The organism is Paraclostridium sp., from assembly GCF_051656405.1.
Classification (GTDB): Bacteria; Bacillota; Clostridia; order Peptostreptococcales; family Peptostreptococcaceae; genus Paraclostridium.
This window is the reverse complement of record NZ_JBOGBV010000019.1, coordinates 1-57,671: the sequence shown is the minus strand read 5'-3', so window position 1 is coordinate 57,671 and position 57,671 is coordinate 1. Positions and strand designations below refer to the sequence as shown.

Sequence of the window (57,671 nt, the reverse complement as noted above, 5' to 3'; positions counted from 1 at the left end):
GATAAGATTGTTCCAATTAGCTATATAACAGAAAAGCTTTTAATAACACAAACTAAATTAGAGAATCAATTTGATTTTTTATTATCTGCAATTGACGATGGCATTATTGGAGTTAGCAATGAGGGAATAGTGCAGTTTTATAGTCACGTAGCCAGAGAAATATTGTCTATCAATGGAAATGAAATGATAGGAAAATATATAGGTGAATATGTAAAATCTCTAGACTTTGATCAAATAATTAAAAAAGAAGTTCCATATTTTCAAAAACTTATTAAAGTAAATAATATAGATATAAACATGGAGGTTAAATACACACATATAAGTGTTTTTAATGGATTTATAATAAAAGTATCCAAATTCCATCAAGCTGAAAAGAAACAAGCAAAGTTAAGAGCACAGTTAATGAGCTCAGGAAATGTAAGTAAATATAATTTTGACGATATAATTGGTTGCAGTGACTCTATAAAAAACACAAAAAAAATTGCATATAAAATGGCTCAATCTGATTCATCTATTCTTATAATTGGTGAAAGTGGGACAGGTAAGGAGTTATTTGCACAATCCATACATAGTGCGTCAAGACGAAGTCAAGGACCGTTTGTAGCTGTAAACTGTAGCACCTTTCAAGAAGGATTATTACAAAGTGAACTTTTCGGATATGATGAAGGAGCATTTACAGGAGCTAGAAAAGGTGGGAAAATTGGATTGTTTGAATTAGCTAATAAAGGGACTATCTTTTTAGATGAAATAGGAGAAATGGACTTGAACTCTCAAGCTACACTTCTTAGAGTAATCCAAGAAAAACAAATTAGAAGAGTTGGTTCAGATAAGATTATAGATGTGGATATAAGAATTATAGCAGCTACCAATCGAGATTTAAAAAAGTTAGTATGCGAAAATAAATTTAGAAAAGATTTATTTTATAGATTAAATGTATTGCCATTAAAAATTGCACCACTTAGAAATCGAAATGAAGATGTATTTTTAATTTTCGAATCATTTAAGAAAAATCTTGATGTAAAGTTTAGCCTTTCGGATGAACTTGTTGAGGTTTTTAAAACATATAGCTGGGAAGGGAATATAAGAGAATTAAGAAATTTAGTAGAGTATTGTTCATATTTAGATAAAAGTATAATAGAAATATATGATTTACCTGAGTATATGTTAGAATCAATAAAACATAAAGATTATTGCTTAGAATTATCGAATAAAAATGATATTAAAAATATATCCAATTTAAAAAGAGATTTAAGAGATTATATATTTGTATTAGAAAAAATAAATAACGCATATGTTTTAAAACAGAGAATTGGAAGAAGAAAAATATATGAATATGCGTTAGAAGAAAAAATATTTTTAACAGAACAACAAATTAGAAGTATATTAATAGAATTGCAAGAGTTTGGATTTGTAAAAATTTTATCTGGACGAGGTGGATCGGTAATAACAGAAAAAGGAATTCTATTTTTAGAAGAAAATAAAAGGGTTTGATAGATGAGAAGTACAATCTATCAAACTTTTTTACTTTATAAATTATTTAATATAAAGGAACATAAAAAAAATTTTTAAATATTATATAGATTAGGGGGACTTTACTTGGAAAAATTTTAAAAAGGAGGTTTTATATGAATAAATTAAAAGGTATTGATGTCAGTCATTGGACAGGCTATGTGAACTTTAAAGATGTTTTAAATAGTGGAATTCAAGTTGTTTATATAAAAGCAACAGAAGGAACTAATTATATAGATCCTAGATTTAGAGAGTACTATAATGAAGCAAGAGCAGCAGGACTAAAGATAGGTTTTTATCATTTTTTTAATTCTGTAAATTCTGGAACGCCTAAAGGACAAGCTCAACATTTTGTAAGCACAATAAAGGAATTAAAATCTGATTGCAAGTTAGTTTTAGATTTAGAAAAAACAGGAGGACTAAGTAAATCAAAGTTATCCAGACAGGCAATAGAGTTTTTGGAGGAAGTTAAGATTTTAAGCGAATTGGATGTAGCTATTTACACATATACTAATTTTGCTCAAAATAATTTAGATTCAGAGTCTGGACTAGAAAAATATCCTTTGTGGATAGCTCAATACGGAACAAGTAAGCCGGAAAGCAATCCTATATGGGGAGAAAATTATGCTGGATGGCAATATTCTGAATCAGGAATCGTTAGAGGAATAGAAAGTAAAACAGATCTAGATATATTTACTGAACAAATATTATTAAATAAATATAAAGAAGCAGATATTAATAATATATCTAATCCAAATTTAATATATCCAGGACAAAAAATTAGAATAAATTAAAGGAATTTCGAGATATTACCATAATATTTATGGTAATATCTTTTTTAAAAATATAAAAAAAGACATGAAAAATAAATTTTAGATAAGTTTTTATATTTGTAGGAATGTTGTAACTAAAGTTAAGCATAAAATATATATAATTTATAATAAATAGATTATATAGCAACAAATCAGGGGGGAATAAAATGAGTAAAAGTGAATTAAGGGTGGATATGAAAGCAGAAGCTAGGAGACAGTTAGCTGATAATAAAATAGATATTACGATAGCTACTGTATTAGTTGGAATGATTACATTTATACCTCAGTTTTTAAGTGAAGAAATTTTCACATCGTATAGAATGACACTAGTTGTAAGTATTATATCAATGCTTGTGTCGACTCCATTAGTAGTAGGATTAAATATAGTATCTTTAGATTGTATAAAAGGGGAGAAAATCAAAGCAAAAGATATCTTAAAAGGATTTAATATATTATATCAATCATATGGATCTATATTGCTTCAGATGGCTATAACTTTTATTCTGACTGCTCCTTTTGTAGCTATACCCATATTTTTAGTAAAAGATAGTCACACAAGATTAACTATGATTGCGTTTATAAGTAGTATATCAAATTTATTTTTCTCTATAATATTTTCACAACTTCAATACATTGTTGCAGATAAAAAAGATATTTCATTAATTGAAGCTATTAAAAAATCTATCAGTATTATTAAAAATTATATTTGGGACTATATATTGCTTACATTAAGTTTTTTTGGATGGATGCTTTTAGTTGGGTTTACTTTTGGGATAGCGTATATTTGGGTAGGACCTTATATTCAGTTAACATTTACAAATTTTTATGAAAATATAAAAAAGGATGAGCTAGACACCTATGAAAAATCAAAATATAATAGTTTAAAATTAGGAATATTAGTAGGAATTTTATTATGTGCATATATGACAATAGAAGCAAATATATCACAAAGAGTACTTACACCACCTATTGTAAAAAAAATTATAGAAGACAATAATCTAAGACTTATAAGTTTCAATGAAGAGAAAAGTTATTATATATCTGAAGAGGAAGGTATAAAATATAAAATCGAACCTAATTACAATAATTTAAGTGATTTAAGTAAATATACAGTTGTTGTGAAAAAACATCCATTAGATTCTAAAAAAGGAGATAATATAAATTCTACAGTTATGTATATAATAGCAGATGGAGATAAGCTGTTGGGTATTAGTTGTGATCCAAATGGTCCAGATAAAAAAATAGAATCTTATAATCCGATTCCAGGAAAATTTGATATAAAAGGAAAGCAATTATAAAACAAAAATTAGTATATAATACAGTGTGTTATATACTAATTTTTGTTTTTGGAAAATATAAATATAAAATTAGAATTAAAAAATTAAGAAAAAATTAAGAAAAAATAAAGGTTAAATTAAGAATTATATCTCAAAATAGTTAAGTTATTTATATTAAGATAATACTATAGAGTGTCTATTTTACAGTAATGTTACATGTACATAACAAATTTGTAATAAAGCCAAAAAGTGTAGTTTAATATGGTAGACTTTATAAAGTAAAATAAATTAGAGAGGTGATGGTTATCAAAATAAATAAAAATAAACTAATACTAGGATTGAAAATATTATTTGTAGTAATTATTTTAGGAATAACAGCTAAAGAGTCAGCTAATATTATTAGAGGATTTAACATGGAAACATTTTATACTTATGCAGACCAGCTTACATTAGGAAATATACTTATTATTGTTTCGCTGGGCATAATTTCATATATACCTTTAACTTTTTATGATTTTATAATCAAGAAGAGAGTTGGAATAAATTTAGATAATAAAAAATTATATAAATACTCATGGATTGCCAGTTCTGTATCTAGTATCGTTGGATTTGGAGGAAGCAGTGCTATTGCTTTAAAAAGTCATTTTTACAATCCTTATGTTAAAGACAAAAAACATTTAGCAAAAGAGGTATCTAAAGTAGTAGCTTTAAATCTAACTGGTTTTTCAATGACATGTTTTATATATCTAATAATGATGAAATTTAATCTTGGTAAAATTAGTATCACAAATGTGTTAACTATATGCATAAGTATGTATTTACCGGTTTTAACGTTGATTTTAGTTGGAAGATATATAAAGTATAAAAATGAGGTAAGAAGAGATGTTATAGATACATTTAAAATAATAGGAATATCATTATTAGAATGGATTACAACTATAACTTTAGTTTATTCAATAGTAATAATATTAGGAGAAAATATATCAATAGCACAGTTTTTCCCAATATTTGTAGCTGCTATAGCTGTAGCGATAATAAGTATGTCTCCTGGTGGAGTAGGAACATTTGACTTGACCTTATTAACTGGACTTAATGCTTTAGGGGTTTCATCAGAAAAGGTGATATTAGCTATATTTTTATATAGGCTAACTTACTATATAATACCATTACTTATAGGAGTCGTATTATATATATCTGAGCTATGGACTAAAGTAGATAAAAATAAAAAATATGTAGTTTCAATAGTGTCATCAAAATTCGCTCACTATGGATTGATTGTATTAGTATTTTCTGCAGGGTTACTACTTCTAGCATCTCAGGCTATACCTGGTATGGTGGAAAGAATAAATGTAGTGAACAAAATTTTAGGATTTAAAATTACATGTATGTCAGGTGGTATTTCTATAATAATAGGATTTTTATTGATTGCTATGTCTAGAGTAATAAGCTTTAAGTCTAAAAGTGTATATAAGATAACTATGGCATTGGTTATAATTGGAATTTTCGTGTCTTTAATAATTAGGTTTGAATATCAGGTTAGTATGTATCTAATTATTGTAGGAATAGTACTAAAAATTAGCAAAAACCAATTCTATAGAGATGGGTTTGTTATGAAGTGGGGAGATATATTAAAAAACACATTAATATTACTGCTTTTCCAAGGATTATATATATATGTAGCATACAATAACACACATTTAAAAGTTGCTAGTAATTCTATATTTAATTTAAGTAATTACCATACTCTAGAACAAGTGAAAAAATTTGGAGCAATGAGTGCTATTGGATTTTTAATTGCAGTAGCATTCTTAGTTATTCTATATTATTTAAATAAAAAGAATGATTTTAAAAAAGTTAAGTTGTATCAGTGTAAAGATAAAGTAGATAGTATACTAAAAAAATATAATGGAAGTTCCGTTATTCACTTTATAAATTTAAATGATAAATTTGTATATATGAATAAAGATGAAGATGTTATGCTTCAATACCAAGTATATGCAAATAAATTAGTAGTGCTTGGCAACTTGGTAGGTAATGAAAGCAAGTTTTTTGAATCTATCCAAGAATTTTATGAAATGTCTGATAGATATGGATATATACCTGTATTTACTGCAATAGATGAAAAAATGATACCTCATCTACATGAAACTGGATATGAATTTATTAAATTAGGTGAAGAAGCATCTGTAAACTTAGAAAACTTTACTTTAGAAGGACGAAAAATGAAGAGTGTAAGAAATGCCCTTTCTAGAGTTGAAAAAGAAGGGTATACATTTGAAATGATACATCCGCCGTTTAGTAATGATTTTCTTGAAAAAATTAAAAATATCTCTGATGAATGGCTTGAAGGAAGACCAGAGAAAGGATTCTCAGTTGGATTCTTTGATGAAGAATATTTAAGTTTAGATGCTATTGCCATAGTAAAAAATAAAGATGGAGAAATTAAAGGATTTACAAATTTAATGCCTATGTATGATGGAAATAAAACTTTATCTATAGACTTAATGCGTTTCTCAAAAGATAGTTGTAATGGGATAATGGATTTTATATTTGTAAACTTATTTAAGTATGGAATAGAACATGGATATTCAAGATTTAATATGGGGATGGCACCTTTATCTAATGTAGGAAGATCTAAATATTCATTTTTAAGAGAAAAAATGGCTGCTAAAATTTATTCTCATGGACAACATTTCTATTCTTTTGAAGGATTAAAGAGATTTAAGGAAAAATATTGTGAGTCTTGGGATGGAAGGTATATGGCTTATAAAAAAAGAACTTCCCTTATATTTACAATGATTCAAGTTATAATGTTAGTATCTAATGGTAAGAATTATAGATATGAAAGTTGTAATATTGAAAGTGAGTCATTAAAGGAAGAATTAGCTTAAGAACTAAATAAAAAAACACTATTTTAAAAATAGTGTTTTTTTATTTAGTTTAAAACAAATTTTTCTATAGCTTTAGCTACTCCAGACTCTGTATTTGGAAGAGTTACATATTGAGCAGATTGCTTTACTATATCTATAGCATTACCCATAGCTACTCCTATTCCTGCATATTCAATCATAGATAAATCATTTTCGCTATCACCTATGCACATAACTTCATCTCTTTTTAAATTAAAATATTTTGCAAGTTGAGCAACTGCCTCTCCTTTAGAGCTTCCTTTTTTCATTATCTCAAAGTTATCATTCCAAGAAGAAACAATTTCAAGTTCAGGATTTAATTGTTTTAATTCTTTTTTTACTTTCATTAATTTTGAAATATTATTTTTTTCTATACAAACACCTTTTAATAATTGATTTGGATATAATTTAAAAGTAGTATCTATATTATCAATGACTTCAAATTTAATTTTTTCTTCATCTTTAAGACGTTTATTTAAAACTTTATATATATGATTATCTGGAAGTTCAATTGTAGATACTATACCAAAATTACCAGTTAAGTAAGATAATAATCCATACTGTTTTGTAAGACTTAAAAAGTCTTTTATCTCATTAGTACTCAATGGATTATTATATATAGTTTCACCATTGCTTCCACCAATAAATGCTCCGTTTGAAGCTATGATAGGAGTTTTTAAACCTATTTCATCAGAATACAATTTTGCACAATTATAAACTCTACCGGTAGTGATAGCTACGTGGACACCTCTAGAAACAGCTTCTTTTATAGCTTTTTTATTTTCTTCTGATACATTTTGTTGATCCATTAGAAGAGTTCCATCCATATCTATGCATATTAATTTTATAGCCATTTCAAATTCCTTCTTTCGATATATTAAATGTATTTATTACAATTAATATTATATTACTTTAGAATTAAGATGTTAAATAGTAAAATTACATGATAGTTATAGGGAAAACTTATAATTGTTAAAAATCAGTTTATGAATTTAATTGAAATGAGGGGATGTAGATTTTAATAAAAAGGGTTAACGGGTTGAACTGTTTAGCCTGTTAAACCTCTTTTTATTTATTTAAGAGTAAATTAAGAAAATATTTTTAAATTTATCTAACTAATATTAAAAATATAAAGAACAGATTAATTAATTTGATTATTAGATTATTGAAATTTCAATGATTATAGGGTTATGATAAAAATGAAATTTATACTGAAAAGATTTGGCATAGATATTGCTTATATATCTAAGTATAAAGAATTTATTGGAGGTAGTAAATGATGAATTATAACTTTGATACTATAATTGATAGAAGTAATAACTTTGCAGCTAAATGGTCAGAAATGGATAAGAAATATGGAACAAATGATCTTATTCCTATGTGGGTTGCAGACATGGACTTTAAAGCAGCTCCATGCATAATAGATGCTTTAAAAAACAGATTAGAACAAGGAATTTATGGATACACAACTAGACCAAATTCTTATAATGAATCAATAGTAAATTGGGTATCTAGAAGATTTGGATGGAATATAAAAAGTGAATGGCTAGTTTTTAGCCCAGGAGTTATTCCAGCGATTAGTATATTAATACAAGAACTTACTAATGAAGGTGACAAGATAATGATACAAGAACCAGTATATAGTCCTTTCAATAGCGTAGTAAAAGATAATAAAAGAGAATTAGTTATAAGTCCTTTAAAGAAATTGGAAGATGGAAATTATGTTATGGACTATGAAGATATCGAATCTAAGATAAAAGATGTAAAAATATTTATACTTTGCAATCCTCATAATCCAGTTGGTAGAGTTTGGACAAAAGAAGAACTAAAGCAATTAGGGGATATATGTATTAAACATAATGTAAAAGTTATCTCAGATGAGATACATAGTGATATAATTTTCAAGGGTTATAAACATATACCTTTTGCATCAATATGTAAGGAATTTGAACAAAATAGTATTACTTGCATGGCGCCTACTAAAACTTTCAATATAGCAGGACTTCAAATGTCTCAAGTTATACTTCCGAATGAAGATGATTACAAAGCATTAGATTCAGCTTTTGCAAGAATAGATATTAGAAGAAATAATGCATTTAGTTTAGTTGCAACAGAAGCTGCATATAACCATGGAGAAGAATGGTTAACAGATTTTATTGATTATTTAGAAGGTAATATGGATTTTGCTGTTAATTATATTGAGAAAAACATGCCGAAGTTAAAGGTAAGAAAGCCACAAGGAACTTATTTATTATGGGTAGATTTTAGTGAACTTGGATTAAGTGATGATGAAGTTGCCAAGTTTTTAGTAGAAAATGCTAAAGTTGCATTAAACAATGGACCTTCATTTGGGATAGGAGGACAAGGATATCAAAGAATAAATTTAGCTTGTCCTAGGTCTATGGTTGAAGAAGCTTTAACAAGAATAAAAAATGCTATAGATTCATTATAAAAAACTTAGACCTCAAAATTATATAAGCCTTATTTTGGGGTCTAAATTTTAAAAAGTGTGAAAACGATACCAAAAAACTAATTAAAGAGAAAGGAAGTTTCCCCATGTGTAAAAATGTTGAAAAAAAGAAACCTACATTTAGATTTGCAGTTCTAGTTATGCTTGCGATTATATCCTTGACTACAGTTGGAATGGTTGTATTTAAGGCATCTATAACAACTATGTTTTTATTATCATGGCTAATCGTTGTTCCAGCCGCTATGAAATTAGGTTATACGAATAGTGAAATTGAAGAATTTGGATTTTCTGTGGGAAAAGATGCGTTTCAGTCTAACTTAATTATATTGTCGGTTGGAGTATTAATTGCTACATGGATAGCAGCAGGAACAATACCGACTATTGTATATAGCGGCCTTACCATAATAACGCCTAAATATTTTTTATTAACAGCATTAATAGTATGTTCTCTTACATCTATAGCAACAGGAACATCATGGGGGACTTTAGGAACTTCAGGTATTGCTCTGATGAGTATAGGTACAAGTATGGGAGTTCCAGTTGGACTTACAGCAGGGGCTATTATATCAGGTGCATTCTTTGGAGATAAAATATCTCCACTATCAGATTCTACAAATTTAGCTGCAGCTGTCTGTAAGACGGATGTAATAACTCATATAAAACATATGATGTACACTACCGTACCATCATATATAATATGTATAATTTTGTACACTGTAATTGGATTTAAATATGCAAACAATACAATCGATTATAATCAAATCAACGAAGTTATAAATGTTTTAAAAGCTAATTTTAATATAGGATTTATTGCTTTACTACCAATAATCTTTTTACTTATATTACTTTTATTACAGAAACCACCAATAGTATCGATACTAGCTTCTGCTATTCTTGGTGGAGTTATAGCAGTTTTCCAAGAAGGAGAAAAAATAGGAGACTTACTAAATTATATGCTAAATGGGTACTCTGTAGATACAGGACTTGAATATGCAGATAAACTATTAAATCGCGGTGGGATGATGAGTATGGCAGAAACTGTATTACTAGTATTTATAGTTTTTGTTATAGCAGGAATACTTCAAAAAACTGGATTCTTAGAAGTTTTACTACAGCCTATGATTGAAAAAATAGGAAACTCTAGAACGAAGTTAGTAGGAGCAACATTTATAACTAGTTATTTTGCAAATGCATTTAGTTCTTCAATGATGTTCACATCTGTATTTGTAGGGACAGTTATGTCACCTTTATATAAAGAATTTAAATTAAAGCCAGAAAACTTATCTAGGATAATAGAAGATACGGCAACTCTTGGGGGACCATTAATTCCATGGAATTCAAATGCAATATTTTGTAGTCAAACATTAGGGGTCAGTCCGTTTGATTTTATACCATATTGTTTTTTAAGTTGGATAACTCCAATTATTTCATTTACTTATGGAGTAACAGGATTTTCTATGAAAAAGTATACAGATGAAGAACTTAAGGAAATTAGAGAACTTGAAGTTGCAGATAACATATAATAATTTATACTTATAGAAGTTTAAGTTGAGAAAGAAGAGAATATTATTCTCTTCTTTTTTATATTTTAATATGATAGTTATTTAAATTAAGGAGTTTACATATTATTTAATATATTGGATAAAAAGGATGTTATAAATTAAATATAAATAGTATGGAGAATATTATATGGAAGTAAATTTAAAAAAAATGAATTGTAAATTATCTTGTTTTGAAGAATTACCGCCTTTAGAGTATTTCAAGCAATTAAATGTATATCAAAATTTACATTTAAGCAGTAAAAATTTAGATGTTTCAAATATAGAAAATACAAATCCTAAAGTAGAAATATATTCAACTAAAATAATTGATACAAAGATAACTGAAAGTATAAAGGGTACGTCATTAGAGGGTCAACATTTAAGTGGCAAAAATCTTATTGTTGTAGGAAATATAAATATGAGTTTAATATTAGAATGTAGCACTAAAGGTAAAAAAAATAAAAGTGTTAAAAAGAGAGAAATTATTAACTTTAATATACCTTTTAGTACAGTTATTGTAATACCAGAAGATATATGTGCAACAAATACAATAAATTTGAGATATTTAATTGAAGATATAACCGTTGCTAAAATCAGTTCAAACCAAGTATTAGTAAGTGTTACTATATTAATACAATATATAGATTAATTTAACATTTATTAAAATGTAATTATACAAAATAGAAAAGGTGATTCAATGAGGGTTGTCAATGAATGTAGGGTTGATTTTAACTATAGATTAACTGAGAATAGTCCATTAGTGACTAGAACAAATTTTAGCAATGTAGTATCAACGGAAATAGTAAAAGATATGTTGCATGTAGAAAAGTTTGTAGATAAAAAATGCACATATGCATTTGATATACTAACATATAGTATAGTTATAACTAATACAAGTAATTTCACAATTACAAATGTATTCTTTAAAGATAAAATACCAAAAGGAACTGTTTTTATAGAAAACTCAGTAAAAGTAGACGATATCAAAAAAAGATGTTTAAGACCTGACAATGGTTTTTATATAAATAAAATAAACTATAGAAGTAGTGTAATCATAAGATTTAAGGTTATAGTTTTACCTCAATGTTTTACACAACCAATAACAAACTTTTCAACTATACAACAAAATTATATATTAAATATAGAGGAAGCACCTGTTAAATTAAATATTGATAGTAACATTGTAAGTAGTGAATTTCAGCGAAAAGTATTTAAACAAATAAACATATGTGAGAATATAAGGCTAAAAAAAGATATTATTAAAATTTTAAAATATGAGGTTAATGTAAAAGTCTTAAGGTTAAAAATAGTAGATAGCCCAATTAATAGAACTAATAAAAAGAATAAATCTAACATGTGTAACTTAGTTGTTATCGGATCTATAGAGTATAAAATACACTTTTTATCTGGAAATAAACAAAATAATAATGAGAATATGATTAGATATCAATTTGGATTTTCATCATATTTAATGACACCTATAGGAATTTCATACATAAAAAATGAAAATATAAAAATTAATGTGGATTATGCTTCAGCAAATTTAGTAAATAAAAATTTGATAGTTACTAGCACAAATTTATATATGTATTTTGAAGATAATTTAAAAACAAATAAAAAGTTAAATCCCTTATAAAAGATTAAAAGATAATCTTAATATAAGGGATTTTTTTCACTTTAAAAACTTGGATCTATATTTAATACAGTTTGTTCAGGATAAGGATTAGTAACTGATTTAGCAGTTACTATAAAATCATATCTAGTTCCAAGTGGATTATTTGAAGGAATTAAAGCATTTATTTGAATAACCTTAGTTGTATTAGGTGCTAAATTTGACATTATAGGTAATGTTTGTTGGTATAGTGTGTTTTTTGGAATATCAGCTATTTTAACATTATCTATATACAGTGTGTATGGTATTCCTACTTTTTGTATTATCAATGTGAAATCATCATAACCGCCACCTGTGTTTTTGAAGTAGTCTAATATAACCGCAGTATTACCAGGCTGTGTAACTATAAATGAAGTAGAATCATTTATTTTGGTTAATGGATCTGGAGTAAGTGATACACCAGGAGCTAAAGTACAAGTTACAATATTACTTTTTTCACCACTGTAAACTTTTGAAGGGGATATATCATTATAATAAGATACAGCAGTTGCTTGTGTAGCTATAGAAGTGCCAGCTCTAAGTGTTGATTGAGGAACTACTGTAAAGTATACATATCCAGTTGTAGAAGCATTTAACTGAGAGATAGATACAATGATTTTCTTTGAAGTTGAGTTGTAAGAAGCGTTACAAAATACTGTTGTATTTACTTCATAGAATAAGAAGTTTCCACGTATAGGTATCTCTATAGTTCCATTTACAAGTTTAATAGAACTGTTATTTTGGAATGTTAATTTAAATTGCATTACTGAATTTATATTTATATTTGCATTTTGATTATATACTGTAGAGTTTGATTTATCAGTTGCGGTTAAATTTAAAACTAAATTAGGATGATTTATAGTTACGGTTAAACTTTTACTAATACTAGAAAAACTTCCTCCTTGGACCTGTTGATATAAACATTGTATAGTATTAGATTGAGTTGATATTGTTGAATTTAAACTTTTATTTGCATTAGTAATTTTACACACCATAGTATAATTGATTGTTTGTGAATAGTTTCGAGCATCTACAGTACCTTCACTAGGGAATGTTACTATATTAGAGGAAACTGTTGGAGTAATAGGAACATTGTTTCTTGTAGTAGGGCCTACATAAGATTGACCACCACTTGGTAGAGTATCTTTTATATATATACCATAAGCAATAGTTCCTTGAGGAACAGTCACTCCTATTAAATAAGTTATATTAGATCCAACTTTAAACAAGTCTGATATATTAGTTTTTGAAAGTGATATAGCTAGTGAAGATAAAGTTATAGATGCGGTTTTAACAAGGTTAGAGTATTGATAATTTGAAGAACCTTCTTCATAAACTTGTGAGTAAGGATTTGTATTAGTAGCTGTAGTTGTTATGCTAACTCCAGGAGCTAATACAGAGCTTATTGTAACCTTATAAGTTAAGGTTAAGGATTGACCGGGGGCTAGCTTGTTTATGCTCACAACTATATTATTATTTTGTATATTTATAGAAGAATAACTTCCTGAACCACTAACCTTTAAGCTACTTGAGTCAAGTGTAAACCATGATGATAAAGTATCACTAAGTGTAAAGTTAAACGCATCTGTTTCAGTTCCTAAGTTGTTAGTATTAGATATAGTAACTGAGTAGGTATAAATTTCATTTGATTTTATAGCATTTTTATTAGGACCATCTACAGATTTAGTTAGTTGTAAATTTGGAGCACCTATATTGAAGTTCACTTGTGCTCTATTGCTATAAGCATATCCATATGTGTTTGTTCCCTTTAACTTCATTAGGTTTGCATTTTGTGTAGATGAACCTAGCTGAGCTATTGGAACTTTAAAATTAATTGTAGCGGATGACAATCCTGGAATGTCACCATAATAAAAGTCTACACCATGAGGACTTATAAGTTTAGGAGAACTAATTGGATTATATCCTGTGTATACATAATTTAAGTTATTTATAGGATCTGCTGAAAGAGGGAAGAAATCATCTATATAAACTTCTTTTTGCATAGCTTTCAAGTTTGAAGCATTATATGATAATAAATATTCAGCTAAATCCCCTGGAGCTAGAGTATTTATATTTTTAGGAGTTCCATCTTTATAGTATCCTTTTACAAATTGTTTTGTTATAGAACCCACGCTTATACTAGAAGATACACTAGAACTATCTGTTACTGTAGATAATGGACCAATAAGAATACCTGATATATTTGTAGTAGCTAAAAATGGATCAGATGCAACTACAGGAAGATTTAAAGATTGACTGTCTTTTTTATATCTATAATAGCTATCAACTTTTGCAGATATCGTAATAGTTTTAGTTGAGTTTTGAGTAGCTAAGCTAAAGTTATATGTTAAATTAAAGCCTTGAAGTATTAGGTCATCAACAACAGATGTAGGAGTCGATGAACTAGAAATATAATATATTCCGTCTGGTAAAAAATAATTAACAACTATATTTTGAATATTATAATACTGACCAACTTTATACACATAAGTATATGTTACAGTGCTTTGAACATCTATCAAACTTTTACTTATAGATGTAGTAATGATTAAATCCATAGCAGAAAAGCTAGTATTACTATCTGAACTTGAAACAACAAGTGGATCAGCTGAGTTCATATTTATAAGCATATTTAATAATGTTCCATGAATTATAAAATTGCCTTGATTATTATTATATTGATTCCATACAGCATAATTAAAAGTTAAAGTTGTGGTACTACTTACGGATAGATTAATATTTCCGTAATAAATTTGAGTATAAATTTTACCATTTATACTTACAACACTGATAGTAGGATTTACAAACTTTGAGGAATCTGTACCTGATACATTAATATTTCCAATATACCTAATACCATCTTCTAATAAAATAGATATATTTACTAAAGATGTAGAATTGGAATTATTATAAAACTTACAAGTTGCAGTATTAACTTGAGTATAATCATTTGAAGAAATTGAAGTGCCTGCTCCTTTTAGTACTTTACCTGCAGTAGAAATCGTGCTATAAAATCGCACTGTTTTAAAAGTCATATCGATTTGTTGCGTTATAACTTCATTTCCTATATCATAAATTCCTCTTGGCATAGTATCAACTTGGCAAGAAACAGTGATTCCTGAAAATGTGTAGTCAAAAGGAATTGTTGTTCCATTTTTAAACTTAGTATTACATTTTACAGTGATCGAAAAAGTATAATCAACTTCAAGAGGTGCTAAATCTTTTAAATTAATCCAAGAGTAAGTAATGCTATTATCTGCATTAGTTACACTAGATGTTTGTGTTATAGTTGAGCTAGAAAGCACCATACCATCAGGAAGTTTTAAAAACAAACCTAAATTATATAATCTTTGAGATGTACTTAAATTTTTAATCTTTATGTTAAACGTAGATGTATTGCCGACCAATATAGGTATATTTTGGGTCTTATCAATAGTCATACTCAGTATATTTGAAGACATGAAATCACTCCTTTTAATAAAATATATTCAATCTAAATACTTTGTGATACGACAAATTATTCAAAACTAAAATTAAAATTAAAAATAAATAAAATAGGCAACTAAAAAGGGGCATATCAATAGTATATATGAGGGTTATTTTAAAGTTATTAAACCTTACAAGTATAATAGAAAATTAGGAGGAGATATTGTGTCGTTAACACCCAGATTTACAGCTATAGATAAAGCTGTATTAGTAGCTACAGGAAATAGCTTTGTAGTATGCGGAAGTACTACAGCTACAGGAGCAAATACATCTGATATGATAAAACCAGATGGAAGCATAACAAGAGATTGGTCAGAAGCTGGAAGTACAGCAAATTTAAATATATTACCAAATAGTACAATATTATATGCGGAGCTTTTATGGTACTCAACTGTAAAAAGTAATGTACAAGGTGCACAAGATCTTAGAAGTATACAAGACAATTCAATAACTTTTACAACGTCAAAAGGAAGCTATCAAATTTCACCTCAATATACAGATACAAATACAGCTACATCGGGAGCTATAGACAGATATAGAGCGGCAGATGTAACATCATATATACAAAATTCTTTATCAGGAAATTATACAGTATCAAATGTGCCAATAAGTGTTCCAGACACTGGATTAAGTAATAGTAGAGGAGGGTGGACGCTTTCGGTAGTTTATAGAAATGACATTTTACCACCTCAAAAGGTAATGTACTTATCAGGTATATCAGTAGCAAAACCGGGATCTCCTTTACAAACAACTATTTCAGGATTTACAACAAGTTCAGATATTTCAAAACTTAAAGGAAATGTGTTTATAGCGTGTGCAAATGGCGAGCCAATAAATGGCGATGATTTTGCTTATGCAGGACCTTCTTTTGCTAATCTTAGCAATATAGGAAACTCAGTAAATAGTCCTAATCCAAACCCTGGAACTGCACCAAACAATCCTGGGAACAACTTTTTTTCAGGATTAATAAACGTAGTTAATCCATTAAATAGCAACAATGGATTATTAAATATAAATGGAACTAATGGAAATAACAATAATGATGGATTCGTTCCTACTCAAAAACTAGGAGCCAGAAATAAATGGGATATAACTAATGTAGATATAACTAAAACCTTAGTTCCAAATCAAACATTATTAGCGGGGCAAGTAAACTCAGTTGAGACTGGAGATGGGGTACAACTTGTAGCAGTCGGAACACAATTAAATGTAAATGCGCCTAATATTATAACCAACCTAGATGTGTACGATATAGATGGGGATGGAGAGTATAATATACAAGTTGGAGAGCCTTTAGTATATGCATTAAGTATAAAAAATGATGGGGCAGTAGATGCGAACAATGTTATTATATCAGCAAATTTAGATTCAAGTACTACATTTATACCTGGGTCTGTAACTATAAATGAAGTTTCATATCCATCAGCAAACATATCTGCTGGAATAAATTTAGGAACTATACCAGCAAAAGGTATTAAAAATGTATTATTTACAGTTAGAGTAGACTCAGTACCAAATGGAGGATTACTTCATCAAAATGTAAATTACAATTATCAATTTATATCAGGTGTGGATAATATTACGAATTATGCAACTACAAATACTATAGAGATAATTGTTCAAGATGGATTATTATCAATTTCAAAAGCTTCATCAAAATCAACAGCGGTTATAGGGGACACTATAACTTATACAGTTGATATAAAAAATATTGGAACAGAAATAGCTAAAAGTATATTTTTCCAAGATAAAATAGATTTAAATTGTTCATTTGTAGATGGAAGTGTAATTATTGATGGAACAGAATATACAGAATATAATCCCGTAGATGGAATATCACTTCCTGATTTACCTGTAGGCGCATCTACAAAAATAGTTTTCCAATGTAAAGTAAACTCACTGCCAGCTTCGACTAAGGTGTATAATAATGCTTGTGTTTCATTCGGGTATATATTTAATCAGTATGGATATTTAAGAGAAAAAACTATATTCAGCAATACTACATCTACAACAATTCAGTATGTAGATATTATAGGAGAAAGATGCAATAATAATAATTATCCAAAAGTAGGAGACACAGTAACTTACACATTAAGTTTAACTAATACAGGTAATATAAATGCAGATAATGTTCAAGTATTAGAGCCAACAATACCAGGAGCAAGCTTTGCAAATGGAAGTGTTAAAATAAATGGAGAAATAGAGCCAACACTAAATCCATTTAATGGATTTGAATTACCAAATCCAATTCAACCTAAAGAAACAACTGAGGTAGAGTATAAAGTTTTAATAAATGAACTTAATCCAGCTAACTTAATAGAAAATATAGCACAGGTTCCATTTAAATATCAAATATCTACTGAAAGTGGAGTTATACAATCAGAGAAAGACTCTAACAAAGTAGATACAATCGCAAATTATACATGTATGAATATTGTGGAGAGTGTTGACAAAGATTATGCAACTATAAATGATATTTTATACTACAAAGTTGAGATAACTAATAATGGCAACATAAATTCTACAAATACAGTATTTTTATCTAATATACAATCAGAAACTTCATTTATTGCAGGTTCAGTTAGTATAAATGGGATATCATATCCTTCATACAATCCTAACCAAGGATTTACATTAGGAACTATTTGTTCAGGGGAAACTATAGAAGTTTTATATCAAGTGAAAGTAAATTCAGTACCTAACCCAAATATAGTTTATAATCAATCAGATTTAGTATACAGCTACCAACCTGATCCTAATGGAAATATATTAACAAATACAATTTATAGTAACATTGTTCAAACAATTATAAATAAAGCAGCATATACAGTGACAAAATCTGTAGATAAAGCATATGCACAACCTGGAGATTATATAGTTTATACAACAGTAATTCAAAATACAGGAAATGTAGATTTAACGAATATCAAATTTGTGGATTTCTTAGGAATATATTTATCTTTCTATGAAGGAAGTTTATATATAAATGGTATAAATTATCCAAATTATAATCCAAACACACAGTTTCCAATAGAAAACTTAAAACCTGGGGATACTGCAACAATAGTATTTGTAGCAACAATAGTTGGAAATACTCCTGTTGGATATATTCCAAATACTTCAGAAGTTACAATTAGCTACAAACAAACACCATATAGCCCAACAGTAAGCAAAACTGTATATTCTAACACTGTAAAAACTTATGATCCATATGCTCAAATAGATATTGTAAAAAGTGTAGATAAATCATATGCAGGAGTAGGTGAGAATTTAACTTATTCATTTACAGTTGAGAATAATGGAAGCGCAAGTGCAAACAATGTTATTTTCTCAGATATACTTCAATCTCAAATATCTTTTGTTTCAGGATCGGTTTATATAAATGGAGTAAATAAACCAAATTATAACCCTGAGTCTGGATTTAGCTTAGGCACTATTAATATAGGTCAGGTTGTAAATATCGAATTTAAAGTTAAAGTAGAAAGTTTACCAAATCCTAATACTATTAAAAATAGCGCAACAGCATCGTATAGTTACTATATAGACCCGAATCAACAGCCAATATCAAAAACATCAACAAGTAACACCGTAACAACTATAATAAACTCATATTCAGCAACTTTAACTAAATCAGTAAATAAATCATATGCGGTTGTAGGAGATGTACTTGATTATGAAGTTGTAGCGAGCAATACAGGAACAATACCACTAACAAATGTAACTTTCAAAGATTTAATTCCAAATGGAGCAGCATTTGTAGATGGATCTGTATTTGTGGATGGAACTAATAAACCAAGTGCAAATCCTAATAATGGATTTACGATAAGTGATATTTTACCTGGAGGAAATGTTGTTGTAATGTTTAAAGCAACGGTAACTAGCGTTCCTAATCCTCCTCAAATCAACAATAGTGCAAGTATCAACTTTAAATATCAATTAAGTCCAACAAGTCCATACATTGATGGAAATTTAACTAGTAATACAACAACCACAAATATAAGAAATATAAATGTAACCAATACAAAGAGTGTAGATAAAACTTATGCAACAGTAGGAGATAAATTAACTTATACTTCTGTAATAACTAATAATAGTAATATAAATATAACAGACACTATGTTTACAGATTTAGTGCCAAACAATACAACATTTGTAAGCGGTTCTGTAAAAATTGGATCTACAGCATATCCAGATTATGATCCGAATGTAGGATTTACATTAGATACTATAACACCAGGGTCATCAGTTACTGTGAAATTTGATGTTAATGTTGAATCTGTTCCGAACAATGGATATGTAACTAACACATCAAATATTAACTATTCATATAAGATAGATCCAAATGGAAGCAGTATAGTAAGTAATGTAACTAGTAATTCGGTAACAACTTATATAAGATTAGGAAATCTAACAGTTACAAAGGCAGCGGATAGAACTGTAGTTAGATTAAACAATATAATAACTTATAGTTTTGTTATATATAACACAGGAAATACTATATTAAAGAATTTAATGTTTACAGATATGATTCAAGAAGAGTCTGTATTTAATGATGGGTCAGTATATGTAAATGGAGTAAATAAACCAAGCTATAATCCAGAAACTGGATTTAGCTTAGAGGATATAGATATAGGGCATCAAACTACTGTTAGTTTCACTGTTATAACAGAGCAATTACCATTAGATAATAAACTATTGAATAAAGCAACTGTTCAATATTCTTACTATGTAGATCCTAATGGAAGCCCTACTACTAAGTCAAAAGACTCAAATACAACTACTGTTTATGTGTATGATACTATAGTATCTGCAAGTAAATCAGTTGATAAGAGTATTGCAAAATTAGGAGATACTTTAAACTTTAGTATAGATGTAACTAATGAAGGGAATGTACCTGCCCAATTCGTGGAATTTATAGATAACTTAGATACTCATTTAAAATTTGTAAAAGATTCAGTTTATATAAATGGGCAACAAAAAATTGGCTATGACCCAAGTAATGGTTTTTTATTAGATGATATAGAACCGAATACAACAACTACAGTAACTTTCAAAGCTACTATAGATAGTAGACCTTTAGATAACACTATTTATAACTTTGCTACTATAAATTATAAATATACAGTAGGTAGTGAATTAGTAAATGCAACGATAAATACAAATACAACAATGACGTTTGTTGCAGTTGGAGAGTTAACACTTACAAAATCAGTAAATACAAATTATGCTACAGTTGGAGATAATTTAAGTTATTCAGTAATGATAAAAAATACTGGATCAGTTAATGCAACTAATTTAACATTTACAGACTTAATGCCAAGTTCAACTTCATTTAATAGTGGAACTGTAGTAGTAGATGGAATACCTAAACCAACTTTCAATCCTATTGATGGATTTGCATTAAGTGATTTAACACCAAATCAATATCATGTAGTATCATTTAGTATTCATGTAGACTCAATTCCTCAAAGTGGAAAAGTAGAAAATACTGCAGATGTAGAATTCACTTATAAATTAACTCCAAGTGATGATCCAGTTACAATAACATCTACATCTAATAAAGTTACTACTTTTATCAATTTAGGTTTATTAAACCTTACAAAATCAGTAGATAAGATGTACGCAACTATAAATGATGTATTAACGTATACAATAAATATAGTAAATCAAGGAAATGCAACTTGTTCAAATGTCATATTTAAAGATTTAGTCCAAATAGATGCAAGTTTTGTAAATGGATCTATTTATGTAAATGGAGAAAATAAGCCAGATTATGATCCTAATGCAGGATTTAGTTTAACCGATATAATTGGATATGGAAATGCAACAGTTAGTTTCAAGGTTAAAGTAAATAGTATACCTACTGGAGACTATACTTTATACAATACTGCTACAACAAATTATAGTTATAAGATAGACCCAGATAATACTCCGGTATCAAAACAATCAACAAGTAATACAGTAAGTACTGTTATAAATGTAGGATCATTAAGTGCAACAAAATCAGTTAGTAAATCATATGCCACAATTGGAGATGTATTAACATATACAGTTAATATATTAAACAATGGAAATGTAATTGCTAATAATGTAAACTTTAGAGATGTTATACCAACAGGATTAACTTTTGTTACGGACTCTGTAACTATAAACGGAGTATTAAAACCGGGATTTGACCCATATTCAAGTTTTACCCTAGGTGATATAATATCAGGAGATACGATTGTTGTTAAATTTGATGCAACTGTAAGCTCACTGCCTACACCTTCATTAATTAGCAATATAGCTAACTTAACATTTGCATATAAAATAGACCCTAATGGAAGTGATTTATATGGGCAAACAAATTCCAACAAAGCAGATACTCAAATAAACTTAGGTTCACTGAATTTAAATAAGACTGTAAATAAAAGTTATGCTACAACAGGAGATACAATAATATATACAGTGGTCGTAAATAACAATGGAAATGTAAATGCAACTGATGTAATTTTCTCAGATAACTTACAATCAGATGTAACATTTAATACAGGATCAGTTAAAATAGATGGAGATATTTATGAAGATTATGATCCGAATCAAGGATTTAGCTTAGGAACTATAGAACCTTTAGGTAGTGTAACTGTTTCATTTACTGCTACTGTAATACAACACCCAACACATGACTCAGTACTAAACTATGCGGTAGGAACATTTAATTATAAGGTTAATCCTAGTGGCCAAAATTATAGCAAATCATCAACGTCAAATACAGTTTATACTATTATAGTTTATCCAAAACTAAGTATGTCTAAGACTGTAAACAAATTATATGCGACTTTACAGGATATATTAAATTACAACGTATTAGTTAAAAATGATGGAAATACAACTATATCTAACTTAGCATTTGCAGATACGTTATCAAATGGAGCTATATTTAAGCCAGGAACAGTAACAATAGATGGTATTAGTTATCCTGATTATGATCCAATAGCAGGATTTAACTTACCAAATAATCTTATAGCAGGAAATACATCTTTAGTGCAATTTAATGCAACTGTAAACTCTGTACCAACACCACCACAAGTAACAAACTACGCAACATCAAATGGCGTATATAAAGTAGACCCACAAGGTGGAAACTATCCTATATCAGCAACATCTAATACAGTAACAACTAATATTAATGTGGGTAGTTTATCTAATACAAAATCAGTAGATAAGTTATATGCAAAAGTAAATGATACGATAACTTACACTTCAACTATTATTAATACAGGAAATGTAAATGCAACTAGCTTAAGATTTACCGATTTATTACAATCAGAATTAAGTTATGTATTAGGAACTGTAAGAATAAACAATGTTTTATACCCAGCGTTAGATCCAACTTTAGGATTTGATTTATCAGATTTAGCGCCTAATCAAACAGTGACAGTTACTTTTGATGTTAAGATAAATTCTTTACCGGTACCAGATTATGTAACAAATACTTCTCAAATTCAATTTAGTTATAAGATAGATCCTAGCGGTACAGTAGCAACTAAAACTCAATCAAGTAATTTAGTGACAACTAATGTAGTTTTAGGAAAACTTAATGTAGTTAAAACTGTAGATAAAGCAATAGCTACAATAGGAGATATATTAAACTATACTATAACTCTTACAAATGTAGGAAATGTTATAGATAATGAAGTTCTATTCCAAGATACTCCATCTACTGGTGCTCAATTTAAAGCAGGTTCTGTAATTGTAAATGGAGAAAGTAAACCAAGTTATGATCCTACAGTTGGATTTAGCATAGGTGACATAGGAATAGGAAACGTGGTAATAGTTCAATTTAGTGCAACTGTGACTTCAGTTCCTGCTTCTAATAAAGTAACTAACCAGGCTGTTATACCATTTAAATATTTAGTAGATCCAAAACAGCCTCCATATAGTGATACAGCTTACTCAAATACAGTAACTACTAATATCGCTTATGGTAATTTAAATGTAACTAAGTCTGTAAATAAAAAATATGCGACTATAGGTGAAAAATTAACTTATACAATCACAATTGAAAATGTAGGAAATATAAATGCTACTGATGTAGTATTTGTAGACTATACTCCTCATAACTCTATATTTGTATTAGGAACTGTAACTGTAAATGGTGTTCCTCATCCAGATTACAACCCATCAGCAGGATTTAATTTAAATACTATGGTTCCTGGTCAAATTATAACTGTTGTATATCAAGTTCAAGTAATAGATTTATGTTAATATAAATTATTTTAATCTCGAAGTTATTAATAACTTCGAGATTTTCTTTTTATTTGTGTTTATATGAAATAAGTTTTAGTTTAGAATATAGTTATTACATAAATTTTTTATGGAGGGGAATAAAATGGAATCACAAAAGTATTCAGATATTAAAATAACGATATTAAAAAAATTAAAGGTAAATGATATTTTTGTAGAATATGCAAAAGAAAACATGCCATTAGTTTGCGCTAAGGGTGAAGTTGGAGATGAATTTATATCAAAAGATTGCGAAATGCCAGAACGTTTTTGTAAAGGGGCATGGGAAGGATTAAAAAGTAAAGTTGAATTTTTGGCATCAGGGAAAAACAGTCCTTATGTAAAACAAGAAGGGGTTGCAATACATTCTTGTAATGATGGATTACACCCTGTTATATATAAATTAGAAAGAATATAAAAAAAGACTGATTTAAAATCAGCCTTTTTTTAGTTAATCAATATATTTAATTATTATTTATATTTTCGTCAAAAGTTAAGTCAACTTCATCTAAAGATACAACTTTAGTTTTATGCTTGATTTTATATCCAACATATAAACCTATGAATAAAGGAATACCTATATACGAAGCTATTAAACTATGCCAGTCAACTCCATTTGGAGATATACAAGAATATCCTTGACCTAATATTATTATCAAACACATTATAAGTGCTAATATAGGTCCAAATGGATACCATTTAGCTTTAAACTTTAATTCTTTTAAACTATGACCTTGATGTATATATGCTTTTCTAAATCTATAGTGACAAACTGCTATACCAACCCATGCTATAAATCCAGCAAGTCCAGATGCAGCAACCAACCAAACATAAACTGTACTTTCTGCAAATATACCTGTTAAGAAACATGCAGAAGCTACTAATGTAGTTAATATTAATGCATTTACAGGAACCCCTCTGTTATTAGTTTTTGCAAAAACTTTAGGGGCAAGACCTTCTTTAGCCATTGAATATAGCATTCTAGTTGATGCATACATACCTGAATTACCTGCAGATAAAACAGATGTTAATATTACTGCATTCATAAGTGAAGCAGCACCAGCTATTCCTGCTTTTTCAAAAACCATAGTAAATGGACTTTCAGAAACACCAGCTTGAGTAAAAGGTATAATAGCACCTAAAACAATTATAGTTCCTAGATAAAATATTAATATTCTCCAAAAAATTGATTTTACAGCTTTTGGTATAGTTTTCTCCGGCTGCTCACTTTCTCCGGCTGCAACTCCTATAAGTTCGGTACCTTGGAATGAAAAACCTGCAACTAAAAATATAGCAAATACAGATTTTATACCACCATGAAATGGTCCATCGGCTATAAAGTAATTATGGAATCCTATTTCATCAGAACCCATTACACCAAGTATCATTAACACACCTATTATTAAAAATATTATTACAGTTACAACTTTAATTCCTGCAAACCAATACTCAGATTCACCATATGCTTTTGCTGATAAAAAGTTTAATCCTACAATTATAGCTAAGAAAAATATACTCCAATAAAATCCTGGGACATTAGGGAACCAATATTTCATAATTAATGATCCTGCAACCATTTCAGCAGCTATAGTTATTGCCCAGTTATACCAATAGTTCCACCCAAGTGCAAAACCAAGCGCTGGATCAATAAACTTTGTAGCATAAGAGCTAAAAGAACCAGATATAGGCATATATGTTGCCATCTCACCTAAACTAGTTATTAAGAAATAAACCATTATTCCTATTAACCCATATGCTAATAAAGCACCACCAGGACCTGCTTGGTGAAGAGTATCACCCATTGCAAGGAATATACCTGTCCCAATCGATCCTCCTAGAGCAATCATATTTAGATGTCTAGCTTTTAACCCTCTTTTTAAATCTTGATTTTCATTACTCATTTTACTTATCCTCCTTATGGTGTTAGTTTTCCATAAGTAAGTAACTAAGATAATAAATCTTTATGAAAATAAAAAATTCACTTCGCTCATGTCGCTCAAATTTCATATCGTCAACGTCCACTCGGTAAACTCGTGTCCCGTTACTCAAACGACTTCGTCCGTTGCTCAAAAAGCTTTTTTACGCTCAAAATATATTATATGGATATAACTAAGTTTCATAGGTTATCTACGAATTTTGAATAATTATAATCCCTTAAGCGTAAAAAAAGCCATGAGACTATGCTCATGACTTTATACGAAAAAATTCATACTAACTAAGTATGATGATACCGTACGCTTTCATTGAAAATAGCACTCCACAAAATGTGACAGTCTTATATATATTTTATATAAGCCCAGTAAACAGTGTTAAAGCTATTAACTATTTACTTCGGCGAAATTTCCTTTCATATTACTTCATCGAGCTTACCTCCATAATACTACTAATAAGTTTCGCGCCTCTATCTCAGTTATCTACTTGTTGTATACAATTATAAAACAAATTTGAAATAAGTCAATAAAAAAAATTATATTAGCAAAGTTAACTATTTTCAGATGATTTATAAAAATGAGAAAAATTAAGTTAAATTGGTAAAGAAAATCATTGATATACCGATAATATATAAATATTTAGTGCTATAAAAATAGTTAAGGATGTGATCCATTAATTGATATCACATCCTATTTTTCTAGTTATACATATTATGTTGACTCATGTAATTGTAAAGTTTTTCTCCGTGTTCTTGTTCTTCTTTTTGAATATGATTTAAAACTTGGCGTACATTTTTATCTGCAAACTCAAATATAGCTGTATTATATGTAGATGATACATATTTTTCAGTACTAAGTGAGTCTTGGCATAACATTTTATCTTGCTCATTAGAAGCATTCATTTGTGATGATTGTAAATTCATATTAGGCATAGTATTTGAATTTTGCATATTTGAGTTTTGAGTTCCTTGGCTTTGACCTTGATTAACGGTAGGAACAGTACCACTTAAAATTTGATTTATTGAAGTTAAGTGTTGTTGTTCGTGTTGAGCAAGTTCATTAAATAAACTTTTTAGTTGTGGGTCTGAAGCTTTTTGAGCATATTCTTGATATTTTTGAACACATAATTGTTCATGGCTTTTTTCATCTTCTAATAACATTTTTTCTTTAGCAGTTAAATTTAACATAAAATCCACCTCCACTAAATAGTCTGCATAATAAACAATATATTATTCATATATGATAAAATTAGTACATGATATAAAATTGCCTTTAAAGGAGTATGAAAAGTGAGAAATGAAAATTTAAGTCTAAATAAGATAATAGATTTCAAAAAATGGGATAATTTACAAGATTATCTTTCGCTAGTTACGAAAATGGCAATAGTTATAGTGGACTATAAAGGAAATCCGATAACTAAACACAGTAGATGCCACAAATTTTGTGAGTTAGTAAGAGGTAATTCTAAGTTATCAAAGTACTGTGAAAAATGTGATTCAAGAGGTGGGTTAGAAGCTGTGCGAATGAATAAACCATATATATATTTATGTCATTATAATATAGTTGATGTTGCTATACCTATTATAGTTGATGAAAAATATATAGGTGCAATAATGGCAGGGCAAGTGAGAATAGATGATTATGAATCAACAGATATGTTAGAACAAATATTAAAAGTTCCAGATAAAGTACTAAAACAAGATGATATCTCAAATCAACTTAATCAATATTATAATGAGCTACCTGTTTTATCATATAAAGAAGTAGAAGATACATCTAATATGTTATTTTTACTATCTAATTATATAGTAGAAGAGGCATTAAATAAAAATTTGATTTTAGAGATGTATGAAAAAACTATGAAAAATGGAATAGAAATAGATAGTAAAACTTTTAATAGATATAGTATCAAAAATATAGAAAGTGTTAAAAAAGAAATTTCTAATGCTATTGTGAATAGATATATAACTTATGATCACAAAGAAGACAGCGAAGAAATTAATGTAAGCAAAACTTTAAAGCCAGCAATACAATATATATATAACAATAAAAGTGAAAATATATCAATGGAGAAGATGGCAAAGCTATGCCATGTTAGTCCTAGCTATTTTAGCAGACTATTTTCAAAAGAAATAGGTGAGAATTTTTCAACATATATATCAAAGCTTAAAATTAAATGGGCAAAAGCTCTTTTAGAAGAAACTGATATGACAATAAATGAAATCAGTGATGAACTTGGATTTAGCGAGTCTGGATACTTTATAAAGATATTTAAAAAGTATGAAGGTGTAACCCCAAATTTATACAAGAAACATCTTAGATAATAGATAAATTGAATTTGTTAAAAAAATTTCGAAAAGTACATAAATTCCAATTATATAATTTTACATCAAAAAATTACGGTTTTAAATCGTAATTTATTAACATCTATGTCCAATGCATTTTTGGGAAAACGGTATTATAATTAAGTTAACTTAAAAAATAATATCACTACAAAATACAAAGGAGAGATTAATATGAGAAAAGCATTTATATGTCCTACAAAATATGTACAAGGTCAAGATGAGTTATTAAATTTAGGGTACTTCATAAAAGTATTTGGGGATTCAGCTTTATTAATCGCACATAAAGATGATATAGAACGTGTTAAAGATAAATTAGATTCAACTGCTAAAAAATTCGGGGTAACTTTTGTTGAAAGTAACTTCAAAGGCGAATGTTCTAGAGAAGAAGTAGCAAGATTACAAGAGCTAGCTAAAAAGAATAAATGTGCATGTACAATTGGTTTAGGCGGAGGTAAAGCAATAGATACTGCTAAGTGTGTAGCTCAAGGAGATAACTTAATAATAGTTCCAACTATAGCTGCAACAGATGCACCTACAAGTCATTCAGCAGTATTATATACACCAGATGGAGCATTTGATGATTATGCATATTTCAAGCAAAGTCCAAGTGTAGTTTTAGTGGATACTACAGTTATAGCTAAAGCACCAACTAGATTTTTAGTTTCAGGAATGGGAGATGCTTTATCAACTTACTTTGAAGCAAGAGCAACGGCTAGTTCATATTCAAATGTAAATGCAGGACTACCTTGTGGTTATAGAGAAGGGTTATGTGGAGAAGCTAAGGGAACTAATACAGCATTAGCTTTAGCAAAATTATGTTATGAAACTCTAATAAATGATGGGGTTAAAGCAAAAGTATCATCAGATTGTAACTTAGTTACTCCAGCTTTAGAAAATATAATTGAGACAAATATTCTTTTATCTGGACTTGGATTTGAAAGTGGAGGATTAGCAGCAGCTCATGCGATCCATGATGGACTTACTATATTAGAAGGAACACATAAATACTTCCATGGTGAAAAAGTTGCTTTTGGAACAATAGCACAATTAGTTTTAGAAAATGCACCTAAAGAAGAAATAGAAGAAGTATTAGAATTTTGCTTACAAGTAGGGCTTCCTGTTTGTCTAGAAGATATAGGGGTAGAAACTATTACTGAAGAAGAATTAAAAGAAGTGGCTGAGAAAGCATGTATTAAAGAAGAATCTATATATTCTATGCCATTCCCTATAAACGTTGATGAAGTTGCAGCTGCAATAATAACAGCTGATAGTATAGGGAAAAACTATAAAAACAGATAGAGGTGTGACATTATGAAAAAAATAATAAATAAACCAGAAACTGTGGTTATGGAAATGTGTAATGGAATAGCTATGGCGCATCCAGAACTTGAGTTTTTAAAAAAATATAAAGTAATTAAGAAAAAAAATATAAATAAGAATAAAGTTAGTTTAATAAGTGGTGGTGGAAGTGGTCATGAACCAGCACATGCAGGATTTGTAGGAAAAGGTATGTTAGATGCAGCTGTTTGTGGAGATGTGTTTGCATCACCTTCTCAAATACAAATATATAATGCAATAAAAGAGACTGCAAGTAATAAAGGAACATTACTAATAATCAAAAATTATAGTGGAGATATTATGAACTTTAGAAATGCAGCACATCTTGCTATAGAAGATGGTTTAATTGTTGACTATATAAAAGTAGATGATGATATTGCTGTTGAAGATAGTTTATATACAGTAGGTAGACGTGGAGTTGCAGGAACAGTTTTAGTTCACAAAATAGCTGGAGCTGCAGCTGAACTTGGTATGAGTTTACATGAAGTAAAGGAAGTTGCACAAAAAGCTGCTAATAATGTTAGAAGTTTAGGATTTGCACTTACATCATGTACTGTACCAGCAAAAGGAACACCTACATTCCAATTAGAAGAAGATGAAATAGAATTTGGAGTTGGAATACATGGAGAGCCAGGTGTAAGAAGAGAAAAAACATCTTCTGCAGATGAGCTGGCTAAAAAAATGGTTAATGCTATATTAGCAGATATGAAAATAGAAGATTCGAATGAAGAAGAAATTGCATTAATGATTAATGGTTTCGGAGGAACTCCACTTCAAGAACTATATTTACTTAATAATTCTGTTATACGTGAGTTAGCTAAGAGAAATATCAAAATATGTACAGCTTTTGTTGGAAACTACATGACTAGTATAGATATGGCAGGAGCATCTGTATCTATAATGAAATTAGATAATGAGTTAAAACATTTATTATCTCAAGTAAGTGAAGCACCTGGGTTTAAGGTTTCAGGAGCTTTCGTACCAGTAGAATATACAGATATATATGAAGATGAAAACAATACAGATGATTCAAATGTATGTTTTGAAGTGCAAACTAATAAAGATTTTTCAAATATAGAAGATTATAGATTCACTTTAGAAAATATGATCTATGTAGTTGATAAAATGAGTGAAATAATAATAAAAAATGAAGTGCCATTCTGTGAATTAGATTCTTACGCTGGAGATGGAGATTTTGGAATGAGTGTTGCAAAAGGATTTAAGCAATTAAAAAGAGAATGGGCAAACATACTTTCAATAGAAGACCTAACGATTGGTAAATTCTTAAATGAATGTTCTATGGTAATAATGGAATACTGTGGAGGAGCATCAGGACCAATATGGGGAAGTGCTTTTAGAGCAGCAGGAAGATATGTAGGAGATAAAGAAGAACTTACTATTTTAAACTTTGCTAATATGATGGATGCAGCAGTTAATGGTGTACAAGCTACAGGTGAGAGATCATTTGGTAGAGGAGCTGGAGTAGGAGATAAGACTTTAATAGATGCCTTAGTACCATGTGCAAACTCATGGGAATTAAGCGTAAAAGAAAATGATACATTTAAAGAAGCTTTTGAAAAAGCAGCAAGAAAAGCTGTAGAAGGAGCAGAGGCAACTAAAGAAATAGTAGCTCGTATGGGTAGAGCAGGAACTGTTGGAGAAAGAAGTTTAGGATATCCAGATGCAGGAGCTCATGCACTTGGAGTTATATTTACTGAGATATCTAATGATTTAAAATAGTCATCCCATGAATTTCATTTTATATAGATTAAGAACCTCAACTTATTAAAGTTGAGGTTCTTTCTTATAATCAATAAATATCTATTTTAAAAAATTAATCTAAAGCACAATTTAACTTACCTTCTAGGACTTCTTTTGCTGCATTTGTATTTCCGTAATAAACATTTAAATACATTTGTTTGATTTCGCTCATTAATGGATATCTAGGGTTAGCACCAGTACATTGATCATCAAATGCTTGCTCAACCATTTCATCTAAGCTTGCTAAGAATGTACTTTCATCTACACCCCAATCTTTTATAGTCTTAGGAATTCCAACAGTAGATTTTAATTCATCTATTTTATTTAATAGTTTATTAAATTTATCTTCATTTGAATTTCCATTAATACCTATGAATGAAGCTATTTCAGCATATCTTTCTAAACATTGAGGATATTTATATTGAGGGAATATACCCATTTTTATAGGAGCAGAAGATACATTGAATTTTAAAACTTCATTTATTAAAAGTGCATTAGCAACACCATGAGGTACATGGTGGAATGAACCTAATTTATGCGCCATAGAGTGACAAACTCCTAAAAATGCATTAGCAAATGCCATACCTGCCATTGTAGAAGCATTAGCCATTTTTTCTCTAGCTTCAGGATCAGTTGTACCGTCCTTATAAGCTCTTGGAAGATATTCAAATATAGATTTAACAGCTTGAAGAGCTAGACCATTAGTATACTCAGTTGCCATCATAGATGCATAAGCTTCTAAAGCATGAGTTAAAGCATCTATACCAGAAGCTGCAGTTAATCCTTTTGGCATACTCATCATTAAGTCAGAGTCTACTATAGCCATATTTGGCATTAATTGATAATCAGCTAAAGGATATTTAATTCCTGTATCTTGATCTGTTATAACTGCAAAAGGTGTAACTTCAGAACCTGTACCAGCAGAAGTTGGTATAGCTACGAAATAAGCTTTCTCACCCATTGTAGGGAATTCATAAACTCTTTTTCTTATATCCATAAATCTCATTGCTAAGTCACCAAAGTCTATTTCTGGATGTTCATACATTGTCCACATGATTTTACCTGCATCCATTGCACTACCACCACCTATGGCAATTATTACATCAGGTTTGAAGTCAGCCATAGCTTTAGCACCAGCTTTAGCAGTATCTAATGTTGGATCAGGTGCAACATCATAGAATGTATGGTGCTTAATGTTCATTTCGTCTAGTAAATTAGTTATAGGTTTAGTATATCCATTTTGATAAAGGAAACCATCTGTAACTATAAAGGCTCTTTCTTTTTTTAGAACATGCTTAAGCTCCTGAAGAGCAACTCCTAAACAACCTTTTTTGAAATAAACTTTTTCTGGGGCTCTAAACCAAAGCATATTTTCTCTCCTCTCAGCTACAGTTTTTATATTTATTAAGTGTTTAACACCTACGTTTTCAGATACAGAGTTTCCTCCCCAAGAACCACATCCAAGTGTTAAAGATGGAGCTAATTTGAAGTTATATAAATCTCCTATACCACCTTGAGAAGCAGGAGTATTAACTAAAACTCTACAAGTTTTCATAGAATTTCTAAATTTTTCAAGTTTATCATATTGAGTTATTGTATTTAAATATATAGAAGATGTATGACCTAAACCACCATCATATATAAGTTGATCTGCTTTAGATACTGCATCATCAAAGTCTTTAGCTTTATACATTGCAAGCACTGGAGATAATTTTTCGTGAGCAAAAGGTTCAGATATATCTACAGAATCAACTTCGCCAAGTAATATCTTAGATTCTTTAGGTATTGAAAGTCCGGCTAATTCAGCTATTTTATATGCAGGTTGACCAACTATATCTGCATTTAGACCTCCATTTTTATTTAATAAGATACCTTTTACTTTTTCTATTTCAGATTTATTCAATAGGTAAGCACCACGTTTTATAAATTCAGATTTTACATTTTCATAAATACTATTTAAGACAATAACTGATTGTTCAGAAGCACATATCATACCATTATCAAATGTTTTTGAAAGAAGTATTGAGTTTACTGCAGTTTCGATATCAGCACTGTCATCTATTATTGCAGGAGTATTACCAGCTCCAACACCTATTGCTGGTTTACCTGAAGAGTATGCAGATTTTACCATACCAGGACCGCCAGTTGCTAATATAATATCAGCACTTTCCATTATAGTTGTTGTCATCTCAAGAGATGGTTCATCTATCCAGCCTATAATTCCTTCGGGAGCACCTGCTTTTACAGCAGCTTCAAGAACTACTTTTGCAGCTTGAATAGTTGATTTTTTTGCTCTAGGATGAGGTGATATTATAATACCATTTCTAGTTTTTAGGGCAATTAAAGTTTTGAATATTGCAGTTGAAGTTGGATTTGTAGTAGGAATTACCGCAGCAATAACGCCTATTGGTTCAGCTATTTTAGTGATACCAAAAGCTGAATCTTCTTCTAAAACTCCGCAAGTTTTTATATCTTTATAAGTATTGTATATATATTCTGAAGCAAAGTGATTTTTTATAACTTTGTCTTCTACTATACCCATATTAGTTTCTTCATGTGCAATTTTAGCTAAAGGAAGTCTTTGTTGATTTGCAGCCATTGCTGCAGCTAAAAAGATTTTATCAACTTGTTCTTGAGTATAAGTTGAAAATATTTTTTGAGCTTTTTTGATTTGATCTAGTTTGATGGCTAAAGATTCAGGTCCATCAACTACTGATTGATTAGTTTTTAACAATTCTTGTTTCATTTATATTCCCCCTTGGTTTAATTAAGCTGTAACATTGAAAAAATGTATGCAACTTTTTTTGTTTAATGATAAAATTCATTGAAGATTTTTATACAACTATAATTATTTTTATCGGGTGATATAACTTAATGTAATTCTTGACTGAGATAAATGTACTAGCTTGTTAAAAAATTAATTTGTTCTTCAAAAACATTTTAGCAAAAAAACAACCAGAAGGGAAGAGGAAAATTGTTAAAAATAAAACTAAATTAATAAATAAAATTGCAAACGTTATCTAATTTTTTATATTAAGTTATAACGTATGTTACAGAATTAAATTAAATAAGTGGTTATAATAGATATATGAAAAAAATTAAATTAATATATTAAGGAGAGATATTTATGAGCGATTACGGAAACTTACAAAAAATTAAAGACGGGAAAAGAACTTATGCAATAACTCCACATATACCAGGAGGATTTGTTTTACCTGATACACTTATAAAAATAGCTGAAGTTACAAAAAAATATAATGGTGTTCTTAAGTTAACATCTGGACAAAGAATTTTAATAACAAATTTAAAGCAAGAAGATTTAGTAAGTATATGGAAAGATTTAGATATGGAGCCAGCAGTTAAAAATCAAAACTCAGTTAAAAATGTAGAGATATGCCCAGCCAACTTTTGTAAACGTTCAAAATATCCAACTATAGGAATAGGAATGAAAATAAGCAAAAACTTTCATGGAATGATACTTCCAAATAGAACTAAAATAGGCGTTGCAGGTTGTAGAAATGCTTGCACTAGTGTTTATTCTAAAGATATAGGAGTATTAGTAGATATAGATGGAAAGTTTTTCATAACAGCAGGTGGTAGTGCTGGATTTTATCCAAGAAGTGCAGACATTATAACTAAGGGACTTACTGAAGAAGAAGCTTATAATTTAGTAAAAACAATACTTGAATATTATAACGAACATGGTCAAATGGGAGAGAAACTAGGAGATTTTATAGATAGAATAAGCATTGAAAAGTTTAGAAAAGATGTATTAAAAACATTGAATTTAAAAGAAATTTTAGAGTAGCAAGTTAAATTGCTACTCTTTTTAATTGAGGTAAATAGACTTTAAAATATCTTTATTGTCTGTTAAAAATGAATTTTTAGATTTTTACAACATTTACCAGATATGTTTTGACATAGAAATACCGGGTATCTAATTAATACAAACACGAGTGATGCCAAAGGTTCTAGGGATAGTAATCCGGTATTATTATGTGAACTTATAAAAATTAAATATCAGGAGATGATTAAGATGAAAGAGGCACAAGCTGCCAAAAAAAATTCACTTAGCTTATTCGCATTCTTTGCAATGACCGCATCAATGGTTATGACAGTTTACGAATATCCTACATTTGCTACATCAGGATTTAATTTAGTATTCTTCTTATTACTAGGAGGTATATTATGGTTCTTACCAGTAGCATTATGTGCAGCAGAAATGGCTACAGTTGAAGGGTGGCAAGAAGGTGGAATATTTGCTTGGGTTGGAAATACTCTAGGTGAAAAATTCGGATTCGCAGCAATATTTTTCCAATGGTTCCAAATTACAGTTGGATTTGTAACAATGATTTATTTTATATTAGGTTGCGTTTCATACATATTCAATTGGAATGCATTAAACAATGTTCCGGTTATCAAGTTTATTGGAGTATTAGTGATATTCTGGTTGTTAACGATTTCACAATTAGGCGGTACAAAAAACACAGCTAAAATAGCAAAAGCTGGATTTATATTTGGTATATTAATACCAGCAATAATCTTATTCGGCTTATCAATAGCATACATAGTACAAGGCAATCCTATAGATGTAAAAATAGGAGCTAAATATTTTGTACCAGATTTTTCAAAAGTAAATACACTAGTTATTTTCGTATCATTTATATTAGCATATATGGGTGTTGAAGCATCAGCATCACATGTAAATGAGTTAGATAATGCTAAAAAGAACTATCCATTAGCTATGATTATATTAGTTATATTAGCTATAGTACTTAATACAATTGGTGGATTAACAGTTGCAGCAGTAGTTCCACAAAATCAATTAAGCTTAAGTGCAGGTGTTGTTGAAACATTCAAAGCTTTAATATTACATTTTGCTCCTCATAGTACATGGCTTGTAAAATTAATAGCTATATTATTAGCACTAGGAGTTATGGGTGAAGTTAGTGCATGGGTTGTTGGGCCATCAAGAGGTATGTATGCAGCAGCTCAAAAAGGTATATTACCAAAATCACTAACTAAAACTAATGAACATGATGTTCCTGTAAACTTAGTTTTCGTACAAGGAATAATAGTTACAATATGGGCAGCAGTTCTTACTTTCGGTGGTGGAGGAAATAATGTATCTTTCCTTACAGCTATATCATTAACAGTTGTTATATATTTAGTTGGATACTTATTATTCTTCATAGCTTACTTTACATTAGTACTTAAAAAAGATAATTTAAAACGTTCTTACCATGTACCTGGTGGTAAAACATTTAAATTAATAGTTGCGGCATGTGGGTTTGTAACATCAATATTTGCATTAGTAATTTCATTTGTTCCATCAAATCAGTTAAATGCAAAAAGTGCTCATGAATATTTAACTATATTAATAGTAAGTTTTATAATTACAATTTTAATACCATTTGTAATATATGCAATTACATCTAAAAAAAGAGAATTTAAAACAACAAAATAATAAATAAATTTGTGAAAAATATAAGGAGGTTTTTAAAATGTTATACGGTAAAAAAAATCAATTAGGAGATAGTTATGATACTCCAATATTTGGGACAACAGAATCTGGCTCTAGCGTGCCAAAAGATGTTTTAGGGAAAGATTCTATTGCTCCAAATGTAGCTTATAGATTAATAAAAGATGAACTAATGAATGAAGGAAATGCAAGACTTAACTTAGCAACATTCTGTCAAACATATATGGAAGATGAAGCAACAAAACTTATGGCAGAGACATTAGAAAAAAATGCTATAGATAAATCTGAATATCCACAAACAACAGAGATGGAAAACAGATGTGTAAATATGATAGCAAACTTATGGAATGCACCAAAAGAGTTAAATTATATAGGTACATCAACAGTAGGATCATCAGAAGCATGTATGCTTGGTGGTATGGCAATGAAATTTAGATGGAGAAATAGAGCAGAAAAATTAGGAATAGATGTAACAAAGAGAAAACCAAACTTAGTAGTATCTTCAGGATTCCAAGTTTGTTGGGAAAAATTCTGTGTATACTGGGATATAGAGATGCGTTTAGTACCAATGGATGAAGAACATATGAGTTTAAACGTAGACAAAGTTCTAGATTATGTAGATGACTACACAATAGGGGTTGTAGCACTTCAAGGTATAACATATACAGGGAAATTTGATGATATAAAAGCATTAGATGCATTACTTGAAGAATATAATAAAACAGCAAAAATAAGTGTACCAATACATGTAGATGCTGCATCAGGCGGGTTATTTACACCATTTATAGACCCAGATATGGAATGGGATTTTAGATTAAAAAATGTAGTATCAATAAGTACATCAGGACATAAATATGGATTAGTATACCCAGGTATAGGATGGGTAATATGGAAAGATGAAGAGTACTTACCAAAAGAATTAATATTTGAAGTAAGTTACTTAGGAGGATCAATGCCAACAATGGCAATAAACTTCTCAAGATCAGCAAGTCAAGTAATAGGACAATATTATAACTTCTTAAGACTTGGATTTGAAGGATATAGACAAATACATCAACGTACAAAAGATGTAGCTATGTACTTATCTGATGAAATAGAGAAAACAGGATTATTCAAAATTTATAATAATGGGGAAAATTTACCGATTGTATGTTATAGATTAATTGATAACGCTAATGTAGAGTGGACATTATATGACCTAGCAGATAGATTAGCAATGAAAGGATGGCAAATACCAGCATATCCATTACCAATTAACCTAGACAAAACAATAATACAACGTATAGTATGTAGAGCAGACTTAAGTCATGATATGGCTGAATTATTTATAAGAGATTTAAAAACAGCTATAAAAGATTTAAATGATGCAAATGTATTAGTACATGGTAAAGAACCAGAAAATAAAGTTTACGGATTTACTCACTAATATAAAAAATATAGTATAGATTGAAAAAGTCTTAGTGTTATTTAAAAAATACTAAGACTTTTTTTATTGTTTGTTAAATTGAAAGCTAATGAAACTTAAATTGCAAAAATAAAATAAAATGAAACTTTTTTTGCAAAAATGGTTTGATAGGATTATAATTAGGGTAAATATACAATATACAATTAAAAAATTATTTTAGGCCTATGATAATTTACATTGAGAAGAATTAAGACAAAATAGGAGATGATTGACATGAAAGAAGAAAACGCAGCTAAAGGGAACTCACTTACTTTGTTTGCATTCTTCGCAATGACTGCATCAATGGTTATGACTGTATATGAGTATCCTACATTTGCTACATCAGGATTCAATTTAGTATTTTTCCTTTTACTTGGAGGAATATTATGGTTTTTACCTGTAGCATTGTGTGCAGCAGAAATGGCAACAGTTGATGGCTGGCAAGAAGGTGGAATATTTGCTTGGGTTGGAAATACATTAGGAGAAAGATTAGGATTTGCAGCGATATTTTTCCAATGGTTCCAAATAACAGTTGGATTTGTAACAATGATTTATTTTATATTAGGTTGTGTTTCATATATATTCAACTGGAATGCATTAAACAATGTTCCTGTTTTAAAATTTATAGCAGTTTTAGTTATGTTCTGGGGATTAACATTAACACAGTTAGGTGGAACAAAGAATACTGCTAAAATAGCAAAAGCTGGATTTGTACTTGGAATAGCTATACCAGCAATAATATTATTTGGAATATCTATAGCTTATTTAGTACAAGGTAATCCAATAGATGTAAAGATAGGAGCTAGATATTTTGTTCCTGATTTTTCAAAAGTAAATACATTAGTTGTTTTTGTATCATTTATACTGGCATATATGGGTGTTGAAGCATCAGCATCACATGTAAATGAATTAGAAAATTCTAAACGTAATTATCCATTAGCTATGATTATATTAGTTATAGTAGCTATAATACTTAATACAATTGGTGGATTAACAGTAGCCGCTGTAATTCCACAAGGTAATTTAAATTTAAGTTCAGGCGTAGTTGATACTTTTAAAGTTTTAATACTACACTTTATACCAAATGGAACATGGATTGTAAAATTAATAGCTTTACTATTAGCATTAGGAGTAATGGGTGAGGTTAGTGCATGGGTTGTAGGACCATCAAGAGGTATGTATATAGCAGCTCAAAAAGGAATTTTACCAAAATCATTAACTAAAACTAATAAACATGATGTTCCAGTAAATTTAGTTTTCGTACAAGGGATAGTAGTTACAATATGGGCAGCGGTTCTTACACTTGGCGGTGGAGGAGACAATGTTTCATTCCTTACAGCTATATCACTAACAGTAGTTATATATTTAGTTGGATATTTACTATTCTTCATAGGGTACTTTAAATTAATACTAAAAAGAGACGATTTAAAACGTTCTTATCAAGTTCCTGGTGGAAAAACGTTTAAATTAATAGTTGCCGCATGCGGTTTCTTAACTTCAATATTTGCATTGATTATATCATTTTTCCCACCAAGTCAGTTAGTTGGTAAGAGTATACATGAATATTTAACTATATTAAGTGTAAGTTTTGTAGTAACAGTATTAATACCTTTTGTAATATATTCAATTACATGTAAGAAGAGTAGATAATATAAATAAAATTAATTAATAAAAAAGACAAGCATTGTAATTCAGGGAGGTTTTTCAAAATGTTATTTAAAAAAGAAGATGATTATAGTACACCAGTGTTTGGGACAATAGAGTCTGGCTCTAATATTCCAAAAGACGTAATAGGGAAAGATTCTATTGCTCCAAACATAGCGTATAGATTAATAAAAGATGAGTTAATGAATGAAGGTAATGCAAGACTTAACTTAGCGACATTCTGTCAAACATATATGGAAGATGAAGCAACACAACTTATGGCAGAAACACTAGAAAAAAATGCTATAGACAAATCTGAATACCCACAAACAACAGAGATGGAAAATAGATGTGTTGATATGATAGCAAATTTATGGAATGCACCAAAAGAGTTAAGCTATATAGGAACATCAACAGTAGGATCATCAGAAGCATGTATGCTTGGTGGTATGGCTATGAAATTTAGATGGAGAAATAGAGCAGAAAAATTAGGAATAGATACAACAAAGAAAAAACCAAACTTAGTAGTATCTTCAGGATACCAAGTTTGTTGGGAAAAATTCTGTGTATACTGGGATATAGAGATGCGTACTGTACCAATGGATGAAGAACATATGAGTTTAGATATAGACAAAGTTTTAGATTATGTAGATGACTATACAATTGGTATAGCAGCATTACTTGGAATAACATATACAGGAAAATTTGATGATATAAAAGCATTAGATGCATTAATTGAAGAATACAATAAAACAGCAAAAATAAGTGTACCAATACATGTAGATGCTGCATCAGGTGGGTTATTTACACCATTTATAGAGCCTGAGCTTGAGTGGGATTTTAGATTGAAAAATGTAGTATCAATAAGTACATCAGGACATAAATATGGATTAGTATACCCAGGTATAGGATGGGTAATATGGAAAGACGAAGAGTACTTACCAAAAGAATTAATATTTGAAGTAAGTTACTTAGGCGGATCAATGCCAACAATGGCAATAAACTTCTCAAGATCAGCAAGTCAAGTCATAGGACAATACTATAACTTCTTAAGACTTGGATTTGAAGGATATAGACAGATACATCAACGTACAAAAGATGTAGCTATGTACTTATCTAAAGAAATTGAAAACACAGGATTATTTAAGATATATAATGATGGTGAAAATTTACCTATAGTATGCTATAGATTAAGAAATGAAGATGCTGTACAATGGACATTATATGATTTAGCAGATAGATTAGCTATGAAAGGGTGGCAAATACCAGCATACCCACTACCTGTTAATCTAGATAAAGTTATAATACAACGTATAGTATGTAGAGCAGATTTAAGCTATGATATGGCTGAATTATTTATAAGAGACTTAAACACAGCTATAGATGATTTAAATAAAGCAACTATATTAGTTCATGGTAAAAAAGCAGAAAATAAAAAATATGGTTTTACTCATTAATTATATAAAGAGAAGCTAATTCAATTGAATTAGCTTCTTTTTATATAAATCAATATAAGTATTAAACTTAAATGCTAAATGCCCATACATTTTTAGCTTCTTTTAAAAATACGTCAACGTCCCAAGTTTTGCTACTTCTATCTTTACTATCAGAATCATTAACTATTATTTTTCCGTCATCAGTAACACCAGTTAAAACAATGTAATGACCCTCTGTTGTAAAATGACCAGGTCCCATAGTTGCTATAATTGGATTTCCTTTTTCAAGGTTTGAGATAATGCTTGAAGCACTTAAAGGTATAACCTTACCTTTAAGACCTAATTTTTTAGCGCCATCAGTCATTAATGACCAAGCTGTACCTACACCATCGACTAGATATCCGTTTTTAACACTAAAGTTTTCAATATATTTTGGACTGAAGTTTTCATTTCCAGTAAGACCTACAGCAACCATTGATAAGGCTGTTGGGCCACAACCATTAATTGCGAAATAATCAGGACCATACTTATCATAACCCCATCTTTCATCCCATTGCATGTATAGAGGTATTTCGCCTTTTGTATAACTTCCTTCAACAGGTGTTGATACTTCAGTTTGTCCACCTTTATGATCTACAAAATCAGCAACAAAATCTATTGTTTCAGGCTTTTTAGATGCCATGACTAAAAACTCAGGAGGATACTCACTTGGATCTTTTAGTATTTCATAAATTTTAGGATATACAGGAGCTAAGTTTATTAATTTCTGAATTACAGGATCTTTTGACTCAAGTAATTCTTTAGACAACTCAACAGTTTGTGGGCTTGCATATCCAACCGTACTTGAAAATGCATTTGATACCCCTTTATATCCTATAAATATACCTAATGATAAAACTATGGGTAAAGCAATAAGTTTAACTTTGTGCTTGTTTAGTTTTTGTTGCTTTTTTACGCTATGTTTACCTTTTGCATAAGCCACTTCCTAATCCTCTCCTCTAATGTATAAAATTAAGTCTAATATAATTATACAACTTTAAATTAAATACAATATAACAAAACTGTAACAAATTTTTTTGATAAATAAATTGACAACTTTGAACATGGTTACGAAAAAGTAACTAATTAATTAAATCAATTAAATTTGATATAATGTATTATATGATATATTGATTTGGAGGTAGTTTATTTTGTTTAAGGATATAGAAATAGATTGTAAAAACATATTAGATAAATATTTTGATTTAGTTGATTATGAAGCTTGTGAGTATTGTTTTACTACATTATATATGTGGAAAGATTTATATAATACAAAGTATTATGTTGAGGATGATTTTGCTATAGTTGCAGGGGAATATGAAAACAAAGGTTTTATAATATTGCCTTTAGCAAAAAAAGAGAATATGAATAAAGCTTTTGATTTTATAATTAAAAACTTTGAAAAAGAACATAAACAAATTCATTTAAAAGCTATAAATAAAGAAGTCGTTGAATACTTACAAAGTGTTTATGAAGATAGATTCGAATATATTGAAGAACGTAACAATTTTGATTATATATATGATGGAGAAAGTCTAAGAACTTTAGCAGGAAGAAAAAATCAAAAGAAAAGAAATCACCTAAATAGTTTTGTTAAAGAATATGGTGATAGAGTAGAATATAAAAAGTTAGAAGAAAAAGACTTTGATGAATGTATAAGTTTATTAAAAGAGTGGTCAAAAGATAAAGAAGAAAGTATAGAACTAGATAGTGAATTTAAAGCAATAAAAAGAATATTTAAGAATTATGAAAAATTAAAAGATACATTAAAGATAAGTGGTATATATATTGACTCTAAATTAGAAGCATTTTCTATTGGAGAAATGTTAAATGATAATATGGCGGTAATACATGTTGAAAAAGCAAATGCGGATATAAGAGGATTGTACCCTTATATTAACCAACAGTTCTTATTAAATGAATTTAGCGATGTAGAATTTGTTAATAGAGAAGAAGATTTAGGTATAGAAGGTCTTAGAAAAGCAAAGCTTTCATATCACCCAGTTAAATTTGCTGAAAAATATACTGTAATAGAAAAATAAAATGTTAAATTATTGAAATAAAGGCATTGTCATAGAAATTGGCAATGCCTTTTGTTATTATAAAGTCATGTCGAAAAAAATAGAAAAATGTAAAAAAAGATATATGCAACACTAATATACAAAGAGTATAATATTAATTGCTTAAAGTAAGAAAATCAATATTATATGTGAGAAAGAAGTGACACTTATGAGGAAAATTTTATATGTTCGTATTGTGAAAATTGCTTTGATCGGAGGCGCTATACTAATTTTATTAGGCTTTGCGAGGCATATATATAAAAGTAAATTTGGTCAAACAGAAGTAAATCCAGAAAAAGGCGTAGCTAAAATAAAAGAATTAGAATCAGAAGACATATCAAGTATAAGAAATGAAATTGAAAAAAATAGCGACGATAATTCAGATATAGATGAAAACAAAAATGATGTAAACTTTGAAAAGGTATTTGAGGATTCAGTAATAATGGGTGACTCAAGAGGAGAGGGACTAACAGAATATGGTTTTTTAAGTCCATCATCAGTTGTAGCATATAAAGGAAGAAATGTAATAGAGGCAAGAGGAGATGTATCAGAAGTTGTTAATCTTTCACCTAGCAATATATTTTTAACTTATGGAATGAATGATTTACAATTGTTTAGTAATTCTAAGGACTTTATTAATAAGTATGAAATACTTATTAAGGATATTAAACAAAAATTGCCAAGTTCTAAAATATATGTAACTTCTATCATACCAACAACACAATCAGCTATGGAAAAAGACCATAGTTTTAAGAATGTGTACAGTTTTAATAAGGCATTAGAAGATATGTGCAAGGATTTAAATGTGGAGTTTATAAATGTTAATGATAGCGTTAACTCAAAGAATAACTTGTATGAGCCAGATGGTATACATTTTAGTGCTAAATTTTATAATGGGTATTTAAACATTTTAAAGAATAAGGCTAATCTATAGATAGGAGTGAGTGTTTTGAAAAAGTTTAAAAAGTACATTTTGACTCTTAGTTTTGTATGTACTATGTTTGTTGCTAGTGGGTGTGGAATAAATAACGATAAGTCTGCTAGTAGTATAACTGAAGATATTAGCAAAACTGTTAATTTAAATAATATGGAAAAAAGTGATAGTAAATCTTTAAGAAGATTTTTTGGTTTAAACTCTAGTGAGTTTGAAGATTTTTCAATATACATACCTAAATCTACTATGGATGTAGAAGAAATGCTTGTGATAAAAGTAAAAGATAAAGGCCAAATTCAAGGAATAGAAGATGCTATAGATAGTAGAGTTAATAAGCAAATTGAAAGTTTTAGTGGATATGGACCAAAACAAGTAGCATTACTTCAAGATTACGAAGTTAAAGATAAAGGTAACTTCGTATTTTATGCAGTTTCAAAGGATTTAGATAAACTGACTGATGCATTTAAAGAAAGTATCAAAAATTAAAAAAGAGAGGTAAACCAATGGTTTTTAGTAGTATAGTATTTTTATTCACTTTTTTACCTATAACCTTGATTCTATATTATATTTCACCTAGAAAAATGAAAAATATAGTCTTATTGTTAATTAGTTTGATTTTTTATGCATGGGGAGAACCTGTATATGTTTTTCTTATGATGTTTACTACTGTATTTGATTATTTAATAGGACTACTTATAAATAAATATAGAAGAAATAAGATTAAATCTAAACGAATATTTATATTTGCTGTTTTAGTGAATTTAGGTATATTAGGATTTTTTAAATATTATGGATTTGTAATTGAAAATATAAATAGCGTATTTTCTTTAAATATTGGATACAATCAGTTGCCACTTCCAATAGGAATATCATTTTATACGTTCCAAACATTATCATACGTTATTGATGTTTATTTAGACAAGGTAAAAGTTCAAAAGAGTTTAATATCTTTTGGTCTTTATGTAACCATGTTCCCGCAGTTAGTTGCAGGACCTATTGTTAGATATACAGACATAGATTATCAGTTAAAGTACAGAACTCATAGTATGAATAAATTTGGAGAGGGTGTGGATAGGTTTATACAAGGTCTTTCTAAAAAAGTATTGCTTGCTAACAATATAGGTATGATATTTACTAGTATCCAACAATACGATGCAAGTGAAATATCCGTATTAACGGCTTGGCTTGCAATAGCAGCATATACATTGCAACTATACTTTGACTTTAGTGGATACTCAGATATGGCAATAGGTCTTGGTAAAATGCTAGGGTTTGACTTTATAGAGAACTTTAATTATCCATACATATCTAAAAGTGTTACTGAATTTTGGAGAAGATGGCATATATCTTTAGGAAGCTGGTTTAGGGAATATGTTTATATACCTTTAGGAGGTAATAGATGTAGTACTATATTTCAACTTAGAAATCTATGTATCGTATGGTTTCTTACAGGACTATGGCATGGAGCTGATTGGAACTTTATATTATGGGGCTTATACTATGGATTGATTTTAATAATAGAGAAGTTTTTATTAAAGGATATACTAGAAAGAATGCCTAGCTTTATACAGCATATATATACAATGGTACTAGTTATGATTGGATGGACATTTTTTGGAATTGAAAGTATACAAAAATCTTTAGAATACATAAAAGTAATGTTTTTCTTAAATGGAAATAAAATAATTGACTCAACATTCATTTATTATTTACATACGAATTTAATTCTTTTAATAATTTTAATATTGTGTTCTACACCTATAGTTAATAAGGTATTTAAAAAAATTATACAAAATGGAAGAATGGAAGGAGTTACATTGGCTGTAACAGTTCAATTTGTTTTGTTATTTTTAAGCATAGCATACTTAGTAAACGAAACATACAATCCTTTCTTATACTTTAGATTCTAATAAGGGGTGAGAACTTTGAAATTTACAAAAAAAAATACGCGTAAATATAGAAATATATACATAAAGTTAATGGCAATAATGTTTTTAGTAACTACATTTTCATTTGTAGGACTTAATTTACTAGTTAAGGATAAGCAGTTTTCAGAAAATGAAAATAGACTATTAGAACAAAAACCTAAATTTACATTAGATAGATTATTTGAAGGAAGATATACTAAAAAATATGAAAAATATACTGTGGATCAAATCGTTGGAAGAGATAAATTTATTAAAATTAAAACTAAGACTGACGATCTTATGGGTAAAAATAGTGAAAACGATGTATTTAAATGTGATGATGGTTACTTAATAGAAAACTTTGGAAAACCGAGTGAAGAGTATTTAAAAGCTAATATAGAAGCTATAAATAAGTTTGCAGATAAACATGAAAACATAAAGACAAGTATGTTAATAGCACCAACAGCTGTTAATATATTAGATGATAAATTACCTGCATTTGCTCCTGTTTATAATCAAGATGAGTATTTAAGTAGATTGTCAAAATCTATTGACAACAAAATAGATTTTGTAAATATATCAAGTGAAATGAAAAAACATAAAGATGAATATATATATTATAAAACGGATCACCATTGGACTACATTAGGAGCATATTATGCCTTTTTAGATTTTGCAAAGCAATCAGGGTTAAAAACTGAACCTAATAGTTATGACAAGTACAGGGTTTCAAATGATTTTTATGGAACTCTATATTCAAAGAGCGGTTATAAAGTAAAACCTGATCAAGTTGATATATACACACCTAAAAATAAAAATGATCAGGTAATAGTGGAATATAAAGAAGAAAAGAAAAAATCTCCTACTATATATGACAGTGAAGCATTGAAGAACAAAGATAAGTATGAAGTTTTTTTAGGTGGGAACCACCCGGTCGTAGATATAAAAACTACAAGTGAAAGTGATAAAACCTTGCTACTAATAAAAGATTCTTATGCAAATAGCTTTGTTCAATTTTTAACTCCATATTACAAAGAGATTATAATGGTAGATCCAAGATATTATTATGAAGATATAGAAAAATTAATTAAAGAAAAGAACGTTACGGATTTACTTTACTTGTATAATGCAAATACATTTTTTAATGATTCATCATTAGCTCCAGTATTAAATAACATATAAAATTCGCTTCGCTTGAGCGACTACGTCTGCGAACCACTTTATGTCGCTAACGACTTTGTCCGTTGCTCAAAAGTTTTTTACTCTAAAAATTATAGAATATTGGTATAACTAAGTTTCATAAATTAACAACAATGCATTAGTGAGTATAATTTTCAAGCGTAAAAAAATTAATAAAAAAAATAAAAAAAGAAACTGTATCTAGAGTGTAGATTTAGAGCGGTTTCTTTTAAATTTTTATGATAAATTTTAAAAAATATGGGTATTAATCAACTTGAATATATACTATATATGGTATAGAATGGACTATGTGCTTACTACATATAGTATAAAAAATACTCATATGAACAACATAAAATTATAAAAGTCAATACTTTTGTAGAATAAAATTTAATCAATCAATATGTATTAGACAAAAGGAGAGTTTTATGAATAAACAATTAAATATAATTAAAAGAGATGGTAGTGTTGTAAAATTTGATAAAACAAAAATAGAAAATGCAATACTAAAAGCTATGAAGTACGGAAGTGGAATATATGAAGAAGAAATGGCTAAAGAAATAGCCAATGAAATTGAATTAAGTTTTAATCAAACAAAAGACGTAGCAACTGTTAATAAGGTTGAAGATATGGTTTATAAAAATTTAATAAATCATAAACATGAATTAACAGCTAAAGCATATGAGGGGTATAGAGCGGTTCAATCATTTAAAAGAGAAGTTAATACTACAGATGATAGTATTTTAGGTCTTTTAGATAATAGTAATGAAGATGTTATGAATGAAAATTCTAACAAAAATGGTTTATTAGCTTCAACTCAAAGAGATCTAATAGCTGGGGAAGTATCAAAAGATATAGCTAGAAGAAAGTTAATTCCAGCTCATATAGCACATGCTCATGATGAGGGAGTTCTTCACTATCATGATATGGACTATGCTATACAACCTATTCACAACTGTATGCTTATAAACTTAGAAGATATGCTAAATAATGGTACAGTAATAAGTAATAAGTTAGTTGAATCACCAAAGTCATTCACTACAGCTTGTACAGTTACTACACAGATAATAGCTCAAATTGCTAGTGGTCAGTATGGAGGTAACTCTATAACTATAAAACATATTGCTCCATTTTTAAGAGTTTCATATGATAAATATTTAAACAAATATAAGAAAAAATATCCAGAAGAAATGGCTAAAGATTTAGCAGAAGATAGAATGCTAGAAGAATTAAAAAACGGAATTCAAACTATAAGATATCAACTATCTACATTATATACAAGTAATGGACAATCTCCATTTTCAACTATTTACTTAGAAATTGAAGAAGGTAACGAGTATGAAAGAGAAATGGCTTTAATTTGTGAGGAAATGATAGCTCAAAGATTAGAAGGAATGAAAAACTACAAAGGACAAGAAGTAGGAGAAGAATTCCCTAAGTTAGTTTATCTATTAGATGAGCATAATTGCTTAGAAGGTGGTAAATACGACTACATTACTAAACTAGCAGCTAAATGTAATACAAAGAGATTAGTACCTGATTATCAAAGTGCAAAAATAATGAAAAAAAATTACGAAGGAAACACATTCCCACCAATGGGATGTAGATCACACTTGAGTCCATGGAAGGATGAGAATGGAAATTATAAATGGTATGGAAGATTTAACCAAGGTGTGATTTCTTTAAACTTAGTGCAAGTTGCATTAACAGCAAATCAAGATATGGAGAAGTTCTGGGAGATATTAGATGAAAGATTAGAACTTTGTAGAGAAGCTCTAATGGTTAGACATGATTTATTAAAAGGTGTAATATCAGATGTATCACCTATACATTGGCAACATGGTGGTATAGCAAGACTTAAAAAAGGAGAAAAAATAGATTCATTATTAGAAAATGGATACTCAACTCTTTCTTTAGGTTATGTTGGTGTGTATGAAATGACACAAGCTATGCTTGGAATTAGTCATACTACTAAAGATGGTGAAAAATTTGCACTTGAAGTAATGAATCACTTAAATAACACTTGCCAAAAATGGAAGGATGAAACTGGTCTTGGATTTGGGTTATATGGAACTCCAGGAGAAAGTTTAACTTCAAGATTTTGTAGAATAGATAAACAAAAATTTGGAGAGATAAAAAATGTTACAGATAGAATGTATTACACAAATTCATATCATGTTCATGTAAGTGAAGAAATAGATGCTTTTGAAAAGTTAAAATTTGAAAGTCAGTTCCATGATATAAGTTTAGGTGGATGTATAAGTTATATAGAAGTTCCTGATATGAGTAAAAACTTACCTGCAGTAGAACAAATAATAAATTATATATATCATAATATACAATATGCTGAGATAAACACTAAACCTGATATTTGTTATTCTTGTGGTTATACCGGAGAAATAAAGTTAGATAAAGATTTAGAATGGTATTGCCCTAATTGTGGAAATAGAGATAAGAATGAAATGCAAGTTATGAGAAGAACTTGTGGATATATAGGTGCAAATATGTGGGGAAAAGGACGTACACAGGAAATAGGCGAAAGAGTTTTACATCTATAAGGTTGGAGTGATGAAAATGAGATTTTCTAAAATAAAAGATAATGATATAGCTAATGGATTAGGGATAACTATGTCTTTTTGGACTCAAGGATGCCCGCATCATTGTAAAGGATGTTTTAATAAAGAGACATGGGACTTTGATGGAGGACAAGAATTTAAGCAAGAAAACTTAGATTATATTATAGAAAACATAAATAAAAATAATATATATAGAGATTTAGCAATATTAGGAGGAGAACCATTATGTTCTCAAAATGTTGAAGGCGTAATTAGTTTATGCAAAGAATTTAAAAGTCATTATCCAAATAAACTTATATATTTATGGACAGGATATACTGTAGAAAAATTTAATGAAAATCAAAGAGAGATTTTAAATGATATAGATATATTAATAGATGGACAATTTGAGGAAGAACGAAAAAATTTATCTATAAAATTAAGAGGTTCTTCGAATCAAAGAGTTATAGATGTAAAAAAATATTTAGATAAAAATGAAATCATTTTATATGATCTTAATTAATAAAATAGACTAACCAATTATAAATTATATTGGTTAGTTTTTTTATGTTCTTAATGATAATAATTTTCATTTACAACAAATAATACCTATGTTATACTAAAGACATAGAGAAAAGCCTTCTCTACAAAAAATGATGCTATAAATTTATAAAGTACTCAATCCCGCAGATATAGTTTAAGTTTAATGTCCGGAACATAAACTATTAGTACTTTTAGATTTGTGCCAAAAATTACACTCAAAAACTAAAAAACTTCTTAAAAAGAGTCATGATTGTATACATGACTCTTTTTAATGATAATGAAAGTCATTTACATAAAATGAAAATTATGATATAGTGTATACAGGCTTAAAGTTATCGCGGCAAAATTTCTAATTTTATAGGAGATGATAATTATGGCAAAAATGATGGGACCTAGATTTAAACAATGTAGAAGGTTAGGACTTAATGTGTGTGGACATCCAAAAGCTATGGATAGAGCAACTAGAGGAACTTCTAGAGCAGATAAAAAACTTTCACCGTATGGATTGCAATTACTAGAAAAACAAAGATTAAGAGCTTATTACGGGGTTTTAGAAAGACAATTTTCTAACTATGTAAAAAAAGCTATGAAAGCTCAAGTAGAAACAGGTACGGTACTAGTTCAATTACTAGAATGTAGGCTAGATAACTTAGTTTATAGATTAGGACTAGCTAGCTCTATAAGACAAGCTCGTCAAATGGTAGTACATGGACACATACTAGTTAATGGAAATAAAGTCGATCGACCTTCTTATGGAGTATCAGTAGGAGAAAAGATATCTCTAAGAGAGAAATCTAAAAAGAACTCTATGTTTATTGATAGTTTTCAACAAAATGCTAATAGCCAATATTCTTACCTAAGCAAGGACCTTGATGATGTGTCGGGAACTCTTACTAAAATACCTGAAAGAAACGAAGTTCCAATAGAAATAAATGATATTTTAGTTGTTGAGTACTACTCTAAGCTTAAGTAGGTAATTAATTGAAATAAAGAAATGTAGAGCTTTAGTTCTACATTTTTTTTATATTAATTAATTATTTCAATTTAAGATACAAAGAATTTTATTTAAAGGTAATAATAAAGTAGAAAACTAGTTACGAATAAGTAACTAATTGTTATAGATAAAAACTGATGATATATTAAAGTTATTATAAAACATAAATAAAGGAGAAATGAAAATGAGTAGAATAATAAATACAGAAGAATTTAACGTAGAGGTAGAAAATGCAAGTGAAACAACAGTAGTGGACTTTTTTGCAACATGGTGTGGGCCATGTAAAATGTTAGCTCCAGTATTCGATGAATTAAGTGGAGATATAGATGAAGCTAAATTTTTAAAAGTAGATATAGATCAAAGTTTAGAGTTAGCTAGAAAATTCCAAGTAACTACAGTGCCAACAGTAATTGTATTTAAAGATGGAGAAGAAGCTGAAAGATTAGTAGGATTTATACCTAAGCAAAAGTTAGAAGATATGGTAAAAGCTCATATATAATTAATATAGAGAGGAATGTTGAATATGAGATATGATATTGCAATTGTAGGAAGCGGACCAGCTGGTTTAGCAGCTGCTATAAATGCTAAGATACGTAATAAAAATATAATACTATTTGGGTCTCACAATGGAAGTGATAAATTAGTTAAAGCTCCATCTATAGATAATTATCTAGGAATTTATGATGTAAGTGGAGCAGAGTTGAGTGAAAAATTTACTAATCACGTAAAAGAGATGGGAATTGAAATAACTCAACAAAGAGTTAATAATGTATACCAAATGGGAGATTATTTTGCATTAGCTGTTGGAGATGAAATTTATGAAGCTACAACTGTAATAATAGCTACAGGTGTACAATATGGAAAAATGATCAAAGGGGAAGAAGAATATTTAGGAAAAGGTGTAGGATATTGTGCTACATGTGATGCTGGATTATATAGAGATAAAGTTGTAGCTATAATAGGCTACAATCATGAAGGAGAAGAAGATGCAAACTTTTTAAGTGAGATAGCATCAAAAGTTTATTATATACCTATGTATAATTTATCTAATAAGTTAGATTCTTCTATAGAAATAATCGATAGTAAACCTATAGAAATAAAGGGAGATACATTGGTAAATAAACTTGTATTAAAAGATAGAGAGCTAGATGTGGATGGGGTTTTCGTTATAAAGGATAGCGTATCTCCTAGTTATATGGTTCCTGGGTTAGAAGTTGAAGGACCTCATATAAAAACTGATAGAGAAATGAGAACAAATATAGATGGACTTTATGCTGCAGGAGATTGTGCAGGTAAGCCATATCAATACTTAAAGTCTGCAGGGCAAGGGCAGATGGCAGTTTCTAGTGCTATATCACAGTTAGATAAATTAAGAATAAAACAAATGGGATTAGAAAAATAATATAAAGTAAATAACCTAAAATTCAAGAAAAATTAAATCTTGTTATTTTAGGTTATTTTTATTTGAATAATGAATAAGATCAGTTATAGAAAAAAGCTATAATAAAACTTGGATATGCAAAATTCATAATAATCAAAATTGGACAAAATATTGGCGATATTATAACCTTGTATACACAAATAAAAATAGGAGGGCCAAATTAATGTACAATGTAAGTGATATGACATTTGACTGTCCAGTTGAAGCTCTATCTAGTATAGTTGGTAAAAAATGGGTAGCAAGAATAGTTTGGGAGATCCAAGATAGTAAAATTAGATTTGGAGAGTTGCAAAGAAAAATAGATGGATGTAGTAAGAAAATGTTAGTTCAACAACTTGATTTATTAGTAGAAAATAACATTGTTATAAATAATAAAAAAGTAGTGAAAAATAGTATAGAATCTACTTATTATTTAAGTAAATCAGGGTTGGAGTTACTACATGTTATTGCCAATATGATAAAGTGGAGTAATGAACATATAGTATGTAATGATTAAAATTTTAAAATTTCGAAAAGTAAAAAAATTAGAAGTTACCAAAAAGTTACCAGTTGATATAATTTTTAGGACTTGTTATATTATATAAAAAAGCAAAGCCTTTAACTTTGCAAAAAGTATAAGGAGGAACACATGAATTACACATTTTTCTCAGAATTCCTTATGGTAACAAATTGGTTAACTTTGTTATCGGTAGGAATATTAATAGGACTATTCTTTATAGTCAAAAAATTAACTGAAAAGCTTAATTTTACCAAATTGATGATATCATCAATTGCAATGGGAATTGGCTTAGGGTTAATAATTCAATTTATAGCAGGTTTTCCAAATGACCCTACAAAAGTCACTTGGTTAACAGAAGTATCTAAATGGTATGGATTATTTGGATATGGATTTATGGATTTATTAAAAATGCTAGTAGTACCTTTAGTATTTGTTTCAATTGTAAGAGTTATAATGAACTTAAAACAAGGTGAAAATTTAGGTAAGTTGACAGGTAGAACTATTTTTATGCTACTTGGAACAACAGCTATAGCAGCAGCAGTTGGAATAATAGTTGGAAATTTATTTAAACTGGGAGTAGGACAAGAAGTAGCTCATCAAGCTACAGAACAATTAAGAGAAGTAACACCTGTAGTAGATACTTTAAGAGGATTACTACCATCAAACCCAGTAGATGCTATGGCACAAGCAAATGTAGTAGCTATAGTTATATTTGCAGGATTTATAGGTATAGCAATAAAAAGATTGAGTAAAAAGCACGCAGATACAATTAAACCTTTTGTAGACTTAATTGAAGCGTTTTATAAGATAATAATAAGTATATCGATAACTGTTATAAAGTTAATGCCATATGCTGTAGTTGCATTAATGGCAAGTTCTATAATTGATAGAGGGATATCTTCTATAGTAGGTGTTATAGATTTCATATTAGCTTTATATGTGAGTGTTGCAATAATGTTTATAGTACACTTAATAATAATATCGATTAATGGGGTTAATCCTATTAAATACTTAAAAAATGCATCTAAACCTCTTATATTAGCATTTACTTCAAGATCTAGTTTAGGAACATTACCAGTTACTATAGAAACATTAAATGATAATTTAAAAGTAGATCAAGGTATATCTAGTTTTGTTGGAAGTTTAGGCGCTAATATGGGTATGAATGGTTGTGCAGGAATATACCCAGCATTAATGGCTGTGACTGTAGCCAATATGTCAGGAACAACTATGAACTTTAGTTTCTATGTAATGTTATTAATAGTAATAACAATAAGTTCTTTAGGAATAGCAGGAATTCCTGGTACGGCAACTATGTCTGTATCTGTTGTTATATCAGGTATGGGACTAGGAGCATACTTCCCATTATTAGGTGGAATAATTGCTATAGATCCAATATTAGATATGGGACGTACAATGCTTAATGTAAATGGAGCAATGGCATCAACTATAGCAGTTGCAAATAGTTTTGATGAGATAGATAAAAATTCTATAGAATAGAATAAATATAAAAAATAGACTAAGATAACTATCTTAGTCTATTTTTTATGCACTTAGTAGAAATAAATAAAATTATAAGCCCGACTATAGCTGTAGATATTGAAATTATTATATGAAGATCTACAGAATATTTAAATACATAGGAACATGCATTATCTAAAGCATGAAACAGTATACATAGCCAAATGCTATTTGTTTCCATATATATAAATGTTAGAACAAATGATGATGCTAAGCAGCTCAATGCAAAAGGTAAAAAGTTTAGATGTTGTTGAGGAGATCCAACAACAAACCAAAGTGGTAAATGCCAGCAAGACCAAATTAATCCTATTAATAAAGAACTTTTCAAAGGTGAATACTTGGACAATAACTTAGGAAGTAAAAAACCTCTCCAACCTATTTCTTCAAGTCCGCCACCGAAAATCATAAATGGTGCAATCCATGTTAAAAAAATTAATGGATAAGTTAATAAAATATATTTATCTCTAAAAAAGCATACAACTATAAATGGTGTTGTCCATAAAATTAAAATAGTAATTAAAACATAAAGGTATTCCTTGAAACTTCTTTTCATATCTATACAACTTTTTAAAAATCTACTAAAATCATTTTTTGAGTAGAATTTGTGAACAGTAAGTATACCTGCTATAGCTGGGGAGTATCCAGATAAAGCATAAAAAATCATAAAAATAGGAGAACCGTATGTTAATACTCCTAATTGAGTAAGTGGAACTGTAACTCCAAATCCCATTATGCAGGTTATAAATATTATGAAAAAAAAGTATTTAACTTCATTAGACATATGAACATATACCCCCAATCTAAGTAAAACTCAAATATATTAAAATATATTTGAATAATAATAATATATACCTATTTGACTAAGGTTAAACATAATTAATTAAGCTGGAAAAACAAAATAATGATTTATAAGAGTTAAAAAAATTGAAAAAACAAATATTATAACTATTATAATCATATGTCTTTTTTTATTCATTACAACAAGTGCTATATACTCTCTTATTAACGCATTAGGAAGAAAGTAATAAGCAGTTTTTGATCCTAGTCCATTACTTCTCAAATTAGCCATTCTTGCGTATATGCTAGCTCTAAAAACATGATAATTATTAGTTACAAATATACTTTTATAACCATTAGGCATTAAATTATCCATAATAACTTTTGAAAATTTCATATTTTGTAGCGTATTAACTGAGTTATCTTCAATAATTGTATCTTTAGATGGTATCCCTTTACTTAATGCATATTTTTGCATAGCTAGACCTTCTGGAATATCTTCATCTGGACCTTGACCTCCAGAAAAAATGATTTTAGGAGAAAAAGAAACCTTAGACTGTTCATTATAGAAAGTTATAGCTCTGTCAATTCTGCTAGCAAGTAGAGGTGGAACTTTATCACCAAAAACTCTACTACCTAATACTATTATGAAATCTTGATATTTCTTTGGTTTATTAAACTGAGATAGGAAAGAAATCATTAAGAAATTAAAAATACTAAATAAGAAGTAAACTTCTAAAAGTAAAAAACTACCTAAAAAAACAGTTACATCTTTTGGTAAGAATTTTTCTGGATTAAAAAATGTTAAAATTAAGTGGAAAACAAGTGCTAATCCTAAAAATAGAGTTAACATATTAGATAAATTTCTACTTTCTTTTTTCATAACAATTTTAGCATTTAAAAATAAACCGAAAATAAGGGCATAAATTCCAAATATCGAAACAATCATAAATATGATAAATAAGATTAAAAATAAGACTATTAAAATTCGGATTCCTGTAGAAAATGCTAAGTATGTAAATGAAATAGCAAAAGATATAAGAAATATATTAAAAAATAATCCGTTAACAAGTCTTCTTCTATCTTTAAAATAAGATATTAAAAAGATAGACAATGTTATTATTGGAAACAAATAAATAAAAAACATACGTTACCTCCTAAATAAAAATGAAATATATATTAAATTCATTATATATTTTTTCAATAATTAAGTTAATAGATACGTAGAAATGTAATAATAAAAGAATAGTTATATCATAAAATATAATTTATAATGAAAATAAATTATATTTTATGATATAACTATATAACAAGAATTAAAAAAGAGAGGTATGAGTATGAATAATATAGTAGTTATATGTGAAGATATAAACTGTGGTAATAAATTACAGCAATCGGCCAAAGAATTCAACTATGACGTTAAATTTGAAATACAAAATGAAGATACAATTATAAATGAAATATCTGAAAAAGATATAAAAGATGCAAGTGCTGTTTTATTTGTAATAAATAAAGGTATAGAAGAAGTCAATGAAATCGAAAGATTCATAGATGTTGAATATTATGAAGTAGAGCCTTGTATAGCATTAGAAAATCCTAAACAAGTTATAAGTGAAATAATAGCTGATTTAAACTAAAGAATAGTAAGAAGCTTTGTGATTAATCTCAAAGCTTTTTTATATTTATAAAAAAATAAAATTAAATTTAAAAAAAGTATTGACGATGTCAAATTAAGGTGGTATAGTATTACTTGTCCTTAAGAAACGGACGAAACACAAAAGAGAAAATGAACTTTGAAAATTAAACAGTAGGTTAATTATAAAAATTCTTTTTTAAAGAATTAAACACAAACAACCAAGCCAGATATTCAGATAATGATTAGCTGAGCGATGGACAACTTTTTAAATTATATTTGAGAGTT

Annotated in this window: 39 protein-coding genes and 1 riboswitch (1 of these 40 running past the window's edge); of the genes, 31 read left to right on the top strand and 8 right to left on the bottom strand. The window is 28.7% G+C overall.

The genetic code is table 11. From position 1 onward, the window contains the following. The 4 genes from ACRDDE_RS03125 to mprF form a co-directional block, all read left to right on the top strand. Window positions 1–1,491, top strand: partial view of a sigma-54 interaction domain-containing protein gene (locus ACRDDE_RS03125; RefSeq protein ID WP_438625458.1) — the 3' portion only. Its footprint begins 570 nt before the window's first position; 1,491 of the gene's 2,061 nt are visible here — the last part of the coding sequence; its start codon lies beyond the left edge, outside the window; the stop codon is at window positions 1,489–1,491. A gap of 134 nt (window positions 1,492–1,625) precedes the next feature. Continuing rightward, complete coding sequence (locus ACRDDE_RS03120; protein WP_438625456.1) at window positions 1,626–2,303, top strand: GH25 family lysozyme; 678 nt, start codon at window positions 1,626–1,628, stop codon at window positions 2,301–2,303. Between the two features lie 185 nt (window positions 2,304–2,488). Then, window positions 2,489–3,619: a DUF975 family protein gene (locus ACRDDE_RS03115; RefSeq protein WP_438625455.1), complete on the top strand. Its 1,131-nt coding sequence runs from the start codon at window positions 2,489–2,491 to the stop codon at window positions 3,617–3,619. Window positions 3,620–3,897: 278 nt separating this feature from the next. Next, window positions 3,898–6,489 carry a bifunctional lysylphosphatidylglycerol flippase/synthetase MprF gene (gene mprF / locus ACRDDE_RS03110; protein ID WP_438625453.1) on the top strand — a complete coding sequence of 864 codons (2,592 nt, stop codon included), beginning with the start codon at window positions 3,898–3,900 and terminating at the stop codon, window positions 6,487–6,489. Window positions 6,490–6,533: 44 nt separating this feature from the next. Here mprF and ACRDDE_RS03105 read toward each other — a convergent pair whose 3' ends face one another. Further along, complete coding sequence (locus ACRDDE_RS03105) at window positions 6,534–7,361, bottom strand: Cof-type HAD-IIB family hydrolase (RefSeq protein ID WP_438625452.1); 828 nt, start codon at window positions 7,359–7,361, stop codon at window positions 6,534–6,536. A 422-nt stretch (window positions 7,362–7,783) separates the two neighbouring features. Between ACRDDE_RS03105 and ACRDDE_RS03100 the strand changes: the two genes are divergently transcribed. From ACRDDE_RS03100 to ACRDDE_RS03085, 4 genes are all read left to right on the top strand, one after another. Continuing rightward, the gene (locus ACRDDE_RS03100) at window positions 7,784–8,959 is read left to right on the top strand and encodes a MalY/PatB family protein (RefSeq protein WP_438625450.1); all 1,176 of its coding nucleotides are present in this window, start codon (window positions 7,784–7,786) and stop codon (window positions 8,957–8,959) included. Window positions 8,960–9,063: 104 nt separating this feature from the next. Next, a complete protein-coding gene (gene nhaC / locus ACRDDE_RS03095; protein ID WP_438625448.1) occupies window positions 9,064–10,500 on the top strand; it encodes a Na+/H+ antiporter NhaC in 1,437 nt (478 codons plus the stop codon). A 166-nt stretch (window positions 10,501–10,666) separates the two neighbouring features. Continuing rightward, window positions 10,667–11,167 (top strand): hypothetical protein, encoded by a 501-nt coding sequence (locus tag ACRDDE_RS03090; RefSeq protein ID WP_438625447.1) that lies wholly within the window; start codon window positions 10,667–10,669, stop codon window positions 11,165–11,167. Between the two features lie 48 nt (window positions 11,168–11,215). Further along, the gene (locus ACRDDE_RS03085; protein WP_438625445.1) at window positions 11,216–12,154 is read left to right on the top strand and encodes a DUF11 domain-containing protein; all 939 of its coding nucleotides are present in this window, start codon (window positions 11,216–11,218) and stop codon (window positions 12,152–12,154) included. 41 nt (window positions 12,155–12,195) lie between these two features. On the opposite strand, the gene ACRDDE_RS03080 is transcribed toward ACRDDE_RS03085, so the two are convergent. After that, window positions 12,196–15,630 carry an isopeptide-forming domain-containing fimbrial protein gene (locus ACRDDE_RS03080; RefSeq protein WP_438625443.1) on the bottom strand — a complete coding sequence of 1,145 codons (3,435 nt, stop codon included), beginning with the start codon at window positions 15,628–15,630 and terminating at the stop codon, window positions 12,196–12,198. Between the two features lie 190 nt (window positions 15,631–15,820). Here ACRDDE_RS03080 and ACRDDE_RS03075 point away from each other — a divergent pair, with 190 nt between their 5' ends. Then, complete coding sequence (locus tag ACRDDE_RS03075) at window positions 15,821–23,902, top strand: hypothetical protein (protein ID WP_438625442.1); 8,082 nt, start codon at window positions 15,821–15,823, stop codon at window positions 23,900–23,902. 124 nt (window positions 23,903–24,026) lie between these two features. Next, the gene (locus ACRDDE_RS03070) at window positions 24,027–24,338 is read left to right on the top strand and encodes a TIGR04076 family protein (protein WP_438625440.1); all 312 of its coding nucleotides are present in this window, start codon (window positions 24,027–24,029) and stop codon (window positions 24,336–24,338) included. A 46-nt stretch (window positions 24,339–24,384) separates the two neighbouring features. Here ACRDDE_RS03070 and ACRDDE_RS03065 read toward each other — a convergent pair whose 3' ends face one another. Together ACRDDE_RS03065 and ACRDDE_RS03060 are read right to left on the bottom strand one after the other, a co-directional pair. After that, complete coding sequence (locus ACRDDE_RS03065; RefSeq protein ID WP_438625438.1) at window positions 24,385–25,821, bottom strand: amino acid permease; 1,437 nt, start codon at window positions 25,819–25,821, stop codon at window positions 24,385–24,387. A 341-nt stretch (window positions 25,822–26,162) separates the two neighbouring features. After that, a riboswitch (Lysine riboswitch) is annotated at window positions 26,163–26,332 on the bottom strand. A 217-nt stretch (window positions 26,333–26,549) separates the two neighbouring features. Further along, a complete protein-coding gene (locus tag ACRDDE_RS03060; RefSeq protein WP_438625437.1) occupies window positions 26,550–27,038 on the bottom strand; it encodes a spore coat protein in 489 nt (162 codons plus the stop codon). Window positions 27,039–27,140: 102 nt separating this feature from the next. On the opposite strand from ACRDDE_RS03060, the gene ACRDDE_RS03055 reads away from it, so the two are divergent. The 3 genes from ACRDDE_RS03055 (at window position 27,141) to dhaK (ending at window position 31,274) form a co-directional block, all read left to right on the top strand. Beyond that, on the top strand, window positions 27,141–28,175 hold the full coding sequence (locus ACRDDE_RS03055; protein ID WP_438625436.1) for a PocR ligand-binding domain-containing protein: 1,035 nt from the start codon (window positions 27,141–27,143) through the stop codon (window positions 28,173–28,175). Window positions 28,176–28,367: 192 nt separating this feature from the next. Beyond that, window positions 28,368–29,495 (top strand): glycerol dehydrogenase, encoded by a 1,128-nt coding sequence (locus tag ACRDDE_RS03050; protein ID WP_148551885.1) that lies wholly within the window; start codon window positions 28,368–28,370, stop codon window positions 29,493–29,495. A gap of 12 nt (window positions 29,496–29,507) precedes the next feature. Continuing rightward, window positions 29,508–31,274, top strand: a complete 1,767-nt coding sequence (gene dhaK, locus ACRDDE_RS03045; RefSeq protein ID WP_438625434.1) for a dihydroxyacetone kinase subunit DhaK — start codon at window positions 29,508–29,510, stop codon at window positions 31,272–31,274. 94 nt (window positions 31,275–31,368) lie between these two features. Here dhaK and adhE read toward each other — a convergent pair whose 3' ends face one another. Beyond that, on the bottom strand, window positions 31,369–34,041 hold the full coding sequence (gene adhE, locus ACRDDE_RS03040) for a bifunctional acetaldehyde-CoA/alcohol dehydrogenase (RefSeq protein ID WP_438625432.1): 2,673 nt from the start codon (window positions 34,039–34,041) through the stop codon (window positions 31,369–31,371). 381 nt (window positions 34,042–34,422) lie between these two features. Between adhE and ACRDDE_RS03035 the strand changes: the two genes are divergently transcribed. From ACRDDE_RS03035 to ACRDDE_RS03015, 5 genes are all read left to right on the top strand, one after another. Further along, on the top strand, window positions 34,423–35,103 hold the full coding sequence (locus ACRDDE_RS03035; RefSeq protein WP_438625430.1) for an NAD(P)/FAD-dependent oxidoreductase: 681 nt from the start codon (window positions 34,423–34,425) through the stop codon (window positions 35,101–35,103). Between the two features lie 228 nt (window positions 35,104–35,331). Further along, window positions 35,332–36,762 carry a glutamate:gamma-aminobutyrate antiporter gene (gadC, locus tag ACRDDE_RS03030; RefSeq protein WP_438625428.1) on the top strand — a complete coding sequence of 477 codons (1,431 nt, stop codon included), beginning with the start codon at window positions 35,332–35,334 and terminating at the stop codon, window positions 36,760–36,762. Window positions 36,763–36,799: 37 nt separating this feature from the next. Further along, complete coding sequence (locus tag ACRDDE_RS03025) at window positions 36,800–38,203, top strand: glutamate decarboxylase (protein ID WP_438625427.1); 1,404 nt, start codon at window positions 36,800–36,802, stop codon at window positions 38,201–38,203. A gap of 252 nt (window positions 38,204–38,455) precedes the next feature. Then, the gene (gene gadC / locus ACRDDE_RS03020) at window positions 38,456–39,871 is read left to right on the top strand and encodes a glutamate:gamma-aminobutyrate antiporter (RefSeq protein ID WP_438625426.1); all 1,416 of its coding nucleotides are present in this window, start codon (window positions 38,456–38,458) and stop codon (window positions 39,869–39,871) included. A 59-nt stretch (window positions 39,872–39,930) separates the two neighbouring features. Beyond that, a complete protein-coding gene (locus tag ACRDDE_RS03015; RefSeq protein WP_438625425.1) occupies window positions 39,931–41,322 on the top strand; it encodes a glutamate decarboxylase in 1,392 nt (463 codons plus the stop codon). A gap of 67 nt (window positions 41,323–41,389) precedes the next feature. Here the strand turns inward: ACRDDE_RS03015 and ACRDDE_RS03010 are convergent, their stop codons facing one another. Then, the gene (locus ACRDDE_RS03010; protein ID WP_438625424.1) at window positions 41,390–42,283 is read right to left on the bottom strand and encodes a C39 family peptidase; all 894 of its coding nucleotides are present in this window, start codon (window positions 42,281–42,283) and stop codon (window positions 41,390–41,392) included. Window positions 42,284–42,488: 205 nt separating this feature from the next. On the opposite strand from ACRDDE_RS03010, the gene ACRDDE_RS03005 reads away from it, so the two are divergent. The 12 genes from ACRDDE_RS03005 (at window position 42,489) to ACRDDE_RS02950 (ending at window position 54,952) form a co-directional block, all read left to right on the top strand. After that, window positions 42,489–43,382 (top strand): DUF2156 domain-containing protein, encoded by an 894-nt coding sequence (locus ACRDDE_RS03005; RefSeq protein ID WP_438625477.1) that lies wholly within the window; start codon window positions 42,489–42,491, stop codon window positions 43,380–43,382. A gap of 187 nt (window positions 43,383–43,569) precedes the next feature. After that, entirely contained in the window at window positions 43,570–44,334 is a 765-nt protein-coding gene (locus ACRDDE_RS03000) for a GDSL-type esterase/lipase family protein (protein WP_438625423.1), read from the top strand. 15 nt (window positions 44,335–44,349) lie between these two features. Next, window positions 44,350–44,820: a DUF4358 domain-containing protein gene (locus ACRDDE_RS02995; protein WP_021430443.1), complete on the top strand. Its 471-nt coding sequence runs from the start codon at window positions 44,350–44,352 to the stop codon at window positions 44,818–44,820. A gap of 17 nt (window positions 44,821–44,837) precedes the next feature. Continuing rightward, window positions 44,838–46,244: an MBOAT family protein gene (locus ACRDDE_RS02990; protein WP_195418981.1), complete on the top strand. Its 1,407-nt coding sequence runs from the start codon at window positions 44,838–44,840 to the stop codon at window positions 46,242–46,244. A 15-nt stretch (window positions 46,245–46,259) separates the two neighbouring features. Then, window positions 46,260–47,423: a DHHW family protein gene (locus ACRDDE_RS02985; protein WP_438625421.1), complete on the top strand. Its 1,164-nt coding sequence runs from the start codon at window positions 46,260–46,262 to the stop codon at window positions 47,421–47,423. 425 nt (window positions 47,424–47,848) lie between these two features. Further along, window positions 47,849–49,978, top strand: a complete 2,130-nt coding sequence (gene nrdD, locus ACRDDE_RS02980) for an anaerobic ribonucleoside-triphosphate reductase (RefSeq protein WP_438625420.1) — start codon at window positions 47,849–47,851, stop codon at window positions 49,976–49,978. 16 nt (window positions 49,979–49,994) lie between these two features. After that, window positions 49,995–50,498, top strand: coding sequence for an anaerobic ribonucleoside-triphosphate reductase activating protein (gene nrdG, locus ACRDDE_RS02975; protein ID WP_438625419.1), 504 nt, complete (start codon window positions 49,995–49,997; stop codon window positions 50,496–50,498). Window positions 50,499–50,891: 393 nt separating this feature from the next. Beyond that, window positions 50,892–51,491, top strand: coding sequence for a 30S ribosomal protein S4 (gene rpsD / locus ACRDDE_RS02970; RefSeq protein ID WP_438625418.1), 600 nt, complete (start codon window positions 50,892–50,894; stop codon window positions 51,489–51,491). A gap of 205 nt (window positions 51,492–51,696) precedes the next feature. After that, entirely contained in the window at window positions 51,697–52,011 is a 315-nt protein-coding gene (trxA, locus tag ACRDDE_RS02965; RefSeq protein ID WP_021433958.1) for a thioredoxin, read from the top strand. A 24-nt stretch (window positions 52,012–52,035) separates the two neighbouring features. Then, on the top strand, window positions 52,036–52,914 hold the full coding sequence (locus ACRDDE_RS02960; RefSeq protein WP_021433957.1) for an NAD(P)/FAD-dependent oxidoreductase: 879 nt from the start codon (window positions 52,036–52,038) through the stop codon (window positions 52,912–52,914). Between the two features lie 202 nt (window positions 52,915–53,116). Beyond that, window positions 53,117–53,449 (top strand): winged helix-turn-helix transcriptional regulator, encoded by a 333-nt coding sequence (locus tag ACRDDE_RS02955; protein WP_035118054.1) that lies wholly within the window; start codon window positions 53,117–53,119, stop codon window positions 53,447–53,449. A 132-nt stretch (window positions 53,450–53,581) separates the two neighbouring features. Beyond that, a complete protein-coding gene (locus ACRDDE_RS02950) occupies window positions 53,582–54,952 on the top strand; it encodes a cation:dicarboxylate symporter family transporter (RefSeq protein WP_438625417.1) in 1,371 nt (456 codons plus the stop codon). A gap of 28 nt (window positions 54,953–54,980) precedes the next feature. Here the strand turns inward: ACRDDE_RS02950 and ACRDDE_RS02945 are convergent, their stop codons facing one another. After that, entirely contained in the window at window positions 54,981–55,754 is a 774-nt protein-coding gene (locus tag ACRDDE_RS02945; RefSeq protein ID WP_438625416.1) for a CPBP family intramembrane glutamic endopeptidase, read from the bottom strand. Window positions 55,755–55,853: 99 nt separating this feature from the next. Further along, window positions 55,854–56,897, bottom strand: a complete 1,044-nt coding sequence (locus ACRDDE_RS02940; RefSeq protein ID WP_438625415.1) for an ElyC/SanA/YdcF family protein — start codon at window positions 56,895–56,897, stop codon at window positions 55,854–55,856. 190 nt (window positions 56,898–57,087) lie between these two features. Between ACRDDE_RS02940 and ACRDDE_RS02935 the strand changes: the two genes are divergently transcribed. Next, a complete protein-coding gene (locus ACRDDE_RS02935; RefSeq protein WP_021433952.1) occupies window positions 57,088–57,387 on the top strand; it encodes a PTS, IIB in 300 nt (99 codons plus the stop codon). Window positions 57,388–57,671: the final 284 nt, after the last annotated feature.

What these genes read in the sequence shown, in the direction of transcription:
- ACRDDE_RS03000 (WP_438625423.1), top strand. Translation starts at nt 43,570, where the DNA reads ATGAGGAAAATTTTATATGTTCGTATTGTGAAAATTGCTTTGATCGGA.
- ACRDDE_RS03060 (WP_438625437.1), bottom strand. Translation starts at nt 27,038, where the DNA reads ATGTTAAATTTAACTGCTAAAGAAAAAATGTTATTAGAAGATGAAAAA.
- nrdG (WP_438625419.1), top strand. Translation starts at nt 49,995, where the DNA reads ATGAGATTTTCTAAAATAAAAGATAATGATATAGCTAATGGATTAGGG.
- ACRDDE_RS03105 (WP_438625452.1), bottom strand. Translation starts at nt 7,361, where the DNA reads ATGGCTATAAAATTAATATGCATAGATATGGATGGAACTCTTCTAATG.
- ACRDDE_RS03050 (WP_148551885.1), top strand. Translation starts at nt 28,368, where the DNA reads ATGAGAAAAGCATTTATATGTCCTACAAAATATGTACAAGGTCAAGAT.
- ACRDDE_RS03025 (WP_438625427.1), top strand. Translation starts at nt 36,800, where the DNA reads ATGTTATACGGTAAAAAAAATCAATTAGGAGATAGTTATGATACTCCA.
- nrdD (WP_438625420.1), top strand. Translation starts at nt 47,849, where the DNA reads ATGAATAAACAATTAAATATAATTAAAAGAGATGGTAGTGTTGTAAAA.
- ACRDDE_RS03070 (WP_438625440.1), top strand. Translation starts at nt 24,027, where the DNA reads ATGGAATCACAAAAGTATTCAGATATTAAAATAACGATATTAAAAAAA.
- ACRDDE_RS02960 (WP_021433957.1), top strand. Translation starts at nt 52,036, where the DNA reads ATGAGATATGATATTGCAATTGTAGGAAGCGGACCAGCTGGTTTAGCA.
- ACRDDE_RS02950 (WP_438625417.1), top strand. Translation starts at nt 53,582, where the DNA reads ATGAATTACACATTTTTCTCAGAATTCCTTATGGTAACAAATTGGTTA.
- ACRDDE_RS03015 (WP_438625425.1), top strand. Translation starts at nt 39,931, where the DNA reads ATGTTATTTAAAAAAGAAGATGATTATAGTACACCAGTGTTTGGGACA.
- ACRDDE_RS03080 (WP_438625443.1), bottom strand. Translation starts at nt 15,630, where the DNA reads ATGTCTTCAAATATACTGAGTATGACTATTGATAAGACCCAAAATATA.
- ACRDDE_RS03065 (WP_438625438.1), bottom strand. Translation starts at nt 25,821, where the DNA reads ATGAGTAATGAAAATCAAGATTTAAAAAGAGGGTTAAAAGCTAGACAT.
- ACRDDE_RS03100 (WP_438625450.1), top strand. Translation starts at nt 7,784, where the DNA reads ATGATGAATTATAACTTTGATACTATAATTGATAGAAGTAATAACTTT.
- rpsD (WP_438625418.1), top strand. Translation starts at nt 50,892, where the DNA reads ATGGCAAAAATGATGGGACCTAGATTTAAACAATGTAGAAGGTTAGGA.
- gadC (WP_438625426.1), top strand. Translation starts at nt 38,456, where the DNA reads ATGAAAGAAGAAAACGCAGCTAAAGGGAACTCACTTACTTTGTTTGCA.
- mprF (WP_438625453.1), top strand. Translation starts at nt 3,898, where the DNA reads ATGGTTATCAAAATAAATAAAAATAAACTAATACTAGGATTGAAAATA.
- ACRDDE_RS03120 (WP_438625456.1), top strand. Translation starts at nt 1,626, where the DNA reads ATGAATAAATTAAAAGGTATTGATGTCAGTCATTGGACAGGCTATGTG.
- trxA (WP_021433958.1), top strand. Translation starts at nt 51,697, where the DNA reads ATGAGTAGAATAATAAATACAGAAGAATTTAACGTAGAGGTAGAAAAT.
- ACRDDE_RS03085 (WP_438625445.1), top strand. Translation starts at nt 11,216, where the DNA reads ATGAGGGTTGTCAATGAATGTAGGGTTGATTTTAACTATAGATTAACT.
- ACRDDE_RS03090 (WP_438625447.1), top strand. Translation starts at nt 10,667, where the DNA reads ATGGAAGTAAATTTAAAAAAAATGAATTGTAAATTATCTTGTTTTGAA.
- adhE (WP_438625432.1), bottom strand. Translation starts at nt 34,041, where the DNA reads ATGAAACAAGAATTGTTAAAAACTAATCAATCAGTAGTTGATGGACCT.
- ACRDDE_RS02940 (WP_438625415.1), bottom strand. Translation starts at nt 56,897, where the DNA reads ATGTTTTTTATTTATTTGTTTCCAATAATAACATTGTCTATCTTTTTA.
- gadC (WP_438625428.1), top strand. Translation starts at nt 35,332, where the DNA reads ATGAAAGAGGCACAAGCTGCCAAAAAAAATTCACTTAGCTTATTCGCA.
- dhaK (WP_438625434.1), top strand. Translation starts at nt 29,508, where the DNA reads ATGAAAAAAATAATAAATAAACCAGAAACTGTGGTTATGGAAATGTGT.
- ACRDDE_RS03035 (WP_438625430.1), top strand. Translation starts at nt 34,423, where the DNA reads ATGAGCGATTACGGAAACTTACAAAAAATTAAAGACGGGAAAAGAACT.
- ACRDDE_RS03115 (WP_438625455.1), top strand. Translation starts at nt 2,489, where the DNA reads ATGAGTAAAAGTGAATTAAGGGTGGATATGAAAGCAGAAGCTAGGAGA.
- ACRDDE_RS02955 (WP_035118054.1), top strand. Translation starts at nt 53,117, where the DNA reads ATGTACAATGTAAGTGATATGACATTTGACTGTCCAGTTGAAGCTCTA.
- ACRDDE_RS02990 (WP_195418981.1), top strand. Translation starts at nt 44,838, where the DNA reads ATGGTTTTTAGTAGTATAGTATTTTTATTCACTTTTTTACCTATAACC.
- ACRDDE_RS02945 (WP_438625416.1), bottom strand. Translation starts at nt 55,754, where the DNA reads ATGTCTAATGAAGTTAAATACTTTTTTTTCATAATATTTATAACCTGC.
- ACRDDE_RS02935 (WP_021433952.1), top strand. Translation starts at nt 57,088, where the DNA reads ATGAATAATATAGTAGTTATATGTGAAGATATAAACTGTGGTAATAAA.
- nhaC (WP_438625448.1), top strand. Translation starts at nt 9,064, where the DNA reads ATGTGTAAAAATGTTGAAAAAAAGAAACCTACATTTAGATTTGCAGTT.